Consider the following 57,671-nt stretch of genomic DNA (forward strand, 5'->3'; position numbering starts at 1 on the left):
CAAACTCTTCAATTTAAGATTTTGTCGGCTCAATGAATACTGAACATTACATAAAGTAATGTTTGAATTGACTGTGCTCTTATTGGTTTTCACTTTTGAAAAAGTAAAACAAAACAGCTCAAGGCTGCTTCCCAATTCGAATGGTCACTTCGTTTCATTGAAACCTAATTTGAAGCCGAAGCTTCCAATTGGATTATCATCAACGAGTGCCCACACAGATTGATAGGTTTATATTGTTAAAGAGCGTTCTTCTTTTGTGATTAACATCACTTCGGAAGAGGCGGTCATTTTAGCGAGATAAAGTTTAGTGTCAACCACTTTTTTCAAACTTATTTTCAAGCGTTTCCACTTGGCTAATTGACCTTGCTAACTGGGCTTTATGGTTCGAAACATAAGCTTCGAAGCGTTCCCGTGTCAGCGAGGGGGCATTATAGAGATCGGCGTCACGTTGGCAACCCCTTTTTGCAGTTTTTTTTGATTTTTTTGCCGTTTGAGTATTTTCTATTCAAAGATAGCTATTTTCCTTACTCTTCTACCTCTGTTTATCCAGAATTCCTCTATATAAGGAGAAAAAATGAGCGCCTTGCGTAGTTATAAAGATACACGTCCCGTCATTGGTGAACGTGTCTATATTGATCAAAGCTCTGTATTGGTGGGCGATATTAGAATTGGCGATGATTCGAGCATCTGGCCTCTAGTTGCAGCTCGCGGTGACGTCAACCATATTCACATTGGCAAGAGAACCAATGTCCAAGATGGCAGCGTATTGCATGTTACGCACAAAAATCAGGAAAACCCTGATGGTTACCCGCTTATCATTGGCGACGACGTCACTGTCGGCCATAAAGTGATGCTACATGGGTGCATTATCAAAGACAGGGTGCTGGTAGGTATGGGCGCGATTGTATTGGATGGGGCAGTAATAGAAGAAGACGTCATGATTGGTGCCGGCAGTTTGGTCCCACCGGGAAAAACTCTCGAAAGCGGCTACTTATATGTAGGTAGCCCAGTCAAACAGGCACGTCCTCTTAACGATAAAGAACGCGCCTTTCTACAAAAGTCAGCAGACAATTACGTGCAGAACAAAGAAGATTACCTGCATCATGTCGATGTGATTAGCAAATAACTTCGACCTGCCCTGACTGATTGAAGGTTTCGTCCTCAATCAGTTCTTCGGCTAACTCTTCCAGATCAAATCGGTGCTGACTAAAGCAAACGAGAGCTTGCTCAGCACCTTGAAGTTTTTGTCCAGCCAATACTTCCAACTGATTCAAGGTAACCACACACTCTATCAGCGCGCCTGACTGCTGCGCGGGAAAAACGACTGCTTGCAGTTGGTCATCCCAATGCTGCATGTCGGGAAACAGAATCGACTGATTCATTACATACCCTCTAGATTCTTTCTTAATTCGCGTAGAATTTGTTTTGTCCCTGGTCGGATACCTCGCCATAACATGAAGCTTTCCGCAGCCTGCCCCACCAGCATGCCCAAGCCGTCGTATACCACCGCCGCATTATGCTCAATTGCCCACTGGTTGAATGTCGTGTGACCTGAGCCATACATCATGTCATAAACTGTAGAGTTAGATGAGAAGATGGCCGATGAAATCGCAGGCAGCTCGCCACTGAGACTGGAGGACGTCGAATTGATGATAATGTCGTAGCTCTGTTCGATGTGTGCCATCTCAACCGCTTTGATCGAACCAAAGCTCGTGAACATCTCTTGTAACGTCTGCGCTTTGGATAAGGTCCGGTTGGTAATCACAATTTCAGCAGGGCTTTGGTCAAGTAAAGGCTTGATTACACCACGAGCCGCACCTCCTGCACCGATCAAGAGAATTCTTGCACCTTCAATCCCGACCTGATTCTGCAGTAGGTCCTGTACCAGCCCTTCACCATCGGTGTTATCACCCAAGATCTCACCATCATCGAGCTTTTTCAGCGTATTGACGGCACCCGCCAACTGAGCCCGCTCTGTTAAACGTGTAGCCAGTCGGTAAGCATCTTCCTTAAATGGCACAGTGACATTGCATCCTTTTCCGTTTTGAGCAAAAAAAGCTTCAGCCGCCGCAACAAATCCATCCACTGGAGCCAGTTCAGCGGTATACGTCATTGACTGATTGGTTTGACGAGCAAACAGCGTATGAATAAAGGGAGACTTACTTTGGCTTATCGGGTTTCCAAAAACGGCATAACGATCTATCTGCTGGGTCATATCCTTACCTACTCAAAACAAAAAGGGCCATTGCAAACCAATGACCCTATCATTAACCCTATAAGGAAGAAAGTGTTACCAATCGCGAGGCTTCAAGTAGTCCTGATATAGCTCTGCTTCATGGGTTCCCGGCTCAATTTGGTAACTGTATTCCCATCGCGCCAGTGGTGGCATCGACATCAGAATCGACTCTGTACGCCCACCACTTTGCAGGCCAAACAGCGTTCCGCGGTCATAAACCAAGTTAAACTCAACATAGCGGCCACGACGATAGAGCTGGAATTGACGCTCTCGCTCACCGTATTCGGTTGCTTTACGGCGCTCGACAATTGGCAGGTAGGCTTGGCAATACCCTTCACCAACGGCTTTGATGTAATCAAAACACTTATCGAACTCCCAATGATTCAAATCGTCAAAGAACAAACCGCCAACACCACGTGTTTCATCACGATGAGGTAGGTAGAAATATTTGTCACACCACGCTTTATGCTCTGGATACACTTCACTGCCGAACGGTGCACACACCTCTTTAGCAGTGTTATGCCAATATTGGGCGTCTTCTTCAAACGGATAGAAAGGTGTCAGGTCAAAGCCACCACCAAACCACCAGATAGGCGCTTCACCGTCTTTCTCGGCAATAAAGAAACGCACATTGGCGTGGGATGTGGGAATATAAGGGTTTTTCGGGTGCATGACCAAAGACACGCCCATTGCTTCAAATCGACGGCCTGCAAGTTCAGGGCGATGTGCCGTAGCCGACGCTGGCATTTCTTTTCCCTGTACGTGCGAAAAGTTCACACCACCTTGCTCAAATACAGCCCCCTCTTTCATCACTCGAGTGCGACCACCACCACCTAAACGTTCACCAGGCTCACGACTCCACGCATCTTCTATAAACTCAGCATGGCCGTCGGCCTGTTCAAGTTGCTGACAAATGGAATCCTGTAGCTCCATCAGGAACTGTTTCACTGCTTGCTTGTCGATGGCTGACATGTTTCTACTTCCTTTGCAGGGTTAACCCTGTCTTAATACCTTGGATGTTTTTGCGTCGCGAATTTCACTTGGCTTGTCTCGCCCACCTGTCTCTCCCGCCAGTATTGCAACTAAGCGATCACCGAGTTGCTGCTCAACTTCTGCGGTCGTCATACAAGGGGGTTCACCGGTCAAATTTGCGCTGGTAGAGGTTAACGGCTTTCCAAGCGCATTACACATCTTTTGTACCAAAGGATGATCGGTCACACGCACTGCAATCGAGTCAAACTGGCCTGAAACCCAATCCGACACTTTATCGCTGCACGGCATGATCCAAGTAACGGGGCCAGGCCAAGTCTGATGGACTTTCTGTAGCTGCTCATCTGTCAGCTGAGACTCGTCAATGTATGGCAGCAATTGTTCATAGCTAGCAGCGATCAGGATCAAACCTTTTTCCACCGGCCTTTGTTTCAGTTCTAATAGTTTCTGAATCGCTTCAGGGTTATCAGGATCGCAACCAACACCGAACACACCCTCCGTCGGGTACGCAATCACTTCACCGTTTTTCAGAGCCAACAGAGCCTGCTCAAAATTATCCACTGATTCTTTCCTGTCTGATGTACTGTCTAACCACTAAGTTTACAAACAATCATTGGTAGTGACTAAAGCTATTTATTTATAAATTGTGTCAATCTGGATTCAAACTTCACGCAAACGTTTGCTTGATATTAAAATCCCCGTATAATGCGCTCAAATTTATCTGCTCATCAATAGAGTTGCATTAAAGGAGTTTAAGATGAAAGTCGGTATCATCATGGGTTCTAAATCTGACTGGCCAACCATGAAACTAGCAGCTGAAATGCTGGATCAGTTTGGCGTCGAATATGAAACAAAAGTGGTGTCAGCTCACCGTACTCCGCAGCTTCTTGCTGATTATGCCAACAGCGCTAAAGAGCGCGGCCTGAAAGTCATCATTGCCGGTGCTGGTGGCGCTGCTCATTTACCAGGCATGGCGGCCGCTTTCACTAGCTTACCTGTTCTCGGTGTCCCTGTTCAATCGCGTGCACTAAAAGGGATGGACTCTCTACTATCAATTGTTCAAATGCCAAAAGGCATCGCGGTAGGCACATTGGCCATTGGCGAAGCAGGTGCGGCGAATGCGGGCATTCTCGCGGCTCAGATCATCGGCACACATGATGACACCGTGATGGAGAAAGTCGAAGCATTTCGCAACCAGCAAACTGAAACCGTGTTAGCGAATCCAAACCCGGCAGAGGACTAATCCCATGCAAGTGTTAGTGCTTGGAGCGGGACAGCTGGCACGCATGATGTCACTGGCTGGCGCTCCTCTGAACATCGATATGATTGCGTATGATGTCGCGAGCGAGAACATCGTCCACCCACTGACTCAGTCGCTACTGGGCAAAGGGTTGAACAATGCCGTTGAGAAAGCAGATGTGATTACCGCCGAGTTCGAGCATATCCCACATGATATTCTTGATGTTTGCCAAGCAAGCGGAAAGCTCTTCCCCTCTGCCGACGCCATCAAAGCTGGCGGTGACCGACGAATCGAAAAAGCATTGCTGGACATGGCTAAGGTCCACAACGCCAAATACCATGTAATCCAAACACGCGAAGACTTTGCTCACGCTATAGAGTATGTCGGTATCCCAATGGTACTAAAGAGTGCGTTAGGTGGTTATGACGGCAAAGGCCAGTGGCGACTCAAAGACCCAACGCAAATAGACGCAGTATGGGCTGAGATGGAAGCCTGTATTAACGCCACCGAAACACAAGCGATTGTTGCGGAGGAGTTTGTTCCTTTTCAACGTGAAGTGTCACTTGTCGGTGCACGCGGTAAAAATGGCGAAGTCGCGGTCTACCCGCTTGCAGAAAACGTCCACACCGACGGCGTACTGAGCGTCTCAACAGCCATTGCCGATACTGAGTTGCAACAACAGGCACAGGAGATGTTCACTGCGGTTGCTAACGAGCTCAACTATGTGGGCGTTCTGGCCCTCGAGTTCTTTGATTTGAATGGCACCTTACTGGTCAACGAAATTGCACCTCGTGTCCACAACTCTGGCCACTGGACACAACAAGGTGCAGAAACCTGTCAGTTTGAGAATCACTTACGAGCAGTGTGTGGCATGCCACTGGGTAGCACCAAGCTGATCCGCGAAACGTCGATGATCAATATCCTCGGTGAAGATACCCTGCCAGAAAGCGTGCTCACTATGCCTGGATGTCACGTTCATTGGTATGGGAAAGAAAAGCGCGCAGGACGCAAGATGGGCCACATTAACGTGTGTGGTGATTACAGTGGTGAACTGCAACGTCAATTATCTGCTCTGGCAGAAGTCTTAGACGCGAATGCTTTCGCGGCGGTTCATGAGATCGCGCGTCACATTAAGCACTAGTCATCGCAAACTTGATAAAACAAAAACGGCGCGGAAACAGCGCCGTTTTTATTGTTCACTCTGGGTGTGATGGCATTTTCGGTCAGCGCACTGATGTTTAATCCCATTAGCGAGCTTCTTCTCGATCAATAAAGGAAAACCACACTTTTCGCACTTACCCTTAACTGGCGGCTGATTGACGGCAAACTTGCATTTTGGGTAGTTATCGCAGGCAAAGAAGGCTTTGCCAAAACGGTTCTTCCTCTCGACCAAATGACCTTTGCCACACTCCGGGCACGCATGTTCTGCTTGAACCTCTTGTTCAGTCGGTTGCTCAAGCGACTCGATATGGTCACAATGCGGATAATGACTGCAACCAATAAACATTCCGTAACGCCCTTGACGTAGCACCAATTCATTCGAGCACTCCGGACAGGGTACACCCAGCTCTTTAATGATATGGCCGTCATTCTGGTGTAAAGGTTGGATAAAGTCGCAGGTTGGATACTGATTACAGCCCAAAAACGGGCCGTGCTTACCATGGCGAAGTTGTAGCTCGCCTTCACGCTGTTCAGACTGGCACTTAGGGCACGCTTTATGCTCTAAAGCGTGCTCATGGGCCGAAAACAACTGATGATCTATTTTACCGCTCATAGCTACTCATGGAGTTTAGTGAAGAATACCTTGCTCTTTGGTATACAACAGCTCTTCCATAAGCGTGTAGGCGTTTTCATTACCTGGAACATTGAACAGCACCATCAGCACAATCCATTTCAGATCATCCAGTTCGAACTCGTCTGTTTCAAGCCCCATGATACGGTCAATCACCATCTCACGCGTCTCAGTCGTCAGCACATTGACCTGCTCAAGGAAAGTCAAAAAACCTCGAGATTCAAGGTTTAGGCGCTCACACTCTTTCGCGGTATAGATACGCGTTGAGGTGGATGTGCTGCAAATGGAAATCGCGGAATGCGTTTCGCTTTGCTGCAATGCAGCCAACTCTTCCAGCCAGACAAGGGCTTTATAGATGTCTTTTTGATGAAAGCCAGCACGAAGTAATTCTTCTTCTAGCTCATCTTGATTGACCTGTAACTCCGCATCGCTATGGATGTAAGTTTCAAACAGATACATTAGGATATCCATCATCATAGCTAGCCCCTCCCCTTTCGAATATAGCCACCGGAAACCGCAACAACATGCCCTGAGAGCTCAAGCTCCAAGAGCTGCATCATGACTTCATGCACAGGTATATTGGTCCTGCTTGCAAGAATATCAACTGGTGTAGCCTTACTTCCTACGTTAGCTAACAGCTGAGGAAATGGCAATTCTTCTTTGCAATCAATTTGTTCAAATAGATCGTTTTGCATTGGCGGCTTATTAATATCAGACCAGCGGATCAGGCTATCTATTTCATCAACAATATCGGAGACGTGTTGAACCAAGCACGCACCTTGCTTTATCAACAGGTTACAGCCTCTCGCATGGGGATGATGAATCGAGCCCGGTATGGCAAACACTTCTCGACCTTGATCCATCGCGTAGCGAGCAGTGATTAAAGAACCACTTTTCTCTGCCGCTTCTATGACTAAAACGCCCAGTGAAAGTCCACTAATAATCCGATTTCGGCGTGGAAAATTATCGGCTTTTGGCTTCACATTGGGATGAAATTCGGAGACCAACGCCCCTTGTTGAACGATGCGTTGAGCTAACTTCTTATGCCGTGCCGGATACACAGAATTTAAGCCACAACCGAGAACAGCTATGGTTTGGCCATTGCCATTCAGAGCCCCATCATGGGCATAACCATCAATGCCTAACGCTAAACCGCTGGTCACGACCATGTCTTGATTCACCAGTTGGGTTGCAAAGCTGCGTGCGGTATTAAGCCCGTCAATACTGGCATTGCGACTGCCCACGATCGCCATTTGCGGCCGAGACAAACTCTCTAACTGACCTTCAACAAACAGCGTGGCTGGCGCAGCATCAGCCTGTTTCAGTAGTGCCGGATAACCATGGTCACTCAAAGGTAGAATAGTTCTGACACTGGACTCTGCTTGCCACTCAAAACACGCTTCAATATCCTCGGCAGCTCGGTGTTGGAGATAGTTCAGTTGCGAGTCGGAAAAGCCTAAGCGGCGTAATGTCTCGGGTGAAGAGTCAATGATGTTAATTGGAGAATCTACCGCCACCAAACGCTGAAACGTTTTGGGCCCAATCCGCGGCGTAAAGTACAAGCTCAGCCAAGCCGTCAGTTCTTCTTTCGTCATAGGAAAATTTAATCCGGCCTAGCACCTTGTTACACGACACTGACGAGCTAGAGCAAGTCAGCCTAAACCTCTTATTTCAAGAGAAGTTTGACCACTTAGTGTTCGCCAAATTTGACATGATTCACAGTGCAATTTAACTCGGGGAAAATACGCAAAAGTGTAATGAGGCTGTCATTTGGGCAGCAAAATGTCTAGAATTGAGCCAACAAGGTTTATCCTGATTCGGCTCAGTTCAACATTTCGAGTGTATATGTCTGTATTACAAGTATTAACATTCCCAGATGAGCGCCTTCGCACTGTTGCAAAACCAGTGGAGAAGGTGACCCCTGAGATTCAAAAGTTCGTCGACGACATGATTGAAACCATGTATGACGAAGAAGGTATTGGTCTTGCGGCAACGCAGGTCGATTTCCACCAACGCATCGTCGTTATCGATATTTCAGAAACTCGCGATCAGCCAATGGTTTTGATCAACCCTGAAATTCTTGATAAGCGTGGCGAAGATGGCATTGAGGAAGGCTGTTTGTCTGTTCCTGGTGCACGAGCACTGGTTTCACGTGCTGCAGAAGTCACGGTTAAAGCACTTGACCGTGATGGCAAAGAATACACATTTGAAGCAGATGACCTGCTTGCTATCTGTGTTCAGCATGAGCTTGACCATTTAGAAGGCAAACTTTTTGTCGATTATCTTTCGCCTCTAAAACGCAAGCGCATTCAGGACAAACTGGCAAAAATCAAACGCTTTAACGAAAAGCAAGCAAGCCAAGCCTAATGGCTAACTAAAGGAACGTACTTTGAGCAAACCTTTGAAAATTGTTTTTGCCGGTACTCCGGACTTCGCCGCCCGTCACTTGGCGGCGTTGTTGTCTTCGGAGCACGAGGTTATTGCGGTCTACACCCAGCCAGACCGTCCTGCGGGTCGAGGCAAAAAGCTGACGGCCAGCCCAGTAAAGAACATCGCGCTTGAGCATGATATCCCGGTTTACCAGCCAGAAAACTTTAAGTCAAATGAAGCCAAGCAAGAACTGGCTGATTTGAATGCGGATCTGATAGTCGTGGTTGCTTATGGTTTATTGCTGCCACAAGCAGTACTCGATACACCGAAGCTGGGTTGTATCAACGTCCATGGTTCGATTCTGCCACGTTGGCGCGGTGCCGCTCCTATACAGCGCTCTATTTGGGCTGGCGATCAGGAAACAGGTGTCACCATTATGCAGATGGATATCGGCTTAGATACTGGCGATATGCTGAAAATTGCCACTTTGCCGATCGAAGCGACAGATACCAGCGCTTCTATGTATGAAAAGCTGGCTGGGCTTGGCCCGCAAGCTCTGGTTGAGTGTCTGGCTGACATTGCTGACGGCAAAGCATCACCTGAAAAGCAAGATGACGAGCTAGCGAATTACGCCAAAAAGCTCAGCAAAGAAGAAGCACGCATTAACTGGGGTGATGACGCCGAGCATATTGAGCGTTGTGTGCGCGCCTTCAATCCTTGGCCGATGAGCCATTTTGAAGCCGCCGACAACAGCATCAAAGTCTGGCAAAGCCGCGTTGACGTTCAAACGACAACTGAGGCACCCGGCACCATACTGCAAGCAGATAAAACGGGGATCTATATTGCCACTGGCAAGCATGTTCTGGTTCTCGAACAGCTTCAGGTACCCGGTAAAAAAGCCATGCCGGTTCAGGATATCCTCAACTCGCGTGCCAGCTGGTTTGAAGTCGGCACTCAGCTGACCTAATTTATACGTACTTTTTGAGGGTGGAGACACCCTCCCTTACTGTTAAGGTATTCAACATGAATGTTCGCGCTGCTGCGGCTAATGTCCTTTTCCAAGTGATCGATAAAGGCCAGTCTCTGTCTAACGCACTTCCCGCGGCTCAACAACAAGTCAAACCTCGCGATCAAGCGTTGTTACAGGAAATCTGTTACGGCTCGTTACGCTATTTACCTCGCCTTGAATCGATCGCGAATGAGCTGATGGATAAGCCGCTTAAAGGCAAACAACGCGTTTTCCATCACCTGATTCTGGTCGGTATTTACCAACTGAGCTTTATGCGTATTCCAGCGCACGCAGCCGTCGGTGAAACCGTAGAAGGCACCAAAACACTCAAAGGCCCACGCCTACGCGGATTAATCAATGCAGTGTTACGTAACTATCAACGTAGCCAAGAAGAACTAGACGCTCATGCCATGAGCCACGATGCTGGTAAATATGGTCACCCGAGCTGGTTACTTAAACTGCTTCAGGACGCCTACCCACAGCAATGGCAAGACATTGTGGAATCCAACAACAGCAAAGCGCCAATGTGGCTGCGCGTGAATCACCAACATCACAGCCGTGACGAATACCAGCAACTGCTCAAAAATGAAAACATAGATAGCAGTATTCACAGTGAAGCGAGCGACGCCCTAAAATTGGCCGCTCCGTGCGATGTGACAAAACTGCCAGGCTTTGAGAAAGGTTGGGTTTCCGTTCAGGATGCCGCTGCTCAGTTGTCGATTAACTACCTAACGCCAAAAGATGGCGAGTTAATTCTAGATTGTTGTGCCGCACCGGGAGGCAAAACTGCCCATATTCTTGAACATACTCAAGATGCACAAGTTGTGGCCATTGACTGTGATGACAGTCGCCTCAAACGCGTACACGACAACCTGCAACGCCTTCAGCTGAAAGCGCAAGTTATTTGCGGTGACGCACGTAAGCCAAAAGATTGGTGGCAAGGCGAGCAATTTGATCGCATCCTGCTCGATGCACCTTGTTCGGCCACTGGCGTCATTCGTCGCCACCCAGACATCAAATGGCTGCGTCGTGGTGATGACATCGCAGCATTGGCAGATCTACAAAGCGAGATTCTGGATGCGATGTGGCAGCAGTTGAAACCGGGAGGTACGCTGGTTTATGCAACCTGCTCTGTGACACCACAAGAAAACAGTGAACAGGTGAAAGCGTTTCTGGCGCGCACCGCGGATGCTCAGTTAGAAGGTTCGCAGGCAGACAATCCAGGACGCCAAGTGCTTCCAGGCGAAGAGGACATGGATGGCTTTTATTACGCTATCCTGACAAAAATCGCGTAGTAATTCGGGGATCATCGATCCCCTAAATTTTGGTTAGACGAGAAACGGTATGAAAATCATCATTCTTGGCGCTGGTCAGGTAGGCGGTACACTGGCAGAGAATCTGGTCGGTGAAAACAATGACATCACCATAGTCGACAGAAACAGCGATCGACTGCGTGAGCTGCAAGATAAATATGATTTACGGGTAGTGAACGGTTACGCCAGTCACCCAGATGTGCTGCGTGAAGCAGGCGCACAAGATGCCGACATGTTGGTCGCCGTGACCAATATGGATGAAACCAATATGGCCGCCTGTCAGGTTGCTTTTTCTCTGTTTAACACCCCCAACCGTATCGCTCGTATCCGCTCGCCACAATACTTGGCCGAGAAAGAAGCGCTATTTCAATCCGGTGCCGTTCCGGTTGACCACCTCATCGCACCTGAAGAACTCGTGACCAGCTACATTGAGCGGCTGATCCAATATCCGGGGGCACTGCAAGTAGTGAGCTTTGCCGAGCAGAAAGTCAGCTTAGTCGCGGTGAAAGCGTATTACGGGGGTCCACTGGTGGGTAACGCCCTATCAGCGCTGCGAGAGCACATGCCGCACATTGATACACGCGTTGCTGCTATCTTCCGCCAAGGTCGTCCAATACGCCCTCAAGGCACCACCATTATCGAAGCCGATGATGAAGTATTCTTCGTTGCTGCCAGTAATCACATCCGCTCGATAATGAGCGAGCTACAGCGTTTGGAAAAACCCTATCGCCGCATCATGATTGTCGGAGGCGGTAACATCGGTGCCAGCTTGGCTAAGCGCCTTGAGCAATCATACAGCGTCAAGCTGATCGAGCGTAGTTATAAGCGTGCGGAAAAATTATCTGAAGAGCTGGAAAACACCATTGTCTTCTGTGGTGACGCTGCGGATCAGGAGCTACTCACCGAAGAAAACATCGATCAGGTCGACGTGTTCATCGCCCTAACCAATGAAGATGAAACCAATATCATGTCCGCTATGCTGGCGAAACGCATGGGTGCAAAAAAAGTGATGGTGCTTATCCAGCGTGGTGCCTATGTCGATCTGGTTCAGGGTGGGGTGATTGATGTCGCTATCTCGCCTCAACAAGCAACCATTTCCGCCTTGCTAACGCACGTCCGTCGTGCCGATATTGTTAATGTCTCTTCACTGCGTCGCGGCGCAGCGGAAGCCATTGAAGCCATCGCTCACGGTGATGAAACCACCTCTAAAGTCGTGGGCCGCGCGATTGGCGACATCAAACTACCACCAGGCACAACGATCGGTGCGATTGTACGGGGTGAAGAAGTGTTGATCGCCCATGACAGAACCGTGATTGAGCAAGATGACCACGTAGTGATGTTCCTGGTGGATAAAAAGTACGTCCCAGACGTCGAAGCGTTATTCCAACCGAGTCCTTTCTTCCTCTAGGATTGACACTATGGTCAATTTCCGTCCTGTATTGTTTGTTATTGGGCTGGTTTTGTCGAAACTGGCCCTGTTCATGTACGTTCCAACATTGGTGGCTTTCTTTACCGGTACGGCAGGGTTTCTTGAGTTTGGTCAGTCAGTCATTATTACTCACCTAGCTGCTTTCACCTGTCTGACGATTGGCCGTACCAAGCGCTTCAAACTCAGCGCACGCGATATGTTCCTAATCACCAGTCTGGTGTGGATGGTGGCCAGTGCTTTTGCTGCTCTGCCGTTTGTGTTTATCAACCACATCAGCTTTACCGATGCGTACTTTGAAACCATGTCTGGCATTACGACAACCGGCTCAACCGTACTCAGTGGGCTGGATGACATGGCTCCGAGCATCTTGTTGTGGCGTTCTATCTTGCAGTGGCTTGGCGGAATCGGCTTCATTGTCATGGCGGTCGCGGTATTGCCGATGCTCAACGTCGGTGGTATGAAGCTTTTCCATACCGAATCTTCTGATTGGTCAGATAAAAGCAGCCCTCGCGCCAAGACCGTGGCCAAAAACATCATGCTGGTCTATCTGATCCTAACTGGATTGTGCATGGTGGGTTACCTTCTGACTGGTATGAATGTATTCGAAGCCATCAATCATGCCTTCACCACGCTTTCTACCGGAGGCTACTCAACTTCTGACGGTTCAATGAACCACTTCTCCAATGGCTCACACTGGGTAGCGACCTTGTTTATGTTCCTTGGTGGTTTGCCATTTTTGCTGTTTGTAGCCGCAATGCGCAAACGCCGACTGGATGAGTTGATCAATGATGCTCAGGTGCGAGGCTTCACCTACCTGTTTCTTATCACCAGCCTGATCATTTCAGCTTGGTTAGTAATACGAGATGGCTACAGCGTTATGGATGCGCTACGGGTGTCGATGTTCAATATCGTCTCTGTCGTAACAACCACAGGGTTTGGTCTAGAGGACTTCACCGCATGGGGCGCACTGCCAACCACCTTATTTGCCTTCTTGATGATGGCGGGGGCCTGTTCCGGCTCTACCTCAGGTGGTATCAAAGTCTTCCGTTTTCAAATTGCGAAGACGCTGCTCAACAAACAGATGATGAAGCTAATCCACCCTTCTGGGGTGTTTGTTCAGCGCTATAACCACAGACCAGTCAATGATGACATTGTGCGCTCTGTAGTCGCCTTTGCCTTGATGTTCTTTATCACAATTATTTTTATTGCTGGGTGCCTAAGTGCATTAGGGTTAGACCCTATTACCAGTATTTCCGGATCTATCACCGCCGTGGCCAATGTTGGCCCCGGCATGGGTGCGGTGATCGGGCCGACAGGTAATTTTGCCCCATTACCCGATGCCGCTAAGTGGCTCCTCAGCTTTGGAATGCTGATGGGACGACTGGAAATTCTCACGTTATTGGTGCTGTTTTTCCCGGCATTCTGGCGACGTTAAGGACAAAACAATGAAAAAACTTCTCGGACTTTTTACCTTGCTAAGCAGCCCACTGGTGTTTGCCAGCCAAACTGTCACTCTTGAAGATGGTCGCCAAGTCCAGCTTAATGACGACTTCACTTGGCAATATGTAGTGCCAGTGGAAGCAACCAAAACTAATGAGATGGTCATGACTCCAGAGACCACTCAACCAACTGCTACCATTCCGGCCAAAAAGCCCAAAGTGGCGGCAATTCCGCTGATCGAAAAAGCGGTGGGAACCATTGTCACTGTCGGTAGCGATCGTGCCACCATGCAGTTGTCTGACTCAGGTGTTGAAGTGTTACTAGGTGCGGTGAGCTATGAAGATGGTCAGTTGATGATTCCAACCTCAGTCACAAACCAAAGCAGCCAGTCAGTGATTTTAGTTGAAATCGAAATTCAGGTCTCGACAACCTCAGGAAACGTGCTGAGCAAAGAGTCAGTCAAGGTATGGCAATCCATCAAACGCATGGCCGATACCTATCTACGTCCTCAACAAGTAGAACAGGGGAAAACGATTGAACTGGCGATTGATCAAGCTGAGCAGTACTTAGTGACCGCCAAAGTCATTAATCTCGAAACACGTTAGATCGGCTCAACGTAGAGATAAATCGCCAGAAAGTGACAAGCGCATCCAGCTAAAACAAACCCATGCCAAATGGCATGATTATACGGGATGCGCTTGGCAACATAGAAAATCACGCCCAATGAGTAGATCACCCCTCCCGCGGCCAGCAAAGTTAAGCCACCGACATCCAGATTCAACGCCAGTTGATAAATGACCACCAGCGATAGCCAACCCATCAATAAGTAGGTCACAAGCGAAAGCTTTTTAAAGCGATAGACAAACGCTAATTTCATAATGATACCTACCAGAGCGATGGTCCAGATGACGATCATCAGACCAATCGCTAAAGGAGTTCTGAGGCTAACAAGCAAAAATGGGGTATAGCTGCCTGCAATCAACAAATAAATCGCACAGTGATCAAACGTCTTCAGCGCCCGCTTGGCTTTTTGATAAGGGATCGCGTGATACAGAGTGGAAGCAAGAAACAACACGATCATGCTGCCGCCGTAGATGCTCATACTGGTAATAGTCAGAGCATCCGCATTATGATCGACTGCTTTGATCAGCAGCAATACCAAACCCACGATACCAAGGACCATCCCGATACCATGAGTTAGCGTGTTAGCGATTTCTTCTTTGATGCAGTAAGGCTCAGTGTGATTAGTCGACATAACAAACCATACTCTGGTGGAATATTTACTCCAAAGTATGGCACACTCAGCTTACACTTGTAAGCCCAAATTGTTAGCTTTGCGTTAAGAGTGGCTATCGAGATATTTGAGAACTTGCTGACCAGCCTTATCAGCAGGTGTATGAACGGAGATCGTCAGTTGGCGTTTTAGCTGGCCACCACCTAATAAGCTGGCGAGCATTCCCTTGGCACCTTCTCGATGACGATCGATTTCAAACCACATCTGAAGCTCATCATTATTGCGATACGCTACCATTTCCAATTCGCGCCAACGACCATGAAAGGGCCCAGTGGTCGGAACAAACTCAAACTCCTGAACAAAAGGCAGCTCAAATCCCTCTACCGCTTCACACTCTACCTGTCGAATACGCAACCCCTGCTCTTCCAAAGCCGTAAAAATACCGTCTAATAAGGGATCAGGGCGCACCGTAAGAATATCAGTGTCACTGGGATCCTTTGCTAGGGCAATATTGAGCCCTGTTTCCAGCCATACTTTAGAGTCGCCAATGGTGACCGGTGCATTCCATGGCACATCCAACTCGACTTCGAAATCACGCTTCTCTCCGGGCTCAATGGTAAACGCATAGGGTAATGTCCAGTGAGCCAGAGTGTAACTGGTTGGCATGCGGCGCATATGACCACGATGATGGTCATCCCTACCCTGATTCGCTGGTACTTCTTTGATGTAACGACAATAGAGTTTCATCTCTATATTGTCGATTTCCTGTGCTGTCGAGCCACCATAGACATGGACAGTCACGTTGACCTTTTCACCTGGATATAACACTTCTTGCTGTAGTACAGAATCGACCTTTGCAGAGCCGATACCAAAACTTGCGAGGGTTTTCTTAAAGAACGACATACACACCTCCGTGGCAAAACGCAGCCATCAATATAATCACACGGTATCATATTAATCTGCACGTCTGTCTCACTGCTACTACGCTTCTCACATAATTGTAGTGATAGAAGCCAGACAGGATCGAATAGATATCGATCAATGGATAGGATGGTGCTAATCTAATCACTGATATGCATAATTCATATCATTATTCCTGATTAGCTACTTGGATTGGCGTGAGCCAGAAGAGCCACCCTTCAGCAATGAAGCATAACTCATAGCTAATCAGGCCATAAGTTCGGCAATGGATGTGCCTGGCAGTTAGGTTAATTAATGCGCCCAACAGCAGTCAGGTGTACGTCGCACACAAATCGTGCGATGCGTCGTCGTAGTGGCTTTGTCACTACTCCAGCGACAAAAAAACTCGCGCCCGGAATGACTTTAGTGGAAAAGACGACGTTAATGTCATCGACCCCAGCCAAAGTCACTAAGGCGGCATAGGTACAAAGCGCAGTTTCCACTGCGCTTTTTCTTTTCTCCTTTCCCTCTCTTCAGCCCTACCCCGTGGTATTGGTCTGCCTGATTTGATACCTTTAATGCTATACCAATATAAAAAATGTGGAGAAAGCCGATGAAGTGTCATCGCATTGAAGAGCTACTAGAGTTACTTGAACCCGAGTGGCAAAAAGATCAGCAAATGAATTTGCTGCAATTTATCGTCAAGTTAACTCAAGAAGCTGGCTACCAAGGCAAACTGGAAGACCTTACTGATGATGTTTTGATCTACCACCTTAAGATGCGTAATAGCGCTAAAGATGAAATGATCCCAGGGCTGAAAAAAGACCAAGAAGATGACTTCAAAACCGCAATCTTAAGAGCACGCGGGATCATAGAATAACCCCATTAAAAACAGCGGCCGCAAGGTCGCTTTTTTATATCCAAATCATTAAGAGGGATAAAACTGTTAGGCAATTTATTTATAAAACTGTACTGCTCTTTGTGCTTAAAGGTTGATAGCCTTAAAGAAATAAAAAAGAGATTGCGTATATAATCGCCGTCCATAAGAAAAGACTAAAATATTAAAGAGCACAGTCGACAGAGCGAGATCACTCAGAAATCTCGCCTTTAGCCCAAGAAGGAAGCGTAATGAGTCAGGACAAAATTGAAATAAAAGACGTGACTCCTAAAACCTTTAACCCTAAGACACACAAAAACACAGGGGATAGGTTTAACCCAAGCAACCGCATCTACGTACGCGAGAGTAAGGGAACATTTCAGCAATTACGTCGTTATGGGGGTTGGTTCCTACTAGTCCTCTTTGCGATGGTGCCATGGATTCCTTACGGGGAACGCCAAGCGATCCTGCTCGACCTAGCGAATCAGCAGTTTAATTTCTTTGGTACCACCCTTTACCCGCAAGATCTGACCTTGCTGGCACTGCTATTTATGATCTCCGCGTTCGGACTGTTCTTTCTCACCACATTTTTAGGCCGCGTTTGGTGTGGTTATCTCTGTCCGCAAACCGTCTGGACCTTCATGTATATCTGGTTTGAAGAGAAGCTGGAAGGTAGTGCCAATAAACGCCGCAAACAGGACTCAGGTAAACTCACCTCAAACCTGGCTATGCGCAAAGGGTTAAAGCACCTAGCATGGTGGGCTATTGCGCTAGCTACGGGCTTTACTTTTACTGGCTACTTTGTACCGATCAAAGATCTCGTCCTCGGGTTCTTCACCTGGAACGCAGATTTCTGGCCCGTGTTCTGGGTACTCTTCTTCGCTGGTTGTACCTATGCCAATGCCGGTTGGATGCGCTCGATTATGTGTGTGCACATGTGCCCGTATGCGCGCTTCCAGTCTGCGATGTTTGACAAAGATACCTTTATCGTCGGCTACGACACAAAACGAGGAGAATCACGTGGACCTCGCCCACGCAAAGCCGATCCAAAAGCCCTTGGTTTAGGCGACTGTATCGACTGCAACTTGTGTGTTCAGGTGTGTCCGACCGGTATCGATATTCGTGATGGTCTGCAATATGAGTGCATCAACTGTGGTGCCTGTATTGATGCCTGTGACAATACTATGGAGCGCATGGGTTATGAAAAAGGCCTGATCAGTTACACTACTGAACATCGTTTATCCGGAAAACACACCAAAGTCATGCGACCAAAGCTCCTTGGTTATGGCGCCGTGCTGCTAGTCATGATAGGTCTTTTCTTTGCACAAATTGCTGCCGTCGACCCAGCAGGCCTAAGCGTACTGCGTGATCGCAACCAGCTGTTTCGTGTAAATGGTTCAGGTGAAATCGAAAACACCTACACACTGAAAATTATCAATAAAACTCAGCAGACCCAAGAATATAACTTAGGTGTCAAAGGGCTTACCGATGTCTCTTGGTACGGTAAACAAACCGTTCATGTATCACCAGGTGAAGTATACAACCTACCAATGAGCTTAGGCGTCAATCCAGACAATCTCAGCTCTCCTGTTGCGACAATTCAGTTTATACTGTCCGATAGCGAAGACTTTACAATTGAAGTAGAAAGCCGCTTTATTAAAAAGCTCTAACGGCACTCTACCTAAAATATGGAAAAGGGCTCAGCAATGAGCCCTTTTTATTTATGATCCAGCAAGCCTTTAACTTTGATGCTCTCACCCCTGACTTTATGTGGTATGCCTTGGAAAGCATCGGCATTCGCGCTGAATCCGGTTTTCTGCCACTCAACAGTTACGAAAACCGTGTTTATCAGTTTACCGATGAAAAGCGCCAACGCTATGTGGTGAAGTTCTACCGTCCAGAGCGCTGGAGCTCAGAACAAATCCAAGAAGAGCACGACTTTACACTGGAACTGATTGAAGCCGATATTCCTGTTGCCCCGCCAATTAAGATTAATAACCACACACTGCATCGCTATCAGGGCTACCTATTTGCTTTATTCGCCAGTGTCGGCGGGCGCCAGTTTGAAGTAGACAACCTAGAACAGCTCGAAGGTGTAGGGCGCTTTCTTGGTCGAATTCATAAGGTCGGCGCTCGAACTCCCTTTCAGCACCGACCTACTATCAGCCTCGAAGAATACCTGCATCAACCACGTAAGATTCTGCAGCAGTCATCGTTCATTCCATTTCATCTTGAGAACGCCTTTTTCAATGATCTGGACTTATTGATTGACTCACTACAACAGCACTGGGATGACTCAGCCAGTATTATTCGTCTTCATGGTGATTGTCATCCCGGTAACATTCTCTGGCGTGACGGCCCGATGTTTGTCGACCTTGATGACTCACGCAATGGCCCAGCAATACAAGATCTGTGGATGCTACTCAGCGGGGAACGCGCAGACAAACTGATGCAGTTGGACATCATCTTAGAGGCCTATCAGGAATTTAATGACTTTAACACTAACGAATTGAAACTAATTGAACCTTTACGCGGTCTACGTATGGTGCATTATATGGCATGGTTGGCAAAAAGATGGCAGGATCCTGCTTTTCCTATCGCCTTCCCGTGGTTCGATGACCCAAAATACTGGGAAAGCCAAGTATTAGCTTTCAAAGAACAAATTTCGGCATTGAGTGAGCCACCACTCTCACTGATGCCACAGTGGTAAGAAGCCAAAATGACAAACATGGAGTCAATAATGAAAAAGCTGTTTGCACTTGTCGCAACTGTTATGCTGAGCCTTTCTGCTCATGCCGCTCAATTCAAAGAAGGTGAACATTATCAAGTTCTTGATCTTGAGGCTTCAAAAAAGCCAACGGTAACCGAGTTCTTCTCTTTCTTTTGTCCACACTGTAATACCTTTGAACCAATCATCCAGCAACTGAAAGCTCAGCTACCAGAAGGCGCTAAGTTCCAGAAAAACCACGTATCTTTCATGGGTGGCAGCATGGGTGAGTCGATGAGCAAAGCCTACGCGACCATGGTGGCACTGAAAGTGGAAGACAAAATGGTACCTGTGATGTTTAACCGCATCCACAACATGCGTAAAGCACCTAAAAATGACGAAGAGCTACGCCAGATTTTCTTAGATGAAGGCATTGAAGCGAAGAAATTTGACGGCGCATTCAAAGGCTTTGCGGTCGACTCTATGGTGCGTCGCTTCGATAAGCAGTTTAAGGACAGTGGTCTTTCCGGCGTTCCAGCGGTAGTCGTCAATAACAAGTACCTAGTGCAAGCACAGAGTATCGAAACGATTGATGAATACTTTGAACTGGTCAACTACTTACTGACTCAGAAGTAATACTTTGATTATCACAGGGGGCCAAGGCTCCCTGCTTTTATATAGTTAGGCGCTACTTATCCTGATAAATCTCTTTTAGCAGTTCATCTTTTTCCTGCCATACCTTTCCCAACCACTGCTGAAACTGGCGCTTATACGGCTTATCATTAAAGTAATCTCCACGTACACTGTCATCAACAGATAACACCTTAGTGCGCACAACAATCTTGGTCATTCGCCCCATCAACATATCGCGAAAAGGCTTATCGGTGTTTTCTGGGTACGCTAGCGTGACATCAATAATGTTTTCGAACTGATCGCCCATGGCCGCCAACGTATAAGCAATCCCCCCCGTTTTAGGCTGCAACAAGTACTGATAGCCCGCTTTGCTCTTTTTCTGCTTCTGCTCAGTAAAACGTGTGCCTTCCACATAATTCACCACGGTCGTCGGTGTATGTTGGAACTTGGCACAAGAGCGACGCGTGGTGGCTAAATCTTGCCCCCTTTTTTCTGGATGGCGAATCAAGTAATCACGGGAATAGCGGCGCATAAATGGCATATCCAGCGCCCAACACGCCATTCCTATAAATGGGACGTACAGTAATTGTTGCTTAAGGAAGAACTTCGGCATAGGAATGCGGTCTTTAAACACGCAACACAATACAACGATATCAGTCCAGCTTAAGTGATTACTGATCAGTAAATACCAACCATCTTTTCTCAGGCTTTCACCACCTTCCACATCCCACTCAACATGATTGGATAAAGAAAGAATGCCTGAGTTGATGGTCGCCCATAACCACATTACTCGATTCGCCATTACGGTGCCTTTTGCTTGCCATTTACCGGTTGGTAATACGACTTTAATCAAAGCAATGGTACAAATAACGAGTGAACAGAAAGCTGAGTTAAGGATGACCAAAGCCACATTCAAAACAAGGAGTAGGTATGCAAACATAACGCTTTTAATGAGATCCCAGATAGAATTTATAACGTTTCATTTATGAATAATAAAACAGCGTGTAATTATACAAGGCCATAACCACATTGGAATCACTCTAATGATGGTCAGATTAGTTCGACAGCCACTTATTAAATGTCAAAAGGTTCATAACAAGGAGACCCTCAATGAAATCCAAACTCTCTCTAATAGCTCTGTCCCTCGTTGCTCTTCCAACGATGGCCCAGCTATCAGAACACGCAGGATTGAGTGGTGGAGTGTCACTCAGCGCTGGATTTGCCTCTACTACTTCAAACTTTAATACTGATGGCGACAAAACCATCAATGATGTGAATCAAACCGCATCTTCGGACAGTGGCTCTTTGGTGTTGCCATTGGGTAATCTCGCCTATACCTTTGGGACAAATTTAGACAAACAATTTTACGTTGGTATGGCCCGTGAAGATATTGCAGTCGGTACCCTAGCGTTAGAACTGGGTTATAAGCAGCAGCTCGCCTCTGGCATGGTGATTGATGCCTCTTTCCTGCCAACCATTATGTCGGGTGAAACTTGGTCTGATCCATTTTTAACTGGTCAGGAACGTCAAACAACAGACGAGACAGGGAACGCATTTCGTCTTAAGTTCAAAAACATTATGGGCTCTAACTTCAGTCTCGATACTGCGTACGCAACTCGCGATATTGAAGATGAGCAGTCTGGCGTTAGTGATACTTCATTAACCACCACTGAGCGAAATGCACTTCAGCGCGATGCGACATCGATTTACTTAAAAGGTGACTACCGTCTGCCACTGACCCGTACTTCTTTCTTACAACCATCGATTACTTACATCACAACGGATGCCGATGGTGATGCTAACTCTCTAGATTCAATAGGAGGTGAGCTAAGTTACTTCCATATTCTGAATCGCCATCAGTTAGCCTTAACGGCTGGATACACCAATCGCTCTTACGATGCGGAAAACCCAATTTATAGTCAAACACGTGATGAAGATGAACTTAGCCTCTTCGCGGCCTATGAGTATCAAGACTTTATGGGCTGGAAAAACTGGTCTTTGATATCACTAGCTGGCTATTCCAAAACGGACGCCAACATCGACTTCTACGATGAAGATCAGTATCTAGTCTCTGTGGGGATGAGCTACCAGTTCTAAATACAGAGATAGCCCGCTTATGCGGGCTTTTTTACACCGCTTGCGCAGCCAGTTGTTTAAGCAGGCGATCCATCGCCCGATAACCTAAGGCTTCAGCAATATGATGCCGAGCAATCTGTGACTGACCATCTAAGTCCGCAATAGTGCGCGCGACTTTTATAATTCTATGGTAGGCCCGTATCGATAGCCCAAGCCGATGCAAAGCAGTTTCTAGAAACTGTGCGTCTTCCTTTTGAAGTGGGCAATAGTTTTCAATTTCACGGCTACCTAGCAACGCATTAACCTTATTCGAACGTTTCAGCATACAAGCCCGAGCTTTAAGCACTCTCTGCTTGACGACAGCCGTTGGCTCTCCCCGATCACCGCCTTCGGCTAACGTTCCTTTAGGTAGAGCGGGAATTTCTAAAGACATGTCAAAGCGGTCCAATAAAGGACCAGATAGTCGACTCAGATAACGTAAAATGGTTTGTGGATTGACTCTCGACTGACTACCTTCGTAGTAGCCCGTTGGGCTAGGGTTGAGAGCCCCTACCAGCTGGAAACGAGCAGGAAAACGAGTTTTACCCTGAGCGCGAGAAATGATGATCTCTCCAGACTCCAATGGCTCACGCAGCGAATCGAGTACTTTACGTTCGAACTCTGGCATTTCATCAAGAAAAAGTAAGCCATTGTGTGCCAAAGAAATTTCACCCGGTCTTGGAATCGATCCTCCGCCCACTAAAGCAGCCATAGAGCTTGAATGATGTGGGGCACGAAAGGGGCGCTGCTTCCAATTGAGTGCATTAATCTCTTGTTGAGTCAATGACGCCACGGACGCCGTTTCCATTGCTTCATCGTCACTCATTTCTGGTAATAAATCGCACAAGCGCGAGGCAAGCATGGTTTTCCCCGTCCCGGGCGGCCCCAAAAACAACAAGTTATGGTTCCCTGCCGCAGCAATTTCCAACGCTCGCTTGCCTTGCTGCTGACCAATGATGTCCTGTAAATCACGGCCATTCTCCACCGCTCGATGCAGGTTTTGCGTTTGGTGCAGGCTGAGTTTTTGTTGGCCACAAAGATCAGCACACACTTCCAGCAAGCTATGAGCAGATTTATGCTGTTCTTCGCCCACTAAGGCAGCTTGATCTCCATTGTAATGCGGCACGACCAAGCTTCGCTGTGCTTTGTTGGCTGCGAGCGCCGCAGGCAATACCCCCTTAACTCCGCGCAGCTCACCCGACAGCGCTAGCTCACCAACAAATTCTTTTTCCGCCAATTTATCTATTGGGATCTGCTCTGAAGCGGCAAGAATGCCAAGTGCTATCGGCAGATCAAATCGGCCTCCTTCCTTGGGCAGATCAGCAGGAGCAAGATTGACCGTGATGCGCTTAGCCGGAAATTCAAACCGAGAGTTAATGATCGCGCTGCGCACTCGGTCGCGTGATTCTTTGACGGTGGTTTCCGGTAATCCCACCAGAGTGAAACCCGGCATGCCATTACTGATATGCACCTCCACCGTCACCGGGGGCGCTTCAACCCCAACTGATGCCCGACTGTAAATAATGGCTAAGCCCATAAATTCTCCCACATGGCCACTTAATATTTATCTGTTTGATAACACGTCAACTTTTTAACAATCTTGTTATATAGCTTGGGGAGATGATGAGAGAATGTGAAAAAAGAATGACTTTTTGCTTGTCATGTAACGGAATTCTATGTTACCACTAGTGACGCAAACAATTTCGTACCATATTACGTAAGCACAACATAAAAAGAATATGAATTTTAACGCCCGCATTAACGCACTGATTGTCCTGATTATCGTGGTCATTATTGATTCCGCGCGGGGGCTGGTGGGCGAAAAATAAACACCAAATTCAAAAAAACCCCCGCACTGAGAAGTCCGGGGGTTTTTTTCAACTTAAACGCTGAGAATCAGCGAAAAAATAAACACTGACAAAGTCAGGTAGACACAAAATAAAAAGCTCAGCCGCGAGCGGGCAGGAAGAATGGGAGCGCACATGACGTGCACAACACAACATTACTACTTAGGTAGTCAAGGAGGCTTACGATGACAGGTGCTGAATTAGTCGTAGCCGCATTAAAACAACAGGGCATCAAAACCGTATTCGGCTATCCAGGCGGTGCCATCATGCCAATTTATGACGCGCTGTATGACGGTGGCGTCGAGCACATCCTCTGCCGTCACGAACAAGGTGCAGCGATGGCCGCTATCGGTATGGCACGCGCGACTCAAGATGTCGCAGTCTGTATGGCGACATCCGGTCCCGGTGCCACTAACCTAGTAACCGGTTTGGCCGATGCGTTTATGGATTCGATCCCAATGGTGGCAATCACAGGCCAGGTCGCCAGTTCCCACATCGGAACAGACGCTTTTCAGGAAATGGACGTGATAGGAATGTCACTATCCTGTACCAAGCACAGCTACCTAGTAACAGAAATTGAAGACCTTGCCCCAACATTAGCCGAAGCGTTTGAAGTCGCTAAAACAGGCCGACCAGGACCTGTGATTGTCGACATCGCTAAAGATGTTCAGCTGGCTCAGGCACCGGTTGACGTTTTGCCTCCATTCACGCCGCCAGCGCTTCCCGTTCCTCAAGCAGAAGCCGTTTCTGCCGCTCAGGAGCTTCTTTCACAAAGTACCCGCCCAGTATTTTATGTTGGTGGCGGTGTACAACTGGGTAAAGCCACAAAAGCCGTTCGCGAATTCTTACGTTTAAACCCAATGCCTTCGGTCAGCACCCTGAAAGGCTTAGGTACTATCGAACGTCACGACCCACATTACCTTGGCATGCTGGGTATGCACGGCACCAAAGCCGCGAACCTAGTCGTTCAAGAATGTGACCTGTTGATTGCGGTTGGCGCGCGATTCGATGACCGAGTCACAGGTAAATTGGAAACGTTCGCCCCTCACGCTCGCGTTATCCATATCGATATCGATGCCGCTGAGATCAACAAGCTGCGTCACGCCCATGCGCCACTGCGCGGTGATATCAATACCCTTCTTCCTCAGTTAGAACTAACACAAGACATCACACCTTGGGTCAAACACAGTGAAAGCCTACGCAGCGGTTTTAAGTGGCGTTATGATCACCCGGGTGATCTGATTTTCGCCCCAGGCTTACTGAAGCAACTGTCTGATATGATGCCTGACAGCTCAATGGTTTCAACCGATGTCGGACAGCACCAGATGTGGGCCGCACAGCATATCCAACCACGTGATCCACAAAACTTCATAACCTCGGCTGGCCTCGGCACTATGGGCTTTGGTCTTCCTGCCGCGATGGGGGCTGCAGTCGCACGCCCAGATGATCAGTCTATCCTTATTACAGGTGACGGTTCTTTCATGATGAACATTCAGGAACTGGGCACACTAAAGCGTCGCCAAATTCCGGTCAAAATCGTTCTATTAAATAACCAGCGCTTAGGTATGGTACGTCAATGGCAGTCACTGTTCTTCGATGGCCGCCACAGTGAAACTATTTTGGATGACAACCCGGATTTCATCACCCTAGCGAAGGCGTTTGATATCCCTGGAAAAACGATCACAAGAAAAGAAGAAGTCGAGCCGGCGATTCAAGAAATGCTGGAGAGTAAGACTTCTTACTTACTTCACGTACTGATCGACGAAGAAGAAAACGTGTGGCCACTGGTACCGCCTGGTGCTTCTAACAATGACATGCTGGAGAACACTTAAGATGGAAAGATATCTAATCGATATTAAAGCAGACGACAAACCTGTACTGCTAGAGCGTGTTCTTCGTGTGGTTCGCCACCGTGGTTTCATTGTTAAGCAAGTTGCAGGCACGCAAAACCATGAGAGTAAAATTGCCAGTGTAGAGATCATTGTCGACAGCGATCGTCCAATCTCCTTCCTGACCAATCAGATTGAAAAGCTCTGGGATGTGCGCACGGTTGAGGTAACACAAATCGCCCGCGACGAACTACCGAATAACAACCTACAACAAAAAATTTGTGCATAAAGGAAGGCAACAATGGCTACTAAAACAGCAGATTATATTTGGTTTAATGGCAAGCTAGTACCTTGGGAAGAAGCGAATGTTCATGTACTGACTCATGCGATGCACTACGGTACTTCAGTGTTTGAAGGTGTGCGCTGCTACAACACGCCTAAAGGACCAATTATCTTCCGCCACCGTGAGCATGCAAAAAGACTCAAAGATTCCGCCAAAATCTACCGTTTCCCTATCCCTTACTCTGTGGATGAAATCATGGAAGCGACGCGCGAAACACTGCGCGAGAACAAACTCGATAGCGCTTATATTCGTCCGCTAGGTTTTGTCGGCAATGTTGGCCTCGGTGTATGTCCACCGCAGGGCACCGAAATGGACCTAATCATCGCCGCTTTCCCATGGGGCTCTTACCTAGGTGAAGAAGCCTTGGAGAAAGGGGTCGATGCGATGATTTCCAGCTGGAACCGCGCAGCGCCAAACACCATTCCAACCGCAGCGAAAGCTGGCGGTAACTACCTATCTTCATTGCTGGTTGGCGGTGAAGCACGTCGTCATGGCTACGATGAAGGTATTGCATTAAGTGTTGATGGTTATTTGTCTGAAGGCGCAGGTGAGAACATCTTTGTGATTAAAGATGGAGTGATCACCACACCACCAGCAACCAGCGCCATCCTTCCGGGCATCACTCGTGATTCGATCATGACGATCGCTCGTGACAAAGGTTACCAAGTACGCGAAGCAAATATTGCTCGTGAAGCACTTTACCTGGCAGACGAAGTGTTTATGACAGGTACTGCAGCAGAGGTCGTTCCTGTTGCAACCATAGATAAAATTGACGTAGGCAGCGGTAAACGCGGCCCTATCACCAAAGAGCTGCAAGAAGCTTACTTTGGACTATTCAACGGCACCACTGAAGATAAGTGGGGCTGGTTAGATTACGTTTACCCAGCAGACGCGGCAAAATAAAGGAAGTAGTAAGATGCCTAAATACAGATCAGCAACCACCACTCACGGTCGTAACATGGCGGGTGCTCGTGCACTGTGGCGTGCAACTGGCGTAAAAGATGAAGATTTTGGTAAGCCAATCATCGCAGTCGTGAACTCATTCACTCAGTTTGTACCGGGCCACGTTCACCTTAAAGATATGGGCCAACTGGTCGCCGGTGAAATCGAAAAAGCAGGCGGTATCGCCAAAGAATTCAACACCATCGCGGTCGACGATGGTATCGCAATGGGCCACGGCGGTATGCTTTATTCACTGCCATCTCGTGAGCTTATCGCTGACTCAGTAGAGTACATGGTGAATGCTCACTGTGCTGATGCCATGGTATGTATCTCCAACTGTGACAAAATCACTCCGGGAATGCTGATGGCGTCAATGCGCCTTAACATCCCAGTAATCTTTGTATCTGGTGGTCCAATGGAAGCGGGTAAAACTAAGCTTTCTGACCAAATAATCAAGCTAGACTTGGTTGATGCGATGATCCAAGGTGCAGACCCGAAAGTTTCAGATGAGCAAAGTGAACAGATCGAACGCAGCGCGTGTCCGACATGTGGTTCATGTTCAGGTATGTTCACAGCCAACTCTATGAACTGCCTGACTGAAGCGCTTGGTCTTTCTCAGCCAGGTAACGGTTCAATGCTAGCGACACACGCAGACCGCGAAGAACTATTTATCAACGCTGGTAAACGTATCGTTGAACTGACACGCCGTTACTACGAGCAAGATGATGAATCTGCACTGCCGCGCAATATCGCCACTTTTGATGCATTCGAAAACGCAATGGCGCTTGATATTGCGATGGGCGGCTCAACTAATACCATTCTTCACCTGCTCGCTGCTGCGCAAGAAGGTGAGATTGACTTCGATATGGAAGATATCGATCGCTTATCTCGCAAAGTACCTCACCTATGTAAAGTGGCGCCATCTACTCAGAAATATCACATGGAAGACGTACACCGCGCGGGTGGTGTTATGGCTATCCTCGGTGAGCTAGACCGCGCAGGTTTGCTTCACAACGATGCGCGCACCGTACTCGGCCTTTCAATGAAAGAGCAGCTAGCGCAATACGACATCATCCAAACGGAAGATGCCGATGTATTGAAGTTCTTCCGCGCAGGCCCTGCAGGCATTCGTACTACCAAAGCGTTCTCACAAGATTGTCGTTGGGAGCGCCTTGATGATGACCGCGCTGATGGTTGTATCCGTTCAATCGATCACGCGTTCTCTCAAGAAGGTGGCCTAGCCGTTCTATCGGGCAACATCGCTCTTGATGGCTGTATTGTGAAAACTGCTGGCGTTGATGAGAGCATCCATAAATTCACTGGCCCTGCTGTAGTGTTTGAAAGCCAGGAAGACGCCGTTGAAGGCATCTTAGGCGGCAAAGTAAAAGCAGGTGATGTGGTTGTCATCCGCTATGAAGGTCCTAAAGGGGGCCCAGGCATGCAGGAAATGCTTTATCCAACCACTTACCTGAAATCAATGGGGCTTGGTAAAGAGTGTGCACTGCTGACAGATGGTCGCTTCTCTGGCGGTACGTCTGGCCTGTCCATTGGTCATGCTTCACCTGAAGCGGCGAATGGTGGCGCGATTGGTCTGGTGAAACAAGGCGATATGATCGCAATTGATATTCCAAACCGTTCTATTTCTCTAGAAGTCTCAGAGCAGGAACTTGCTGAGCGCCGTGCAAAGCAAGATGAACTGGGCTGGAAACCAGTCGATCGTCAACGTGAAGTTTCTTTTGCACTCAAAGCGTACGCAAGTATGGCAACCAGTGCTGACAAAGGGGCAGTGCGAGACAAATCTAAGCTAGAGGGCTAGCTTATGTCTGATTCTCTCTTTTCAGGGAAAGCTCATCAGACTGGCGCAGACTATCTGCGCCATATCTTAAGAGCTCCGGTTTATGAAGCAGCAACAGTAACGCCTCTGCAGGAAATGCCACGCCTGAGTGAACGGATTGGCAACAAGGTGCAAATCAAGCGCGAAGACCGCCAGCCAGTTCATTCGTTCAAACTACGTGGCGCCTACAATATGGTTGCCAGTTTGTCTGAAGCGCAGAAGGCTGCTGGCGTGATTGCCGCCTCAGCGGGTAACCATGCACAAGGTATGGCGCTTTCCGGCACTAAGCTTGGTATCAAAACCACGATTGTGATGCCAAAAACCACACCTGACATTAAGGTCGAAGCGGTTCGTGGTTTTGGCGGTCACGTGGTACTGCACGGCAATAACTTTGATGAAGCCAAAGCCGAAGCCGAGCGTTTATCTGAACAACATGGCTATACGTTTGTGCCTCCTTTTGATCACCCATTAGTGATCGCGGGCCAAGGCACCATTGGTATGGAGATGCTGCAACAAAATGGTCATCTCGATCATATCTTCGTCCCAGTTGGTGGCGGTGGTTTAGCAGCGGGTGTGGCGGTGTTGGTCAAACAGCTGATGCCAGAAATCAAAGTTATTGCAGTTGAGCCTGAAGATTCTGCATGTCTTAAAGCAGCATTGGACGCTGGTGAGCCCGTCGTACTCGACCAGGTCAGCATGTTTGCTGACGGCGTCGCGGTAAAGCGCATCGGTGAAGAAACCTTCCGCTTGTGTCAAAAATACCTCGATGGGCACATTACCGTTTCCAGCGATGAGATTTGCGCCGCAGTCAAAGACATCTTTGAAGATACGCGCGCTATCGCAGAGCCTTCTGGCGCATTAGCGTTAGCAGGGTTGAAGAAGTACGCTGAGCAAAACGAGCTTAAGAACAGCAACCTAGGTACTGTTCTGTCGGGTGCGAACACAAACTTCCACGGTCTGCGCTACGTCTCTGAGCGTTGTGAACTGGGTGAAAAACGTGAAGGCCTGCTGGCAGTCACGATTCCAGAACGCCAAGGCGCTTTCTTTGAGTTCTGTAACCTGATTGGCGGCCGAGCGGTCACTGAGTTCAACTACCGCTACAACGATGACGATCTGGCCAACATTTTTGTTGGTGTCCGTCTACAAGGTGGGCAGGAAGAGCTGGAACACATCATTCACGATCTGCGTGAAGGTGGCTACCCTGTGATCGACCTGTCAGACGACGAAATGGCAAAACTGCACATTCGTTACATGATTGGTGGTAAACCATCGAAGCAGCTGAAAGAGCGCCTATATAGCTTTGAATTCCCAGAGTATCCAGGTGCATTGCTGAAATTCCTCAGCACATTAGGTACACATTGGAACATCAGTCTGTTCAACTATCGCAATCATGGTGCCGACTATGGTCGAGTATTGTGTGGTTTTGAACTGGATGAAGCCGATTTATCGCGCTTTTCCGCTCATTTACGAGAGCTGGGCTATCAATGCAAAGACGAAACCGACAACCCGTCGTATAAGTTTTTCCTTTCTTAATCATCAAAAAGCCAGTCACATGACTGGCTTTTTCTTTACTGCCCAATACGGCTTTCCGCAATGCACTGTATGCATGTATATAATGCTAAAGTTTCATTTTAGTCATAGTGACTTTCAGTCTACACTCAATATCAGTTTTTAAATGTTTGCTACCGCGTAGTGGAGACCATCTATGTTTAACGCACTGATTCTAAACCAAGAAGAAAAACGCACCATCGCCTCTGTAGAACAAATCGACGAAGCACAATTGCCACAAGGCGACGTACTAATCGATGTCGATTACTCATCACTCAACTACAAAGATGGTCTGGCGATCACTGGCAAAGGTAAGATCATCCGCAACTTCCCTATGGTACCGGGCATCGATATGGCAGGCACCGTTGCTCACTCAGATGATGAACGTTACCAAGTCGGCGATAAAGTCGTATTAACTGGCTGGGGTGTCGGCGAGAATCACTGGGGTGGTATGGCTCAACGCGCGCGCCTAAAAGCAGACTGGTTGGTACCACTGCCAAAAGGGATCGACAGCAAAAAGGCCATGATGGTTGGCACCGCTGGCTTTACTGCCATGCTGTGTGTTCAAGCGCTGATCGACGCTGGTGTCAAACCTGAGTCAGGTGAAATTCTGGTCACAGGTGCCAGTGGTGGTGTGGGTTCAGTAGCAGTAACGTTATTGGCAACGCTCGGCTACAAAGTGGCGGCGGTAACAGGTCGTGTTGAGCAAAATGGCCCACTACTTGAGAAACTAGGTGCAAGTCGCATTATCGACCGCGTTGAGTTTGAAGAGCCAGCACGCCCACTTGAAAAGCAAGTGTGGGCAGGCGCCGTTGATACCGTGGGCAGTAAAGTACTGGCTAAAGTACTGGCTCAAATGGATTACAACAGCGCGGTAGCAGCATGTGGTCTAGCTGGTGGCTTTGACCTACCAACAACCGTGATGCCTTTTATTCTGCGTAATGTTCGCCTGCAAGGCGTAGACTCAGTGATGTGCCCAACAGAGAAGCGTATCGCCGCTTGGGAAAAGCTGGTTGAGCTACTACCTGACAGCTACTTTGAGCAAGCCTGTACTGAAGTAGCTCTTGCCGATGCACCAAAGTACGCAGAAGATATTACTAACGGCCAAGTAACAGGTCGCGTTGTGATTAAGCTGTAATTCTAAGATTCAAAATAAAAGAGCCAGCATTGCTGGCTCTTTTTGTATCAATGGAAATAGTGTTAATCCAATCCCATGTCTGCGATACGTTTGGCGATCAAGCGGCTGCACTCTTCTCTCACCACAGATCGTAGCCATTCCTGTGCTGGTGAGTGCTCACAACGTGCATGCCAGATCATCGAATAATCAAATGGCGTGAACTGAAACGGCAAAGGTTTAACCGCCAAGTCGTAACGCTCTGCGACCAGATAAGCTAAGTCCGCTGGCACCGTAATGATCAGCGGCATGGTATCCACTATGGCCAATGCAGCTTCCAGATGATAAGCCCGCAGCACCATTTTTCGTTTTGGCTGATCGACCAGAGCCTGCTCAATTAACGCTTTGACGCCATCACTGATAGCAATCATCGCATGTGGATAGGTAAGGTAATCCTTCAAACTGAGTGAAGTGTTGGCCAACGGGTGCTGTTTAGATAAGAGACATAAAACCCCTACACGCCCAAGAATTTCACTGCGCAGTGGCTCTACTGGGCCAATAGGTCGGCATATGGCTAAATCCGCCCCCTCATACGTCAACTGATCAGCTAATCGGTCATGTTGCAGAGGTAGAAAATTAATCGACACATTGGGCGCTTCCTGATAAATACGCGGCAAAGCAAAGGGCAGAATAGTCTGCATCGCATAATCAGTGGTCGCGATATTGAAGGTGTTCTCAAAGCTTTGCGGTTCAGTTTGCATCGGTGACAACACCTGGCGCAGCGACTCCAGTGGCTCTCCCAGTGCTTTGTCGACCTCGAGCGCTTTTTCGGTTGGAATCAGATGCTGACCCTGACGCGTAAACAAAGGGTCACCCAGCATATCACGCAGCCGACCTAACACTCGGCTCATCGCAGACTGGCTAAGATTAAGCCGATGTGCTGCCTTACTGACACTGCATTCTTCGATTAAAACCCGCAACGCCACCAGCAAATTCAGATCACGGCGATAGATGTCTTCTAATTCCACAAATAGCCACTTAAAATGAAGGGTATATTTATTGAATTGTACTCTTTAGATAAAAAAAATCCCGCCTTTCAGCGGGGAAGCCCAAGAAAAATGGGGATAGTGTCGGAATGTAATTGAGCGTAGTTACAATTGAGAATGGTTGTTGGAAGTTCAACCATCAATTTTCTTGCTCTTCAGATGCGCTCGGCCAGCGATGCATCTCGAGCCAAATCCCTACAACCGTCGCAACCATGCCGAGCAAAGGCATAAACGACGATTCTGCTGGTGTACGTAAAACAAGTGCGCAAAAAGAAATAAAGCACAGCACGGAATAGATTGTTAGACGATCTAAAGCTGTCAACATAAGCGCTCCTTGTTTTAAATGTTACCAACTTGTTAACTAAGTTAAAACAATTTGATCGCTTTGCCAAGGGGTTATTGAATATTTTTTCTTCACCAGTATTATCTACCCCCTATTGAGGTAACCAAAGATATGACCATGACAATCAATTCAGAACAGGCGACCCAAACTTTAGAGGCAGAAGGACTGCGCTGCCCAGAGCCCGTGATGATGGTCAGGAAGACAATCCGTAACATGCAAGAGGGTGAGATTCTGCTAGTAAAAGCCGATGACCCATCCACCACACGTGACATTCCGAGCTTCTGCCGCTTTATGGATCACCAGCTGATTGCGGCTCAAACTGAAGAGCTGCCTTATCAGTATCTGATCAAGAAAGGAATGGATTAGCGTTAACGCTAAACTAATTGAAATGAAAAACGGCTGCCTGGGGCAGCCGTTTGTTTATTCGTCATATTCAATGGTGTGGACTTCAGATTGCAATTTTCTCAGCTGTTTTTGCATTGCCCGCATTTCTTCGTGCATTGGGATAATGTGCGCGACTCGAATCCAGGCTTCAACCGTCAACGCGGTCAACACAAATGAACCTGCAACAATCGGTAGCCACATGTCGGTCAGTACCATTGCTAGTAAACACAGTACCAAGCCGAAAGTGAATAGATAACTCTGACTTTTTGGGGTCATCCCCATATAACGTGTAAGCATAATGTTGCCCTCTCGCTATACTCTAGGTGTTTGAAGAATAAACAGAATTCTTCTCACCTTGAGTAACATCATTCACACCGTTAAGTTAGCATGACAAGTATGACACTAATATGTCAGCGATCACGCCCTTACACGAATTTAGCACAGAGTTTGATCTATCGCATTTCTCCACCAGATATCCGATTTTTACCACACTTTAGCGACATTTTTTACAAAAACGCGGCGCCAACAGCCAGAGCGATAAACAGCAGGGCAGTCACCTTTCGAATCAGGTTGAGCGGCATCTTATCGGCCGAAAATTTACCAATCAAAACCACAGGAACATTGGCTGCCAGCATACCCAGCGTAGTACCTATAATCACCAACGTCAGCGCATCGGCAAACTGAGCTCCTAAGATAGAGGTGGCAATCTGAGTTTTATCACCAATTTCAGCGATAAAGAACGCGACAAAGCTGGCGACAAACGGCCCTCGGTTGGAAATTTCATCGTCATCATCCAACTTATCTGGAATCAGCACCCAACCCGCCATAGCGAGAAAACTTGCCACCACGACCCACTTAAGCACCTCTGGTGATAAATAGTCGGCCACAACCACACCTAACCAAGCCGCAAGGGCATGATTGGCAATAGTAGCGAAGAAAATAGCGGCGATAATCGGTATCGGTTTTCGATAACGACTGGCCAACAGTAAAGACAATAGCTGGGTTTTGTCACCAATTTCGGCTAAAGCGACAGTGGTAATTGAAATAGCTAAAACGCTCACGACATGCTCATTGAGGCAGGGATAATTATTTTAAACCTAAGACAAACCTCGTGCCCCACCCCGGTTCACGATGTTTATCTAAGGTCTTGCTAAACCCATCAGGCGATGAGTTTCGAGCGCCATGGTGATTGTGCACCAATTATGTTGACGAACGAACCAAACAATCAGGTTGATTGTGTTGGTAAGCTACTCCCCAAAGATGGACGCAATTCTATCCAGCTCTATGTCATTTCTCAAGTAACAAAGTGGTCAAAAACTTCCTTTTAGGAAAATTTGGATGAATAAGCCATTAAAAATCCATTAAAGGAGAATTCTGACTAGGAATTAATCAAGATTAGCCCTACTCCCCTACGCAATATCTGGGTATACTTGATTGTTATTTTCATTATATTAATGTGCTGAAAGTGATAGAAATCGCCATGACTACGGCGAACATTTGATCAATAACAGCAACAGAAGAATCGCGCGAACCTGACTTATGCAAAAATACGATATCAAAACCTTCCAGGGAATGATCCTCGCGCTGCAGGATTATTGGGCTCAAAATGGTTGTACCATTGTTCAACCGCTAGATATGGAAGTGGGTGCGGGTACCTCTCACCCAATGACTTGTCTACGAGCGCTTGGCCCAGAGCCAATGTCTACAGCTTACGTACAACCTTCACGTCGTCCGACTGATGGCCGTTACGGTGAAAACCCTAACCGTCTTCAGCACTACTACCAATTCCAAGTAGCGCTAAAACCATCGCCAGACAATATTCAGGAGCTGTACCTAGGTTCTCTAGAAGTACTTGGTGTCGATCCTCTGGTTCACGACATTCGTTTCGTCGAAGATAACTGGGAAAACCCAACGTTAGGCGCATGGGGCCTAGGCTGGGAAGTGTGGCTAAACGGCATGGAAGTGACTCAGTTTACTTACTTCCAGCAGGTTGGTGGCCTTGAGTGTAAACCAGTAACTGGTGAAATCACTTACGGTATCGAACGTCTCGCTATGTACATCCAAGAAGTAGACTCAGTTTACGATCTCGTATGGAACATCGCCCCAGACGGCAGCAAAGTCACTTACGGTGACATTTTCCACCAGAACGAAGTGGAACAGTCAACGTACAACTTCGAGCACGCAGACGTCGATTTCCTATTCACCTTCTTCGACCAATGTGAAAAAGAAACCAAAGAGCTACTTGAGCTTGAGAAGCCACTGCCGCTTCCAGCTTACGAGCGCATTCTTAAAGCGGGTCATGCATTCAACATTCTTGATGCACGCAAAGCTATCTCGGTAACAGAACGCCAGCGTTACATCCTTCGTATCCGCAATCTGACTAAATCAGTTGCAGAAGCGTACTACGCATCACGTGAAGCTCTTGGCTTCCCAATGTGTAAGAAAGAAGGCGAGGAGAAGTAATCATGGCTAAAGAATTTCTAATTGAACTGGGTACGGAAGAGCTACCACCAACGCAACTTCGCACTCTGGCGGAAGCGTTCGCAGCAAACTTCGAAGCGGAGCTTAAAGGTGCAGACCTAGCACACGAAGGCGTGAAATGGTACGCCGCTCCTCGTCGTCTGGCACTTAAGGTTTCAGCGCTAGCTGAAGGCCAAGCGGACAAAGTGGTTGAAAAGCGCGGCCCTGCAGTTTCTGTCGCATTCGATGCTGATGGTAACGCGACGAAAGCGGCTCAAGGTTGGGCGCGTGGTAACGGCATCACAGTTGAGCAAGCTGACCGTCTAGTAACAGACAAAGGCGAATGGCTTCTTTTCAAACAAGAAGTGAAAGGCCAAGCAACGTCTGAAATCGTTGTCGACCTAGCAGCTAAAGCACTGGGCAACCTGCCTATCGCTAAGCCAATGCGTTGGGGTAACAAGACTACTCAGTTTATCCGCCCAGTTAAAACACTGACTATGCTGATGGGCTCTGACCTTATCGAAGGTGAAATCCTAGGCGTAGCATCAGATCGCACTATCCGTGGTCACCGCTTCATGGGTGAGCAAGAATTCACGATTGAATCTGCAGAGCAATACCCAGCGATCCTAGAAGAGCGCGGTAAAGTGATGGCAGATTACGAAGCGCGTAAAGCCATCATCCTTGCAGATTCACAAAAAGCAGCGGCTGCCGTTGGCGGTGTTGCTGATCTCGAAGATGATCTAGTTGAAGAAGTGACTTCTTTGGTTGAATGGCCAGTGGTACTGACGGCGAAGTTCGAAGAAGAGTTCCTAAAGGTGCCTTCTGAAGCGCTGGTTTACACAATGAAAGGTGACCAGAAGTACTTCCCCGTCTATTCACACGAGAACGGTGACGCAAACAAGAAGCTACTACCAAACTTCATCTTTGTTTCTAACATCGAATCGAAAGAACCTCGTTATGTTATCGAAGGTAACGAGAAGGTAGTACGTCCACGTCTAGCGGATGCAGAGTTCTTCTTTAACACTGACCGTAAGCGTCCTCTTATCGACCGCCTGCCTGAACTAGAGCAAGCGATCTTCCAGAAGCAGCTTGGTACTATCAAAGACAAGACAGACCGCATCACAGAGCTTGCTGGCTACATCGCTGAGCAAATCGACGCTGACGTTGAGAAATCTAAGCGCGCAGGCCTACTGGCTAAGTGTGACCTAATGACATCTATGGTATTCGAATTTACCGATACTCAAGGTGTAATGGGCATGCACTATGCGACTCACGATGGTGAAGACGAGCAAGTTGCACTGGCACTTTACGAGCAGTACATGCCTCGTTTCGCCGGTGACGAACTGCCAAGCACTGGTATCTCATCTGCGGTAGCAATGGCTGACAAGCTAGATACGATCGTTGGTATCTTCGGTATTGGCCAAGCGCCTAAGGGTTCTGACCCATTCGCACTTCGCCGTGCATCACTAGGTGTGCTTCGTATCATCGTAGAAAACGGCTACAACCTAGACCTAACAGATTTGATTGCTAAGGCAAAATCTCTGTTTGGTGACCGTTTGACCAACGACAACGTAGAAGCTGACGTTATCGACTTTATGCTAGGTCGTTTCCGCGCATGGTACCAAGATGCAGGTTTCAGCGTGGATATCATCCAAGCGGTACTGGCGAATCGTCCAACTAAGCCAGCAGACTTCGACCAGCGCGTTAAAGCGGTATCTCACTTCCGCGAGCTAGAAGCAGCAGAAGCACTAGCGGCAGCGAACAAGCGTGTAGGTAACATCCTAGCCAAGTTCGACGGCGAACTAGCCGCTGAAATCGACCTTGCACTTCTCCAAGAAGATGCAGAGAAGACGCTAGCAGAAAACGTTGAGGTGATGACTGAAGCCCTTGAGCCAGCATTCGCGACCGGTAACTATCAAGAAGCGCTAAGCAAGCTTGCTGATCTACGTGAGCCTGTTGATGCGTTTTTCGATAACGTCATGGTAATGGCAGATGACGAAGCATTGAAGAAGAACCGTCTAACGCTACTAAACAACTTGCGTAACCTGTTCCTACAGATCGCGGATATTTCACTTCTACAGAAGTAATATCTCGAACAATATAGGTTCTACGAAGCCCAACTCCTCGGAGTTGGGCTTTGTTTTTATCAGTGACGGAATTTTGTGCTTTGCCTCGTAATCACATTAAGGTATGTTCAGGGATTACCCTATTATCCATAGACCACAACGCTCAAGGTGAGTCTTGGAATTACTAGCTTCGACTAGTAACTATTACACTTAAAGCAATCACAATGAATTAGGTATAACTACAAATGCAATTCTCTAAGTTTGGTGAAAAATTCAATCAGTATTCCGGTATCACGCGTTTAATGGATGACTTAAACGACGGCCTGCGCACGCCAGGTGCGATCATGCTCGGAGGTGGTAACCCAGCCGCTATTCCAGCCATGCTCGAATACTTTCGCCAAGCCAGTGAGGAGATGCTCGCCAACGGGGAGCTCGTGGCCGCCATGGCCAACTATGATGGCCCGCAAGGCAAAGACGCGTTTGTAAAAGCTCTGGCTAAGTTATTAAAAGACACTTATGGCTGGAACATATCAGAAAAAAACATCAGCCTGACCAACGGCAGTCAGAGCGGCTTCTTTTATCTGTTCAACCTGCTGGCGGGTAAGCAGCCAGATGGCTCACATAAGAAAATCTTGCTGCCTTTAGCGCCTGAATACATTGGCTACGGCGATGCAGGCGTTGATGAAGATATCTTTGTCTCCTACCATCCAGAAATTGAAATGCTCGACAATGGCCTGTTTAAATACCATGTCGATTTCGAACAGCTCAAAGTCGATGACTCGGTTGCCGCCATTTGTGCATCACGCCCAACCAACCCCACCGGTAACGTGCTCACTGATGAAGAAATCCATAAACTGGATAAACTGGCGCGCGAAAACAACATTCCGCTCATCATCGACAATGCCTATGGTCTGCCATTCCCGAATATCATCTTTGAAGATGTTCAGCCGTTCTGGAATGAAAACACCATCCTGTGTATGAGCCTGTCTAAACTCGGCCTTCCAGGTGTACGCTGCGGGATTGTGATTGCCAGTGAAGAAGTGACTCAGGCCATGACCAACATGAATGGCATCATCAGTTTGGCTCCTGTGAGTCTTGGCCCAGCATTAGGTCATCATATGATTAAGAATGATGACCTGCTAAACCTCAGCACCAATGTTATCAAGCCGTTTTATAGGCAAAAATCTCAGCGAGCGGTCGAACTGCTGCAAACCGCCATCACTGACTCACGTTTTCGCATTCACAAACCAGAAGGAGCTATCTTCCTATGGCTTTGGTTTGATGAGCTGCCAATCACCACTATGGAGTTGTACCAAAGGCTGAAAGCACGCGGCGTGTTAATCGTGCCAGGCGAGTACTTCTTTATTGGTCAGGAAGATGACTGGGAGCACGCACACCAGTGCCTGCGCATGAACTACGTTCAAGAAGACGACATGATGCAGAAAGGCATCAAGATTATTGCTGAAGAAGTCGAAAAAGCTTATCAAGAAGTCTAAGTAAACGGCTTCAGTTAGATCAAAAAAGAGCACCTAGATGGTGCTCTTTCACTCTAACTTTCAACACATACGCCCATCGGAGCGATAGATATTTTAGCCTTCTAACAGTTTACTCCCATTAATGGAAATTTTGCGTGGTTGCATCGCTTCTGGGATTTCGCGTTCTAGGTCAATGTGTAGCAGACCATTTTCCATGCTTGCACCGACAACTTTTACATAGTCTGCTAGCTGGAATTTACGCTCGAAATCGCGCTCTGCGATACCTTGATACACGTATTGCTTCTCTTCTTCTGTTTTACGTTCACCCTTAACTATCAGCATGTTCTCTTTTTGAGTAAGATCGAGCTGTTCTTCAGCGAAACCTGCCACCGCCATGGTAATACGGTAGTGATTCTCATCTTTTTGCTCGATGTTGTAAGGAGGGTAACCGCCAGAAGAATTTTTCGATGTATTCGCTTCCATCATGTTGAATAGACGATCGAAGCCGATTGCGTTGCGGTAAAGTGGAGTGAAATCTACAGTTCTCATAATGCTATCCTTTTAGTAAGCAATAGTCTTAGCCGTGAGTTCGCTCGGTTCGATTTTGTATTCGAGCCTTGCCGACTAAGGGATTCATCCACTACTCCTCGGGTTTTATTAACTCTGGGAGCTAGTGTCGAATCAAGTTCAATGGTGTGCCTCTAAGATCATCCTCTCCTGAGCGATACCTTATCAGCGGTTAGTGAAGTTCTGTTTCTTCTCTCGGGAGCAAGACAGCTTTCCTCTTCACAACTAGATATGTGGATTGAGCAAAGTAGTTTCAAGGAATTATTTTCAATTATTTCGCCAAACCAATATTTTTCAATACCTTACAGGCATAAAAAAGCACCACCAATAGGCAGTGCTTTAAATACAATGAAGCTATCAATTTAATTGCTTCGAGGCTAAGTTAGTTCGCATTAGTTCAAGTGAGGCGCACGCAGCATACAAGTGTATGTGAGTACACCGAACGCAGAAATCATGCGAAATAACGACGCATCGTAGTGATTAAACGTCTAGGTTAGCTACTTTCAATGCATTCTCTTCGATAAAGTTACGACGAGGTTCCACTTGGTCACCCATTAATGTCGTAAACAGTTGGTCTGCACCTACTGCATCTTCAATCGTTACCTGCATCATACGGCGCGTTTCTGGGTCCATTGTGGTTTCCCAAAGCTGCTCAGGGTTCATCTCTCCCAGACCTTTGTAGCGCTGTAGGCTTAGACCACGACGAGACTCTTTGATAAGCCACTCAAGCGCATCAACAAAGCTTGTTACTGGTTGAGTACGTTCACCACGCTTGATATAAGCACCTTCCTCGAGAAGACCATTAAGCGCTTCAGATAGATCGGCAAGTTTGCCATATTCTTTCGAATTAATCAGATCAATACTTAGTGCATACTCATGCGTCACACCATGAGTGCGTACGACAATCTTTGGTAGGTTTAAACCAAGCTCTGCATGTTGTTCAACTTCAAAGCTGTACTGACTTGCGCCCACTTCTTTTGCGTTTAACTGCTCAACAAGCTGCTTAGTCCACGCTTCTACTGCTGCCGCATCGTGGCACTGCTCTGCTGTTAGGCGAGGCGTATAGATGAGTTCATGCACTAGCGCACGCGGATAACGACGGCTCATGCGATCCACCAGCTTAATGCCCGCATTATACTGCTGAACCAACTTTTCTAATGCTTCACCTGCTAGCGCTGGCGCTTCTGCATTTACGTGCAAAGATGCGTTATCTAGTGCTAGGGACACTTGGTATTGGTTCATTGCATCTTCATCTTTGATGTACTGCTCTTGTTTGCCTTTCTTCACTTTGTAAAGTGGCGGCTGAGCGATGTATACGTAGCCACGCTCGATCAGCTCAGGCATTTGACGGTAGAAGAAGGTCAACAGTAACGTACGAATATGTGAACCATCGACATCGGCATCGGTCATGATGATGATGTTGTGGTAGCGTAATTTATCTGGATTGTACTCGTCACGGCCGATACCACAGCCAAGTGCGGTGATAAGCGTCGCGACTTCTTGCGAAGACAACATCTTATCGAAGCGTGCTTTCTCTACGTTGAGGATTTTACCTTTCAGTGGAAGAATCGCTTGGTTCTTACGGTTACGGCCTTGTTTTGCGGAGCCGCCTGCCGAGTCACCCTCCACTATGTACAGTTCAGAGAGCGCAGGATCTTTTTCCTGACAGTCTGCCAGTTTGCCTGGCAGGCCTGCTAGATCTAGCGCGCCTTTACGACGAGTCATCTCACGCGCTTTACGTGCGGCATCACGAGCGCGCGCAGCATCAATGATTTTAGTACAAACCGTTTTCGCTTCTGCTGGGTGTTCGATTAAAAACTCAGACAGTTTTTCACCCATTGCAGATTCAACCGCAGATTTCACTTCAGAAGAAACCAGTTTGTCTTTGGTTTGGCTTGAGAATTTAGGATCTGGCACCTTGACAGAAATAACTGCGGTTAGACCTTCACGCGCATCATCACCTGAAGTGGCGGTTTTTGCTTTTTTCGAGAAGCCTTCTTTGTCCATGAACGAGTTCAGTGTACGTGTTAACGCCGCACGGAAACCGGCTAGGTGCGTACCACCATCACGCTGAGGGATGTTGTTAGTGAAACAGTAGATGTTTTCTTGGTAGCCATCGTTCCACTGCATAGCCACTTCGACGGCAATACCATCTTCACGTTCAGCGTTGAAGTGGAATACTTTCTCAATAATCGGCGTCTTGTTAGTGTTTAAGTGATCAACAAACGCCTGAATACCACCTTCGTACATGAAGTGATCTTGTTTGTCTTCTTCACGCTCATCGCGCAACTTGATAGACACACCCGAGTTTAGGAAAGAAAGCTCACGTAGACGCTTAGCCAGAATGTCGTAATGGAATTCTGTGTTTGAGAAGGTTTCTTCACTAGGCCAGAAACGAATCTCTGTTCCTGTTTTGTCCGTTTCACCAATAACAGCAAGTGGCGCTTGCGGTTCACCATGATGATAGGTTTGCGTATGGATTTGGCCACCGCGGTGAATGGTCAGAGTCACTTGTTTGGATAATGCGTTGACTACCGATACACCAACACCATGTAGACCGCCTGATACCTTGTAAGAGTTATCATCAAACTTACCACCAGCGTGAAGTACCGTCATGATCACTTCGGCTGCTGATACATTCTCTTCTGGGTGCATTTCGGTCGGGATACCACGACCGTCATCGCGAACGGATACTGAACTGTCCTCATGAATAGTCACAACGATGTCTTTACAGTGACCCGCTAACGCTTCATCAATTGAGTTATCCACCACCTCGAAAACCATGTGGTGCAGACCGGTACCATCATCCGTGTCGCCGATGTACATACCAGGACGCTTACGTACCGCGTCCAGACCTTTTAGTACTTTAATACTCGATGAATCGTAATTTTCAGACATGAGTTATCTTCCACTATATATTTTGCTCTATTGTGCCATGTTCCACATGGAACATCTTACCATTTTCATCTGCCATATCAGCAATTTGGCTTTGCGTAATAGAACTTACAAAAACTTGTGCCCTCGTCTCTTTTAAGCAATCTGCAAGACGCTCACGACGTTGGCTATCTAATTCCGATGCAAAGTCATCAATTAAGTAAATACACTGCTTACCTGTTACTTTGGTCAAGTGCTGTCCCTGTGCAACTCGCAAGGCACAGACCATCAATTTAAGTTGGCCACGAGACAACACATCCTCAACAGGTGTACCATTTACTTTGATTTTTAAATCTGCCTTATTTGGGCCACTAAAGGTGTACCCCAGAGCCTGATCCCGTTCAAAATTCTTCTCAAGAATGTCTTGATAAGGGGTCTCTTTGTCCCAGCCTCGGTAGTACTTCAGCTGGATATCAAATTCGGGGAGAAATGTCTGACAGATTTCCTTGGCTTTCTCGGTCACCTGCTCGACATATGTGGCTCGCCACTGGCTGATGTTTTCAGCCAACCTTGCCATCTCCTGATCCCAATACGACAGCTCACGATAGCTGGTGGCTGTTTTTAACAACGCGTTGCGCTGCTTGTTCAGACGCTTAAACCGCCCCCAAGCATCATAGAAAGCAGACTCGGTGTGAAACACGCCCCAGTCGATAAATGCCCGACGATGCTTTGGGCCGTCCGTCAGTAAATCAAACCCTTCCGGATGAATCAATTGCAGTGGCAGAACCTGCGCCAATTGAGCCAGTTTTTGTCCGGACTGACCGCCTATTTTAACCTCTGTTGAGCCATCACGCTGCTTATTAATGCCAATTGGTAGCTCAAATTGATCCGAGTTCAAAAAACGACCGTGGACAAACAGCTCATCACAGCCATTTTGGATAACACGACCAGTCAAAGAGCTTTTAAACGAGCGACCATGCCCCAGCAAATAGATGGCTTCCAGAACACTGGTTTTACCACTACCATTGGGCCCAATAAGAAAGTTAAAGCCTGCAGACAGGTTAATGTCACAGGCTTCAATGTTTCTAAATTGCTTAATGATAAGACGAGAAAGCGGCATGCTAGAGTCGAATTGGCATCACCACGTACATCGCGCTGTCGTCATCGACATTTTCGATCATAGCGCTGGCATTGGCATCCGACATAGAGATACGAACTTTGTTACAGCGAAGCGTGTTGAGCACATCCAGTACATAGCTGACGTTAAAACCAATCTCAATCGGTTCACCCTCAAAGCTCACATCCAGCATCTCTTCTGCTTCTTCCTGCTCCGGATTATTGGCGGTAATACGCATTTCAGTATCCGCTAAGTTAACGCGTACCCCACGGAATTTTTCATTCGACAAGATAGCAGCACGCGAGAACGCCTGACGTAGCTCATCACATTCTGCTTCCAGGGTTTTGGTCGTTGATTGCGGCATCACACGGCGATAATCAGGGAAACGGCCATCCACCAGTTTAGAGGTGAAGACAAAGTTGTTTACTTCTGCACGCACGTTTGAGCTGCCTATTTGTAATGTCACCGGTTGCTCAGGCGCATCCAACAACTTAACCAACTCCAACACCCCTTTACGTGGCACAATGATTTGCTGCTGAGCAAACTCCGACCCAAGTTGAGCCTGAGAGACAGCCATACGGTGTCCATCAGTGGCAACACTGCGTAGTGTCGTACCATCAATTTCAAACAACATACCGTTGAGGTAGTAACGTACATCCTGATTGGCCATCGAGAATTGAGTTTTCTCAATCAATCCGCGCAACTCACCTTGCGTTAGTGAAACTTCAACTTCACTCTGCCAATCTTCAATGTTCGGGAAATCATTGGCAGGTAAGGTCGAGAGTGAGAACCGACTACGTCCAGAACGAACTTGAACACGATCGCCTTCAAGAACAAAGGTAATGACCGAATCGTCAGGTAATCCACGGCAGATATCTAAAAATTTACGTGAGGGAACTGTCACACTGCCCGCTTCAAAATCGCCTTCTAAAGCGACACGGCTGATAAGCTCGACTTCCAGATCTGTTGCCGTCATTGACAGCATATTGTCTTCAACTTTCAGTAACAGGTTGCCCAGAATAGGAAGAGTTGGACGACCACCTAATGCGCCAGATACTTGCTGCAGCGGTTTAAGTAAGTGGTTACGTTCAATGGAAAATTTCATAGTACGCTCTTATCAGAATTCGTTTAGCTTAATACGGTATTATTCTATTTAATGCTTAGAATACTGTGATTTATGAAGAAAGGGTACGAATCAGGTTAGAATAATCTTCCTTGATGTCATGGCTCTCTTCGCGCAATTGTTCAATCTTACGACAAGCATGAAGAACAGTAGTATGGTCTCGACCACCAAAAGCATCACCAATTTCAGGCAAGCTGTGGTTGGTCAGCTCTTTAGCTAACGCCATCGCTAGCTGACGCGGACGCGCAACCGAGCGCGAGCGGCGCTTAGACAGCAAATCGGCAACTTTAATCTTGTAGTATTCCGCCACCGTCTTTTGAATATTATCGATCGTCACCAACTTTTCTTGCAGAGCCAGCAAGTCACGCAGAGCTTCACGGACAAAGTCGATAGTAATTGGGCGACCAGTAAAGTTGGCATTGGCAATCACGCGGTTCAACGCGCCTTCCAGCTCACGAACATTCGAGCGCAGTCGCTTGGCGATAAAAAACGCCACTTCATCGGCAAGGTGGATTTGGTGATCTTCGGCTTTTTTCATCAAGATCGCGACACGGGTTTCCAACTCAGGCGGTTCGATCGCCACCGTTAATCCCCAACCAAAGCGAGATTTTAAGCGATCCTCTACACCACTGATCTCTTTTGGATAGCGGTCTGAGGTTAAAATGATCTGTTGATTACCTTCTAAAAGCGCATTGAAGGTATGGAAGAACTCTTCCTGAGAGCGCTCTTTATTGGCAAAGAATTGGATATCATCGATCAGCAAAGCGTCAACACTGCGGTAGTAACGTTTAAACTCTTCAATCGCGTTGTTTTGCAGCGCTTTGACCATATCCTGAACGAATCGCTCAGAGTGCATGTAGACCACTTTAGCATTCGGCTTGTTATCCACAATCGCATTGCCCACCGCGTGCAACAAATGCGTTTTACCTAGACCCGTACCGCCATATAAGAATAAGGGGTTGTATGCTGCGCCTGGATTGTCAGCAACCTGACGAGCTGCCGCTAAACCGAGTTGGTTGGATTTACCTTCAACGAAGTTGTTGAACTTGTGCTTGATGTTGACATTTGAGCGGTGGTTGATTTCCGCCACCTGCTGCTCATCATCATCCCAAGTTTTATGCACAGGCTTACGCGCTTGAAGCTGAGCAGGTGCCGAAGACTCTGCCGCAACATCAGCGGGCGTGCGCTTCGGCGCAGGCTTAGGGGCAGAAACAGGACGGCTCCCCACTTCAAAACGTAAACTCGGAATATCGTTACCACAGTATTCCTGCAACAAACGATTAATGCTGTTGAGGTAGCGGTCGCGAACCCAATCCATAACAAAACGGTTAGGTGCGAACAAAGTGAGAGTATTGTCATTGAGCTCCGCTTGTAACGGACGTACCCACATACTGAATTCTGTAGCTGGTAGCTCTTCTTGAAGCTGCTGCATACATTGCAACCAAAGCGAAGATGACACGGTGCCCCCACTCAAAGTTAATGATCGAAAAAGATTGGCAATTTTACCTGTTGATAACCAAGATCGCCAGCAAATGATCGACGATCCAGTGAATAAGATCTAAGTTATTCACAATATTTTCGTCATTATTCTCGGGATCAACACAAGCTGCCCTATTCTTACTCACATAATGATCCACATTTGAGCCATTTCTCACAGATCCATCATCTGGTGATAAGTCTGTGAATCAAGCTTTCGCAAGATGTGGTTTTATTCCGATCTCTGCTTTGGATTGTTTGCAGTGCTTGACATGAAACTGCCCACTTTTGCTACGAGAGCTTATTCCACAGACGTCTAGGATATTGCTCTTGGTTATTTATCTAATTAACTAAAGTGACAGTAGTATTTGTGCCTATAAAATTATGGAGTTGTACTATGAAAAACTGGATTAAAGCTGCAGTTGCAGCAATTGCGCTTTCTGCTGCGACGGTTCAAGCCGCGACTGAAGTTAAAGTCGGTATGTCTGGCCGCTACTTCCCATTCACTTTCGTTCAGCAAGACAAGCTGCAAGGCTTCGAAGTGGACCTATGGGATGAAATTGGTAAGCGTAACGATTACAAAGTGGAATACGTTACGGCAAACTTTTCTGGTTTGTTTGGTCTGCTAGAGACAGGTCGTATTGATACGATTTCAAACCAGATCACCATGACGGATGCACGTAAAGCCAAATACCTTTTTGCTGACCCATACGTTGTTGATGGTGCGCAGATCACAGTTCGTAAAGGCAATGACAGCATCCAAGGCATTAAGGATCTTGAAGGCAAAACGGTGGCGGTTAACCTAGGTTCAAACTTTGAGCAGTTGCTACGCAACTACGACAAAGACGGCAAGATCAACATCAAGACTTACGATACTGGTATCGAACACGATGTGGCACTTGGTCGTGCAGACGCGTTTGTTATGGACCGTTTATCGGCACTTGAGCTGATCAAAAAAACCGGTCTACCACTGCAACTTGCTGGCGAACCGTTTGAGACGATTCAAAACGCTTGGCCTTTCGTTGACAATGACAACGGCAAAAAGCTTCAGGCTGAAGTAAATAAAGCGCTGGCTGAAATGCGTGCTGACGGTACACTGGAGAAAATTTCTCAGAAATGGTTTGGTGCTGATATCACTAAATAACCACTGTTGAGTATTGCTCGTCCGGTTGAGGCACTCAACCGGATTTGCTCTTAACCCACTGCTTTCCTTCCTTTGCAGTGGGTTTTGCTTTTTGTATAGAAGCTTATTTTTAACTGGGATACGTTATGGGATTCGATTTTAACTACATGCTGAACCTGATGCCGATACTGCTCAAGTATCTGGGCACCACCATGGAAATGGCGACATGGGGTTTAGTATTTTCACTAATTTTGGCCGTCATTTTAGCGAATATCCGTGTATTTCGCGTTCCCGTTCTTGATCAGTTAAGCCAGCTGTACATCAGCTTCTTTCGTGGGACACCACTGCTGGTTCAGCTGTTCCTGCTTTACTACGGCTTACCGCAGATTTTTCCGTTCCTAGTCGGTCTGGATGCATTCAGCGCCGCGGTGATTGGTTTGACCCTGCACTTTGCCGCTTACATGGCGGAGAGTATCCGCGCCGCGATCATTGGTATCGATCGTAGCCAGATGGAAGCTAGTCTGTCGGTGGGTATGACAACGACACAAGCGATGCGCCGAGTGATCTTGCCGCAGGCAACGCGTGTGGCTCTGCCGTCATTAATGAACTACTTCATTGATATGATCAAATCGACCTCATTGGCATTTACGCTAGGTGTGGCAGAGATCATGGCAAAAGCGCAAATGGAAGCATCATCCAGTTTCCGCTTTTTCGAAGCCTTCCTTGCCGTCGCTCTGATTTACTGGGGCGTTGTAGTGATACTGACTCGCGTGCAAATCTGGGCAGAAGCTAAGTTGAATAAGGCATACGTAAGATGATCAAGTTAGATAACATTCACAAACGCTTTGGTGACACAGAAGTCCTTAAAGGCATCGATCTCGATATCAAACAGGGCGAGATTATTGTCATTATCGGCTCTAGCGGTACGGGTAAGTCCACCCTGCTACGCACGGTGAATTTTCTCGAAAATGCCGACAAAGGCGTCATCACCATTGATGATGTCAGCGTGGATAGTGAAAAGCACACCAAAGCGGAAGTACTGGCTCTGCGCCGTAAGACTGGGTTTGTGTTTCAGAACTATGCCTTGTTTGCCCATATGACCGCCCGTCAAAATATTGCTGAAGGTCTCATCACCGTTCGCGGCTGGAAGAAAGATCAAGCATTGACACGCGCTCAGCAAATCCTTGACGACATCGGCCTCGGAGATAAAGGAGACAGTTATCCAGCGGCGCTGTCTGGTGGTCAGCAGCAACGTGTCGGTATCGGACGTGCGATGGCACTGCAGCCCGAGTTATTGCTGTTTGACGAACCAACTTCAGCACTGGATCCTGAGTGGGTTGGCGAAGTTCTTCAATTAATGAAGGAGTTAGCAACCAAACACCAAACCATGCTGGTGGTCACACACGAAATGCAGTTCGCCCGAGAAGTAGCGGATCGGGTGATCTTTATGGCAGAAGGCAATATCGTTGAGCAAGGCTCTCCACAGGATATCTTTAATAATCCACAGGATCCTCGCTTACAAAAGTTCCTTCGCCAAGTAGGCGCGGAGTAAAGATCACCAAAGAAGATCGCTTGATCCTTGAGATTTTGCTCACACTACGTATAATCGCCCGGCCGGAATTTAGCAGTTGCTCAATGATTGACACTTTGTGTGACTGTGATTACAATTCCGCCTCTTTGTTGAGAGGCGTCGGTTTGTCCTCTTTCTATATAAAGAAGACCAAATGGCCCACGCCGGGTTAACTAAGAACCTAAAACTACTGATCAGTAAAGGTAATTATCATGAAACGCACTTTTCAACCTTCAGTTCTAAAGCGCAAGCGTACTCACGGTTTCCGTGCACGTATGGCTACTAAGAACGGTCGTGCAACAATCAATGCACGTCGTGCAAAAGGCCGTAAGCGTCTTTCTAAGTAATCTTCGATTATTTTGAAAACGTACGCGTTCGATCGGGAGTTACGTTTGTTAACTCCCGAGCATTATCAAAATGTCTTTCAGCAAGCTCATCGAGCTGGCTCACCACATTTCACCATCATTGCTCGCAATAACAACCTATCTCACCCTCGATTAGGTTTAGCCGTTCCCAAAAAACAGATTAAAACCGCCGTTGGTCGTAATCGTTTTAAACGCCTTGCTCGTGAAAGCTTTCGTAACAATCAGCATCAACTTGCTCACAAAGATTTTGTTGTGATTGCCAAAAAAAGCGCCCAAGATCTGAGCAATGAAGAAATGTTCAAACTGTTTGATAAGTTATGGCAGCGCCTGTCTCGCCCTTCGCGTGGGTAGCAATCGGATTCGTCCGTCTTTATCAAGGCCTCATTAGTCCGCTTATCGGACCACGCTGTCGTTTTACTCCAACCTGCTCTACTTACGCCATAGAAGCACTAAAAGCTCACGGTTTTGTAAAAGGGTGTTGGTTATCAAGCAAACGTCTATTAAAATGCCACCCTTTGAATGAGGGCGGTTTTGATCCCGTTCCACCAGTCCAGAAACAAGACAGAGATAAATAACGATGGATTCTCAACGTAATATCCTGTTAATCGCGCTAGCACTGGTTTCTTTCTTGTTGTTTCAACAATGGCAAGTCGCAAAGAACCCAGCACCACAGCCGGTTGAACAGGCACAATCAAGCAGTACCCTACCTGCCCCTACTCTTGCGGATGATTTAGATCCCGCACCTGCGCAGCAAGCGTCTGCTAAAACGATTACCGTGACAACTGACGTCTTGACTCTGTCGATTGATACGGTTGGTGGTGATGTTATCGCTGCAGACCTGAACCAATACTCTGCAGAACTGGATTCATCAGACTCATTCGTCCTATTGAAGAACGAACCAGGTCACCAATTCATTGCGCAAAGTGGTCTAGTGGGCCCTCAAGGTATCGATCTGAGCAGCTCAAATCGTCCAGCTTACTCAGTGAATGCGGATAGCTTCACTCTGGAAGACGGTCAGGATGAACTTCGCATCCCAATGACATACCAAGCGAATGGCCTTGAGTACACCAAAACATTTATTGTTAAGCGAGGCAGCTACGCAGTTGACGTTGAATACGATGTGGTCAATAACTCAGGTAACAACGCAACGTTTGGTATGTACGCTCACCTGCGCCAAAACCTGATGGACGCGGGCGGCAGCATCACTATGCCAACTTACCGTGGCGGTGCGTACTCAACAGAAGAAACACGTTACAAGAAATATAGTTTTGACGACATGCAGGATCGTAACCTGTCTATCACTCTACCAGACGGTCAAGGTTGGGCAGCAATGATCCAACACTACTTTGCGTCTGCATGGATCCCTCGCAACGAGCCAGGCACAAACCTGTACACTCGCGTGATTGGCAACCTAGGTGATATTGGTGTTCGTATCCCAAATAAAACCATCGCAACAGGTGATTCCGCACAATTCAATGCGACACTTTGGGTCGGTCCAAAACTGCAAGATGCAATGGCTGAAACTGCACCAAATCTAGACTTGGTTGTGGATTACGGCTGGCTATGGTTCATTGCTAAACCACTGCATACCTTACTGTCATTCATTCAAAGTTTTGTCTCTAACTGGGGTCTGGCTATTATTGCGCTGACGTTCATTGTTCGTGGCGCTATGTACCCACTAACAAAAGCACAATACACCTCAATGGCAAAAATGCGCATGCTACAGCCTAAGCTGCAAGCAATGCGTGAGCGTATTGGCGACGACCGCCAGCGCATGAGCCAAGAAATGATGGAACTGTACAAGAAAGAGAAAGTAAACCCATTGGGTGGTTGCCTACCTCTGCTTCTACAGATGCCTATTTTCATTGCACTTTACTGGGCACTAATGGAATCGGTGGAACTGCGTCACTCACCATTCTTTGGTTGGATTACAGACCTGTCAGCGCAAGACCCTTATTACATCTTGCCGCTACTGATGGGGGCATCCATGTTCCTGATCCAGAAGATGAGCCCAACCACAGTAACAGACCCAATGCAGCAGAAGATCATGACGTTCATGCCTGTTCTGTTCACTGGTTTCTTCCTGTTCTTCCCATCAGGTCTGGTTCTTTACTGGTTAGTATCGAACATCGTGACTCTGATCCAACAGACGCTGATTTATAAGGCGCTGGAGAAGAAAGGCCTGCACTCAAAATAACGAGTCGGCGTAAATAATCGAGAAAGGCGACCAAAAGGTCGCCTTTTTGTTTTTGGCTGATTACAATTCATCTCATTCACTATTTACCCTCACAGGGTATGCATCGCACAGGCTACCACTATGACTACAGAGACCATTGTCGCTCAAGCGACTGCGCCCGGACGAGGCGGTGTCGGCATTATTCGCGTATCCGGTCCCCTTGCGGCCAAAGTCGCTTCTGAGGTAACAGGCAAAACCTTACGTCCTCGATATGCGGAATATCTCCCCTTTACTGCAGAGGATGGCACAGAGCTCGATCAGGGTATCGCGCTCTACTTCCCTAATCCAAACTCCTTTACCGGCGAAGATGTCCTAGAACTGCAAGGCCATGGCGGCCCAGTCGTAATGGATATGCTGATCAAGCGCATCCTGCAAATTCCCGGGATCCGCACCGCTCGCCCGGGTGAGTTTTCAGAGCGAGCCTTCCTCAATGACAAGCTCGATTTAGCCCAAGCCGAAGCGATTGCGGACTTAATTGATGCAAGCTCAGAACAAGCGGCAAAATCGGCCCTAAAATCGCTTCAAGGCGCGTTTTCAAACCGAATCCAAACCTTAGTCGAATCCCTGATTCACCTGCGTATCTACGTCGAAGCCGCGATTGATTTCCCCGAAGAAGAAATTGATTTTCTTGCCGATGGTAAAGTCTCTGCCGACCTACAGACGATTATTGATAACCTCACTGCCGTGCGCCAAGAAGCGACACAAGGCGCTATCATGCGCGAAGGGATGAAAGTCGTCATCGCCGGCCGTCCAAACGCGGGAAAATCGAGCTTGCTAAACGCCTTATCTGGTAAAGAATCAGCCATTGTGACTGATATTGCAGGCACCACTCGTGACGTTCTGCGTGAACACATTCATATTGACGGTATGCCACTGCATATCATTGATACCGCAGGTCTGCGCGATGCGTCGGATGAGGTCGAAAAGATAGGCATCGAACGTGCTTGGGAAGAAATTGAGCAAGCCGATCGCGTCTTATTTATGGTCGATGGCACCACTACAGATGCCACTGATCCAAAAGAGATTTGGCCTGACTTCGTTGATCGATTGCCGAGCAATATCGGCATGACAGTGATCCGCAATAAAGTCGATCAAACCAATGAAGAATTAGGCATTTGTCATGTCAACGATCCCACATTGATTCGCCTATCAGCACGAACGGGGCATGGTGTGGAATCGCTACGAACGCACCTTAAAGAGTGCATGGGCTTCTCTGGAGGGAGCGAAGGTGGCTTTATGGCTCGCCGTCGTCACTTGGAAGCACTGGAACGAGCCGCAGAGCATCTTGATATTGGCCAACAGCAGCTTGAAGGCTATATGGCAGGAGAAATACTCGCTGAAGAACTGAGAATTGCGCAGCAACATCTGAGCGAAATTACCGGAGAATTTAGCTCGGATGATTTACTCGGGCGCATTTTCTCCTCATTCTGTATCGGCAAATAATCATACATGCGCGACGTTTCCCGTCGCGCTGTTTTTAGGTAAAAGGAAATTCTATGATCCAAATAATCACAGGCAGTACATTAGGTGGCGCTGAATACGTGGGTGATCATCTGAGTGATCTGCTGATTGAAAAAGGCTTTAAGACTTGTATCCACAACCAACCGGTATTAGAAGAAGTACCAGCACAGGGTACTTGGCTACTCATCACATCCACTCACGGTGCGGGTGAGTATCCAGATAACATTCAACCGTTTATTCAAGCCTTGCAAGATACACCGCCGCGTATGTCTGACGTCAAATATGCGGTCATTGCCATTGGCGACTCTAGCTACGACACATTCTGTGCCGCAGGCCAGCACGCCCATGCCCTACTAGCCGACATTGGAGCGACACCAGTGGCGGATTGTCTAACCATCGATGTTCTCAGCCACGATGTTCCTGAAGATGCCGCAGAGGCGTGGCTAAACGAGCATATCAACAAGCTGTAGTCTTACTCTTTAAGGAAGTGTGCCATCAGCCACTTCCTCTCTCCACAACTCATAAAATCCTTTTTCTCCCTCCTGTGGATAAAATAAGATATATCCGGTGATTAACCTATAGTTATCCCAATAATAACTTTGAATTTTATTTTCACCTGTGCATAACTAACCCTTTTGATCTCAGGAAATCCTCACACTGATCAAGGTAAGATCACATCATATGATCCGTTCAAGATCGATGATCTTGTTGATCATTTTTTACTTATCCACAGAGATCGTCGATCCTAATAATAGATCCAATAAAAGATCATATATAGAGATCCTATAGAAATAAGCTTTGTCAGAGGCTTAAATTAAAAACGCGAAAAGCGATTTTCTATCCATGGGAAAGCAGGTAGAATAGCGCTCTTTTTATCTGTCCATCTCTCTATTTGAATACCAGAGGTCAGTTCATGCTTTATCACGAAAACTTTGACGTCATTGTTGTTGGTGGCGGACATGCAGGAACGGAAGCCGCACTCGCATCAGCTCGTACAGGACAAAAAACACTGTTACTGACACATAACATCGACACTTTAGGTCAGATGTCATGTAATCCTGCAATTGGGGGAATCGGTAAAGGTCATTTAGTCAAAGAAGTGGATGCCATGGGTGGTTTAATGGCCCAAGCCATCGATCACGCTGGTATTCAGTTTAGGACACTTAATGCATCTAAAGGGCCTGCTGTTCGTGCTACACGAGCTCAAGCTGATCGAGCACTCTACAAAGCCTATGTACGTGAGGCGTTAGAAAATACCCCGAACCTAACACTATTCCAACAATCGGTAGATGACTTGATTGTTGAGCAGAACAAAGCGGTTGGTGTGATCACTCAAATGGGGCTGCGCTTTCATGCTAAAGCTGTTGTGTTGACCGTAGGAACCTTCCTTGGAGGTAAAATCCATATAGGCATGGAAAGTTCCTCTGGAGGTCGTGCAGGTGATCCACCTTCGATCGCTTTAGCGGATCGTTTACGTGAATTACCGTTTCGTGTTGATCGCCTAAAAACAGGCACGCCACCACGTATTGACGCACGTACGGTTGATTTTTCAGTGCTTGAAGCTCAACACGGTGATGACCCAACACCTGTTTTCTCTTTTATGGGCAACAGGGATCAACATCCACAACAGATCCCATGTTTTATCACTCATACCAATGATCAAACACATGAAGTGATCCGAAAAAACTTAGATCGTAGCCCTATGTATGCAGGTGTGATCGAGGGAATTGGCCCACGTTACTGCCCATCGATTGAAGACAAAGTGATGCGTTTTGCCGACAAGAACAGCCATCAGATCTTTATCGAGCCTGAAGGACTGAACACGCATGAGCTCTATCCAAATGGCATCTCAACCAGCCTGCCGTTTGATGTTCAAGTGCAAATCGTTCGTTCAATGAAAGGCTTTGAGAACGCACATATCGTTCGTCCAGGATACGCGATTGAATATGATTTCTTTGATCCACGTGATTTAAAACAGACCTACGAGACGAAGTTTATTAGTGGTTTGTTCTTTGCTGGCCAGATCAACGGCACCACTGGCTACGAAGAAGCCGCAGCGCAAGGTCTGATGGCAGGTTTGAATGCTAGCCTGTACAGTCAGGACAAAGACGGATGGAGTCCACGTCGAGATCAAGCTTACATGGGAGTATTGATTGATGACCTATCAACAATGGGGACAAAAGAGCCATACCGCATGTTTACGTCTCGTGCAGAGTATCGCTTACTGCTGCGTGAGGATAATGCGGATCTTCGTCTGACAGAAAAAGCGCGCGAGTTAGGATTAGTTGATGATCTACGCTGGGCTCGCTTTAATCAAAAGATCGAAAACATGGCGAAAGAACGTCAAAGATTGCAAGACACGTGGATGAACCCTAAATCTGCGGGTATTGATGAGCTGAATAAGCATCTCAAAACGCCAATGGCCCGTGAGGCAAATGGTGAAGATCTGCTGCGCCGTCCGGAAATGACATACTCCCAACTAACTGAACTGGACGCATTTGCACCTGCTCTGGACGATCAACAGGCGGCTGAGCAAGTAGAAATTCAAGTCAAATACGAAGGCTACATTAAACGTCAGCAAGACGAGATTGAAAAGTCGCTTCGTCATGAACATACCCAGTTGCCCGTGGATCTGGATTACACCAATGTGAAAGGGCTGTCCAATGAAGTGGTGGCCAAATTGAATGAGTCGAAACCTGAGTCAATTGGTATTGCGTCACGTATTTCTGGTATCACGCCTGCCGCGATTTCGATTCTGCTGGTTCACCTCAAAAAACATGGCATGTTGAAAAAAGGCGAGGAAGCATAAATGAGTGGGTTACGAACACAATTAGACGTTTTGATCGCTCAAACTTCGCTGGACGTCTCCGAACATCAACGAGAACAGCTGGTTGGCTATGTAGAAATGCTTAACAAGTGGAACAAGGCCTATAACTTGACCTCCGTTCGCGATCCCGGTGACATGCTGGTGAAACACATTCTCGATAGCATAGTGGTCAGCCCACATCTGCAAGGGCAACGCTTTATTGATGTCGGAACTGGTCCGGGTTTACCTGGCATTCCTCTGGCGATTATGAACCCTGATATGGCATTTACTTTGCTTGATAGCCTTGGCAAGCGCATTCGTTTTATCAAACAGGTGTTGCACGAGCTTAAGATTGACAATGTCACGCCGATTCAAAGCCGTGTTGAAGCGTTTCAGCCACAAGACAAATTTGATGGCGTGTTAAGCCGAGCGTTTGCCTCTATGGTGGACATGGTCGAGTGGTGTCATCACTTACCTAAAGCGCATACAGGCTGTTTTATGGCCCTGAAGGGCCAATTACCACAGGATGAGATTGAGCAGCTTCCAGAGTGGTGTTCTGTGACCGACATCAAAGCTTTGCAAGTTCCTGAATTGGAAGGTGAGCGTCATCTAGTAATCTTATCCCGCAAGGAATAAAAGCGAGGTTCATCGTGGGAAAAATCGTAGCAATCGCCAACCAGAAAGGTGGAGTTGGTAAAACAACAACGTGCATCAACTTAGCCGCGTCTATGGCTGCGACTAAGCGTAAGGTATTGGTGATTGACCTCGATCCGCAAGGCAATGCCACTATGGCCAGTGGGGTCGACAAGTATCAGGTAGATGCAACAGCGTACGAACTGCTGGTTGAGGATGTCGCTTTTGATGATGTTGTGTGCCGTAAAACATCAGGAAATTATGACCTGATCGCAGCTAACGGTGATGTCACGGCGGCAGAAATTAAACTAATGGAAGTGTTTGCGCGTGAGGTTCGCCTCAAACATGCCTTAGCTGCAGTTCGCGATAACTATGATTTCATCTTTATTGATTGCCCTCCATCTCTAAACCTTCTTACAATCAATGCCATGGCCGCAGCAGATTCGGTCTTGGTACCTATGCAGTGTGAGTATTTTGCGCTGGAAGGTTTAACAGCATTGATGGATACCATCAGTAAGTTGGCAGCGGTGGTGAATGAAAACCTTAAAATCGAAGGTTTACTACGAACCATGTACGATCCTCGCAACCGCTTATCCAATGAAGTTTCCGATCAGTTGAAAAAGCACTTTGGTAACAAGGTGTACCGCACTGTTATTCCTCGTAATGTTCGTCTGGCCGAAGCGCCAAGTCATGGTAAACCTGCCATGTACTATGACAAATACTCCGCAGGCGCAAAAGCCTATCTGGCTTTAGCTGGAGAAATGCTTCGCCGCGATGAAGTCCCTGCATAACCCAACCAAAGGA

At 47.4% G+C, this 57,671-nt stretch carries 57 protein-coding genes; 36 read left to right on the forward strand and 21 right to left on the reverse strand.

Annotated elements, in window-relative coordinates; translation table 11 throughout:
• Positions 1-574: 574 nt before the first annotated feature.
• Positions 575-1,126, forward strand: coding sequence for a gamma carbonic anhydrase family protein (locus L1D15_RS18330; RefSeq protein WP_043009562.1), 552 nt, complete (start codon positions 575-577; stop codon positions 1,124-1,126).
• Here the strand turns inward: L1D15_RS18330 and L1D15_RS18335 are convergent.
• From L1D15_RS18335 to L1D15_RS18350, 4 genes are all read right to left on the reverse strand, one after another.
• Positions 1,116-1,382, reverse strand: coding sequence for a DUF1488 domain-containing protein (locus L1D15_RS18335; protein WP_239876642.1), 267 nt, complete (start codon positions 1,380-1,382; stop codon positions 1,116-1,118). The two genes, L1D15_RS18330 and L1D15_RS18335, sit on opposite strands and share 11 nt — an antisense overlap.
• Complete coding sequence (gene aroE, locus L1D15_RS18340) at positions 1,382-2,215, reverse strand: shikimate dehydrogenase (RefSeq protein WP_239876643.1); 834 nt, start codon at positions 2,213-2,215, stop codon at positions 1,382-1,384. Before aroE ends, L1D15_RS18335 begins: the two co-directional genes overlap by 1 nt.
• Before the next feature lie 75 nt (positions 2,216-2,290).
• Positions 2,291-3,208, reverse strand: coding sequence for an oxygen-dependent coproporphyrinogen oxidase (hemF, locus tag L1D15_RS18345; RefSeq protein ID WP_006957521.1), 918 nt, complete (start codon positions 3,206-3,208; stop codon positions 2,291-2,293).
• A 21-nt stretch (positions 3,209-3,229) separates the two neighbouring features.
• Positions 3,230-3,787 (reverse strand): L-threonylcarbamoyladenylate synthase, encoded by a 558-nt coding sequence (locus L1D15_RS18350; RefSeq protein WP_019274031.1) that lies wholly within the window; start codon positions 3,785-3,787, stop codon positions 3,230-3,232.
• Positions 3,788-3,983: 196 nt separating this feature from the next.
• Between L1D15_RS18350 and purE the strand changes: the two genes are divergently transcribed.
• Positions 3,984-4,469 (forward strand): 5-(carboxyamino)imidazole ribonucleotide mutase, encoded by a 486-nt coding sequence (purE, locus tag L1D15_RS18355; protein WP_239876644.1) that lies wholly within the window; start codon positions 3,984-3,986, stop codon positions 4,467-4,469.
• A gap of 4 nt (positions 4,470-4,473) precedes the next feature.
• On the forward strand, positions 4,474-5,607 hold the full coding sequence (locus L1D15_RS18360; RefSeq protein WP_239876645.1) for a 5-(carboxyamino)imidazole ribonucleotide synthase: 1,134 nt from the start codon (positions 4,474-4,476) through the stop codon (positions 5,605-5,607).
• Between the two features lie 48 nt (positions 5,608-5,655).
• Here the strand turns inward: L1D15_RS18360 and L1D15_RS18365 are convergent, their stop codons facing one another.
• The 3 genes from L1D15_RS18365 to dprA are packed head-to-tail and all read right to left on the reverse strand — an operon-like array spanning position 5,656 to position 7,853.
• Positions 5,656-6,240: a type I DNA topoisomerase gene (locus L1D15_RS18365; RefSeq protein WP_239876646.1), complete on the reverse strand. Its 585-nt coding sequence runs from the start codon at positions 6,238-6,240 to the stop codon at positions 5,656-5,658.
• A gap of 15 nt (positions 6,241-6,255) precedes the next feature.
• Positions 6,256-6,735 (reverse strand): DUF494 family protein, encoded by a 480-nt coding sequence (locus tag L1D15_RS18370; RefSeq protein WP_006957516.1) that lies wholly within the window; start codon positions 6,733-6,735, stop codon positions 6,256-6,258.
• Positions 6,736-6,737: 2 nt separating this feature from the next.
• A complete protein-coding gene (gene dprA / locus L1D15_RS18375; protein WP_239876647.1) occupies positions 6,738-7,853 on the reverse strand; it encodes a DNA-processing protein DprA in 1,116 nt (371 codons plus the stop codon).
• A 250-nt stretch (positions 7,854-8,103) separates the two neighbouring features.
• Between dprA and def the strand changes: the two genes are divergently transcribed.
• The 6 genes from def to L1D15_RS18405 are packed head-to-tail and all read left to right on the forward strand — an operon-like array spanning position 8,104 to position 14,424.
• Positions 8,104-8,625 carry a peptide deformylase gene (def, locus tag L1D15_RS18380; RefSeq protein ID WP_006957514.1) on the forward strand — a complete coding sequence of 174 codons (522 nt, stop codon included), beginning with the start codon at positions 8,104-8,106 and terminating at the stop codon, positions 8,623-8,625.
• Positions 8,626-8,647: 22 nt separating this feature from the next.
• A complete protein-coding gene (gene fmt, locus L1D15_RS18385) occupies positions 8,648-9,595 on the forward strand; it encodes a methionyl-tRNA formyltransferase (RefSeq protein ID WP_239876648.1) in 948 nt (315 codons plus the stop codon).
• A gap of 56 nt (positions 9,596-9,651) precedes the next feature.
• Positions 9,652-10,932 carry a 16S rRNA (cytosine(967)-C(5))-methyltransferase RsmB gene (gene rsmB, locus L1D15_RS18390; RefSeq protein ID WP_239876649.1) on the forward strand — a complete coding sequence of 427 codons (1,281 nt, stop codon included), beginning with the start codon at positions 9,652-9,654 and terminating at the stop codon, positions 10,930-10,932.
• 49 nt (positions 10,933-10,981) lie between these two features.
• Complete coding sequence (gene trkA, locus L1D15_RS18395; protein ID WP_239838838.1) at positions 10,982-12,358, forward strand: Trk system potassium transporter TrkA; 1,377 nt, start codon at positions 10,982-10,984, stop codon at positions 12,356-12,358.
• 10 nt (positions 12,359-12,368) lie between these two features.
• A complete protein-coding gene (locus L1D15_RS18400; protein WP_239876650.1) occupies positions 12,369-13,814 on the forward strand; it encodes a TrkH family potassium uptake protein in 1,446 nt (481 codons plus the stop codon).
• Between the two features lie 10 nt (positions 13,815-13,824).
• On the forward strand, positions 13,825-14,424 hold the full coding sequence (locus tag L1D15_RS18405; RefSeq protein ID WP_239876651.1) for a DUF3157 family protein: 600 nt from the start codon (positions 13,825-13,827) through the stop codon (positions 14,422-14,424).
• On the opposite strand, the gene L1D15_RS18410 is transcribed toward L1D15_RS18405, so the two are convergent.
• The 3 genes from L1D15_RS18410 to L1D15_RS18420 form a co-directional block, all read right to left on the reverse strand.
• On the reverse strand, positions 14,421-15,074 hold the full coding sequence (locus tag L1D15_RS18410; RefSeq protein ID WP_239876652.1) for a hemolysin III family protein: 654 nt from the start codon (positions 15,072-15,074) through the stop codon (positions 14,421-14,423). The two genes, L1D15_RS18405 and L1D15_RS18410, sit on opposite strands and share 4 nt — an antisense overlap.
• An 84-nt stretch (positions 15,075-15,158) precedes the next feature.
• On the reverse strand, positions 15,159-15,956 hold the full coding sequence (locus L1D15_RS18415; protein WP_239876653.1) for a sporulation protein: 798 nt from the start codon (positions 15,954-15,956) through the stop codon (positions 15,159-15,161).
• 305 nt (positions 15,957-16,261) lie between these two features.
• The gene (locus tag L1D15_RS18420) at positions 16,262-16,456 is read right to left on the reverse strand and encodes a hypothetical protein (protein ID WP_239838847.1); all 195 of its coding nucleotides are present in this window, start codon (positions 16,454-16,456) and stop codon (positions 16,262-16,264) included.
• Positions 16,457-16,566: 110 nt separating this feature from the next.
• Here L1D15_RS18420 and L1D15_RS18425 point away from each other — a divergent pair, with 110 nt between their 5' ends.
• The 4 genes from L1D15_RS18425 to L1D15_RS18440 all read left to right on the forward strand — a co-directional run bounded on the left by L1D15_RS18425 (position 16,567) and on the right by L1D15_RS18440 (position 20,173).
• A complete protein-coding gene (locus L1D15_RS18425; protein ID WP_239870760.1) occupies positions 16,567-16,833 on the forward strand; it encodes a YihD family protein in 267 nt (88 codons plus the stop codon).
• Positions 16,834-17,081: 248 nt separating this feature from the next.
• Entirely contained in the window at positions 17,082-18,500 is a 1,419-nt protein-coding gene (gene ccoG, locus L1D15_RS18430; protein ID WP_239870763.1) for a cytochrome c oxidase accessory protein CcoG, read from the forward strand.
• Positions 18,501-18,553: 53 nt separating this feature from the next.
• Positions 18,554-19,540 (forward strand): serine/threonine protein kinase, encoded by a 987-nt coding sequence (locus L1D15_RS18435; RefSeq protein WP_239876654.1) that lies wholly within the window; start codon positions 18,554-18,556, stop codon positions 19,538-19,540.
• A 30-nt stretch (positions 19,541-19,570) separates the two neighbouring features.
• Complete coding sequence (locus L1D15_RS18440; protein WP_239838830.1) at positions 19,571-20,173, forward strand: thiol:disulfide interchange protein DsbA/DsbL; 603 nt, start codon at positions 19,571-19,573, stop codon at positions 20,171-20,173.
• Between the two features lie 52 nt (positions 20,174-20,225).
• Here L1D15_RS18440 and L1D15_RS18445 read toward each other — a convergent pair whose 3' ends face one another.
• Positions 20,226-21,110, reverse strand: coding sequence for an acyltransferase (locus tag L1D15_RS18445; protein ID WP_239876655.1), 885 nt, complete (start codon positions 21,108-21,110; stop codon positions 20,226-20,228).
• Positions 21,111-21,280: 170 nt separating this feature from the next.
• Between L1D15_RS18445 and L1D15_RS18450 the strand changes: the two genes are divergently transcribed.
• The gene (locus L1D15_RS18450; protein WP_239876656.1) at positions 21,281-22,267 is read left to right on the forward strand and encodes a DUF2860 domain-containing protein; all 987 of its coding nucleotides are present in this window, start codon (positions 21,281-21,283) and stop codon (positions 22,265-22,267) included.
• Positions 22,268-22,298: 31 nt separating this feature from the next.
• On the opposite strand, the gene L1D15_RS18455 is transcribed toward L1D15_RS18450, so the two are convergent.
• Positions 22,299-23,822: a YifB family Mg chelatase-like AAA ATPase gene (locus tag L1D15_RS18455; protein ID WP_239876657.1), complete on the reverse strand. Its 1,524-nt coding sequence runs from the start codon at positions 23,820-23,822 to the stop codon at positions 22,299-22,301.
• A 495-nt stretch (positions 23,823-24,317) separates the two neighbouring features.
• Between L1D15_RS18455 and ilvG the strand changes: the two genes are divergently transcribed.
• From ilvG to L1D15_RS18485, 6 genes are all read left to right on the forward strand, one after another.
• Complete coding sequence (gene ilvG, locus L1D15_RS18460; RefSeq protein WP_239870876.1) at positions 24,318-25,964, forward strand: acetolactate synthase 2 catalytic subunit; 1,647 nt, start codon at positions 24,318-24,320, stop codon at positions 25,962-25,964.
• A 1-nt stretch (position 25,965) separates the two neighbouring features.
• A complete protein-coding gene (ilvM, locus tag L1D15_RS18465; protein ID WP_008075516.1) occupies positions 25,966-26,250 on the forward strand; it encodes an acetolactate synthase 2 small subunit in 285 nt (94 codons plus the stop codon).
• Between the two features lie 12 nt (positions 26,251-26,262).
• Entirely contained in the window at positions 26,263-27,207 is a 945-nt protein-coding gene (gene ilvE / locus L1D15_RS18470) for a branched-chain-amino-acid transaminase (protein ID WP_239838825.1), read from the forward strand.
• Between the two features lie 13 nt (positions 27,208-27,220).
• Entirely contained in the window at positions 27,221-29,062 is a 1,842-nt protein-coding gene (gene ilvD, locus L1D15_RS18475; RefSeq protein ID WP_095562061.1) for a dihydroxy-acid dehydratase, read from the forward strand.
• A 3-nt stretch (positions 29,063-29,065) separates the two neighbouring features.
• Positions 29,066-30,613: a threonine ammonia-lyase, biosynthetic gene (ilvA, locus tag L1D15_RS18480; protein WP_239876658.1), complete on the forward strand. Its 1,548-nt coding sequence runs from the start codon at positions 29,066-29,068 to the stop codon at positions 30,611-30,613.
• A gap of 172 nt (positions 30,614-30,785) precedes the next feature.
• On the forward strand, positions 30,786-31,766 hold the full coding sequence (locus L1D15_RS18485) for an MDR family oxidoreductase (RefSeq protein WP_239876659.1): 981 nt from the start codon (positions 30,786-30,788) through the stop codon (positions 31,764-31,766).
• Positions 31,767-31,828: 62 nt separating this feature from the next.
• Here the strand turns inward: L1D15_RS18485 and L1D15_RS18490 are convergent, their stop codons facing one another.
• Together L1D15_RS18490 and L1D15_RS18495 are read right to left on the reverse strand one after the other, a co-directional pair.
• Positions 31,829-32,770: a LysR family transcriptional regulator gene (locus tag L1D15_RS18490; RefSeq protein WP_064488914.1), complete on the reverse strand. Its 942-nt coding sequence runs from the start codon at positions 32,768-32,770 to the stop codon at positions 31,829-31,831.
• A 157-nt stretch (positions 32,771-32,927) separates the two neighbouring features.
• Entirely contained in the window at positions 32,928-33,113 is a 186-nt protein-coding gene (locus L1D15_RS18495) for a hypothetical protein (RefSeq protein WP_006957487.1), read from the reverse strand.
• A 135-nt stretch (positions 33,114-33,248) separates the two neighbouring features.
• Here L1D15_RS18495 and tusA point away from each other — a divergent pair, with 135 nt between their 5' ends.
• Positions 33,249-33,497, forward strand: a complete 249-nt coding sequence (gene tusA, locus L1D15_RS18500) for a sulfurtransferase TusA (protein ID WP_038514221.1) — start codon at positions 33,249-33,251, stop codon at positions 33,495-33,497.
• A 54-nt stretch (positions 33,498-33,551) separates the two neighbouring features.
• On the opposite strand, the gene L1D15_RS18505 is transcribed toward tusA, so the two are convergent.
• The gene (locus tag L1D15_RS18505; RefSeq protein WP_006957484.1) at positions 33,552-33,812 is read right to left on the reverse strand and encodes a hypothetical protein; all 261 of its coding nucleotides are present in this window, start codon (positions 33,810-33,812) and stop codon (positions 33,552-33,554) included.
• A gap of 209 nt (positions 33,813-34,021) precedes the next feature.
• Positions 34,022-34,576, reverse strand: a complete 555-nt coding sequence (locus tag L1D15_RS18510; protein ID WP_172855240.1) for a TMEM165/GDT1 family protein — start codon at positions 34,574-34,576, stop codon at positions 34,022-34,024.
• A gap of 478 nt (positions 34,577-35,054) precedes the next feature.
• Here L1D15_RS18510 and glyQ point away from each other — a divergent pair, with 478 nt between their 5' ends.
• From glyQ to L1D15_RS18525, 3 genes are all read left to right on the forward strand, one after another.
• Positions 35,055-35,978, forward strand: a complete 924-nt coding sequence (gene glyQ, locus L1D15_RS18515) for a glycine--tRNA ligase subunit alpha (RefSeq protein WP_006957480.1) — start codon at positions 35,055-35,057, stop codon at positions 35,976-35,978.
• A 2-nt stretch (positions 35,979-35,980) separates the two neighbouring features.
• Positions 35,981-38,062, forward strand: coding sequence for a glycine--tRNA ligase subunit beta (gene glyS / locus L1D15_RS18520; RefSeq protein ID WP_239876660.1), 2,082 nt, complete (start codon positions 35,981-35,983; stop codon positions 38,060-38,062).
• Positions 38,063-38,286: 224 nt separating this feature from the next.
• Entirely contained in the window at positions 38,287-39,537 is a 1,251-nt protein-coding gene (locus tag L1D15_RS18525; protein WP_239876661.1) for a valine--pyruvate transaminase, read from the forward strand.
• A 93-nt stretch (positions 39,538-39,630) separates the two neighbouring features.
• Here the strand turns inward: L1D15_RS18525 and L1D15_RS18530 are convergent, their stop codons facing one another.
• The 5 genes from L1D15_RS18530 to dnaA all read right to left on the reverse strand — a co-directional run bounded on the left by L1D15_RS18530 (position 39,631) and on the right by dnaA (position 46,656).
• Positions 39,631-40,065, reverse strand: coding sequence for an Hsp20 family protein (locus L1D15_RS18530; protein WP_239838819.1), 435 nt, complete (start codon positions 40,063-40,065; stop codon positions 39,631-39,633).
• 498 nt (positions 40,066-40,563) lie between these two features.
• Positions 40,564-42,981 carry a DNA topoisomerase (ATP-hydrolyzing) subunit B gene (gyrB, locus tag L1D15_RS18535; protein WP_239876662.1) on the reverse strand — a complete coding sequence of 806 codons (2,418 nt, stop codon included), beginning with the start codon at positions 42,979-42,981 and terminating at the stop codon, positions 40,564-40,566.
• Between the two features lie 13 nt (positions 42,982-42,994).
• Positions 42,995-44,077, reverse strand: coding sequence for a DNA replication/repair protein RecF (gene recF / locus L1D15_RS18540; protein ID WP_239876663.1), 1,083 nt, complete (start codon positions 44,075-44,077; stop codon positions 42,995-42,997).
• A 1-nt stretch (position 44,078) separates the two neighbouring features.
• Positions 44,079-45,179 (reverse strand): DNA polymerase III subunit beta, encoded by a 1,101-nt coding sequence (gene dnaN / locus L1D15_RS18545; RefSeq protein WP_239838816.1) that lies wholly within the window; start codon positions 45,177-45,179, stop codon positions 44,079-44,081.
• A gap of 70 nt (positions 45,180-45,249) precedes the next feature.
• The gene (dnaA, locus tag L1D15_RS18550; RefSeq protein WP_029235934.1) at positions 45,250-46,656 is read right to left on the reverse strand and encodes a chromosomal replication initiator protein DnaA; all 1,407 of its coding nucleotides are present in this window, start codon (positions 46,654-46,656) and stop codon (positions 45,250-45,252) included.
• Between the two features lie 414 nt (positions 46,657-47,070).
• Here dnaA and L1D15_RS18555 point away from each other — a divergent pair, with 414 nt between their 5' ends.
• The 12 genes from L1D15_RS18555 (at position 47,071) to L1D15_RS18610 (ending at position 57,658) form a co-directional block, all read left to right on the forward strand.
• Complete coding sequence (locus L1D15_RS18555; protein WP_006957464.1) at positions 47,071-47,817, forward strand: amino acid ABC transporter substrate-binding protein; 747 nt, start codon at positions 47,071-47,073, stop codon at positions 47,815-47,817.
• Positions 47,818-47,942: 125 nt separating this feature from the next.
• The gene (locus tag L1D15_RS18560; RefSeq protein ID WP_006957462.1) at positions 47,943-48,614 is read left to right on the forward strand and encodes an amino acid ABC transporter permease; all 672 of its coding nucleotides are present in this window, start codon (positions 47,943-47,945) and stop codon (positions 48,612-48,614) included.
• Positions 48,611-49,348, forward strand: coding sequence for an amino acid ABC transporter ATP-binding protein (locus L1D15_RS18565; protein ID WP_239876664.1), 738 nt, complete (start codon positions 48,611-48,613; stop codon positions 49,346-49,348). Before L1D15_RS18560 ends, L1D15_RS18565 begins: the two co-directional genes overlap by 4 nt.
• A 230-nt stretch (positions 49,349-49,578) precedes the next feature.
• Positions 49,579-49,713, forward strand: a complete 135-nt coding sequence (gene rpmH, locus L1D15_RS18570) for a 50S ribosomal protein L34 (protein ID WP_004411068.1) — start codon at positions 49,579-49,581, stop codon at positions 49,711-49,713.
• Between the two features lie 45 nt (positions 49,714-49,758).
• Positions 49,759-50,082 carry a ribonuclease P protein component gene (gene rnpA, locus L1D15_RS18575; protein ID WP_006957457.1) on the forward strand — a complete coding sequence of 108 codons (324 nt, stop codon included), beginning with the start codon at positions 49,759-49,761 and terminating at the stop codon, positions 50,080-50,082.
• Complete coding sequence (gene yidD, locus L1D15_RS18580; RefSeq protein WP_080555897.1) at positions 50,049-50,306, forward strand: membrane protein insertion efficiency factor YidD; 258 nt, start codon at positions 50,049-50,051, stop codon at positions 50,304-50,306. The genes rnpA and yidD overlap by 34 nt, the downstream gene beginning before the upstream one ends.
• 2 nt (positions 50,307-50,308) lie before the next feature.
• Positions 50,309-51,928: a membrane protein insertase YidC gene (gene yidC, locus L1D15_RS18585; RefSeq protein ID WP_239876665.1), complete on the forward strand. Its 1,620-nt coding sequence runs from the start codon at positions 50,309-50,311 to the stop codon at positions 51,926-51,928.
• A 120-nt stretch (positions 51,929-52,048) separates the two neighbouring features.
• The gene (gene mnmE, locus L1D15_RS18590) at positions 52,049-53,410 is read left to right on the forward strand and encodes a tRNA uridine-5-carboxymethylaminomethyl(34) synthesis GTPase MnmE (RefSeq protein WP_239838812.1); all 1,362 of its coding nucleotides are present in this window, start codon (positions 52,049-52,051) and stop codon (positions 53,408-53,410) included.
• Positions 53,411-53,463: 53 nt separating this feature from the next.
• Positions 53,464-53,898, forward strand: a complete 435-nt coding sequence (gene mioC, locus L1D15_RS18595) for an FMN-binding protein MioC (RefSeq protein ID WP_239876666.1) — start codon at positions 53,464-53,466, stop codon at positions 53,896-53,898.
• A 443-nt stretch (positions 53,899-54,341) separates the two neighbouring features.
• On the forward strand, positions 54,342-56,237 hold the full coding sequence (gene mnmG, locus L1D15_RS18600) for a tRNA uridine-5-carboxymethylaminomethyl(34) synthesis enzyme MnmG (protein ID WP_239876667.1): 1,896 nt from the start codon (positions 54,342-54,344) through the stop codon (positions 56,235-56,237).
• The gene (rsmG, locus tag L1D15_RS18605) at positions 56,238-56,870 is read left to right on the forward strand and encodes a 16S rRNA (guanine(527)-N(7))-methyltransferase RsmG (RefSeq protein WP_239838793.1); all 633 of its coding nucleotides are present in this window, start codon (positions 56,238-56,240) and stop codon (positions 56,868-56,870) included.
• Positions 56,871-56,884: 14 nt separating this feature from the next.
• A complete protein-coding gene (locus L1D15_RS18610) occupies positions 56,885-57,658 on the forward strand; it encodes a ParA family protein (protein WP_239838792.1) in 774 nt (257 codons plus the stop codon).
• Positions 57,659-57,671: the final 13 nt, after the last annotated feature.

This window comes from Vibrio sp. Isolate25 (assembly GCF_022398025.1).
GTDB classification, from domain to species: domain Bacteria; phylum Pseudomonadota; class Gammaproteobacteria; order Enterobacterales; family Vibrionaceae; genus Vibrio; species Vibrio coralliilyticus_A.

Excerpts from the sequence above, each read along its gene's own strand:
- L1D15_RS18330 (WP_043009562.1), top strand. The coding sequence starts at position 575 with ATGAGCGCCTTGCGTAGTTATAAAGATACACGTCCCGTCATTGGTGAA.
- L1D15_RS18335 (WP_239876642.1), bottom strand. The coding sequence starts at position 1,382 with ATGAATCAGTCGATTCTGTTTCCCGACATGCAGCATTGGGATGACCAA.
- aroE (WP_239876643.1), bottom strand. The coding sequence starts at position 2,215 with ATGACCCAGCAGATAGATCGTTATGCCGTTTTTGGAAACCCGATAAGC.
- hemF (WP_006957521.1), bottom strand. The coding sequence starts at position 3,208 with ATGTCAGCCATCGACAAGCAAGCAGTGAAACAGTTCCTGATGGAGCTA.
- purE (WP_239876644.1), top strand. The coding sequence starts at position 3,984 with ATGAAAGTCGGTATCATCATGGGTTCTAAATCTGACTGGCCAACCATG.
- L1D15_RS18360 (WP_239876645.1), top strand. The coding sequence starts at position 4,474 with ATGCAAGTGTTAGTGCTTGGAGCGGGACAGCTGGCACGCATGATGTCA.
- L1D15_RS18365 (WP_239876646.1), bottom strand. The coding sequence starts at position 6,240 with ATGAGCGGTAAAATAGATCATCAGTTGTTTTCGGCCCATGAGCACGCT.
- L1D15_RS18370 (WP_006957516.1), bottom strand. The coding sequence starts at position 6,735 with ATGATGATGGATATCCTAATGTATCTGTTTGAAACTTACATCCATAGC.
- dprA (WP_239876647.1), bottom strand. The coding sequence starts at position 7,853 with ATGACGAAAGAAGAACTGACGGCTTGGCTGAGCTTGTACTTTACGCCG.
- def (WP_006957514.1), top strand. The coding sequence starts at position 8,104 with ATGTCTGTATTACAAGTATTAACATTCCCAGATGAGCGCCTTCGCACT.
- rsmB (WP_239876649.1), top strand. The coding sequence starts at position 9,652 with ATGAATGTTCGCGCTGCTGCGGCTAATGTCCTTTTCCAAGTGATCGAT.
- trkA (WP_239838838.1), top strand. The coding sequence starts at position 10,982 with ATGAAAATCATCATTCTTGGCGCTGGTCAGGTAGGCGGTACACTGGCA.
- L1D15_RS18400 (WP_239876650.1), top strand. The coding sequence starts at position 12,369 with ATGGTCAATTTCCGTCCTGTATTGTTTGTTATTGGGCTGGTTTTGTCG.
- L1D15_RS18405 (WP_239876651.1), top strand. The coding sequence starts at position 13,825 with ATGAAAAAACTTCTCGGACTTTTTACCTTGCTAAGCAGCCCACTGGTG.
- L1D15_RS18410 (WP_239876652.1), bottom strand. The coding sequence starts at position 15,074 with ATGTCGACTAATCACACTGAGCCTTACTGCATCAAAGAAGAAATCGCT.
- L1D15_RS18415 (WP_239876653.1), bottom strand. The coding sequence starts at position 15,956 with ATGTCGTTCTTTAAGAAAACCCTCGCAAGTTTTGGTATCGGCTCTGCA.
- L1D15_RS18425 (WP_239870760.1), top strand. The coding sequence starts at position 16,567 with ATGAAGTGTCATCGCATTGAAGAGCTACTAGAGTTACTTGAACCCGAG.
- ccoG (WP_239870763.1), top strand. The coding sequence starts at position 17,082 with ATGAGTCAGGACAAAATTGAAATAAAAGACGTGACTCCTAAAACCTTT.
- L1D15_RS18435 (WP_239876654.1), top strand. The coding sequence starts at position 18,554 with ATGATCCAGCAAGCCTTTAACTTTGATGCTCTCACCCCTGACTTTATG.
- L1D15_RS18440 (WP_239838830.1), top strand. The coding sequence starts at position 19,571 with ATGAAAAAGCTGTTTGCACTTGTCGCAACTGTTATGCTGAGCCTTTCT.
- L1D15_RS18445 (WP_239876655.1), bottom strand. The coding sequence starts at position 21,110 with ATGTTTGCATACCTACTCCTTGTTTTGAATGTGGCTTTGGTCATCCTT.
- L1D15_RS18450 (WP_239876656.1), top strand. The coding sequence starts at position 21,281 with ATGAAATCCAAACTCTCTCTAATAGCTCTGTCCCTCGTTGCTCTTCCA.
- L1D15_RS18455 (WP_239876657.1), bottom strand. The coding sequence starts at position 23,822 with ATGGGCTTAGCCATTATTTACAGTCGGGCATCAGTTGGGGTTGAAGCG.
- ilvG (WP_239870876.1), top strand. The coding sequence starts at position 24,318 with ATGACAGGTGCTGAATTAGTCGTAGCCGCATTAAAACAACAGGGCATC.
- ilvM (WP_008075516.1), top strand. The coding sequence starts at position 25,966 with ATGGAAAGATATCTAATCGATATTAAAGCAGACGACAAACCTGTACTG.
- ilvE (WP_239838825.1), top strand. The coding sequence starts at position 26,263 with ATGGCTACTAAAACAGCAGATTATATTTGGTTTAATGGCAAGCTAGTA.
- ilvD (WP_095562061.1), top strand. The coding sequence starts at position 27,221 with ATGCCTAAATACAGATCAGCAACCACCACTCACGGTCGTAACATGGCG.
- ilvA (WP_239876658.1), top strand. The coding sequence starts at position 29,066 with ATGTCTGATTCTCTCTTTTCAGGGAAAGCTCATCAGACTGGCGCAGAC.
- L1D15_RS18485 (WP_239876659.1), top strand. The coding sequence starts at position 30,786 with ATGTTTAACGCACTGATTCTAAACCAAGAAGAAAAACGCACCATCGCC.
- L1D15_RS18495 (WP_006957487.1), bottom strand. The coding sequence starts at position 33,113 with ATGTTGACAGCTTTAGATCGTCTAACAATCTATTCCGTGCTGTGCTTT.
- tusA (WP_038514221.1), top strand. The coding sequence starts at position 33,249 with ATGACAATCAATTCAGAACAGGCGACCCAAACTTTAGAGGCAGAAGGA.
- L1D15_RS18505 (WP_006957484.1), bottom strand. The coding sequence starts at position 33,812 with ATGCTTACACGTTATATGGGGATGACCCCAAAAAGTCAGAGTTATCTA.
- glyQ (WP_006957480.1), top strand. The coding sequence starts at position 35,055 with ATGCAAAAATACGATATCAAAACCTTCCAGGGAATGATCCTCGCGCTG.
- glyS (WP_239876660.1), top strand. The coding sequence starts at position 35,981 with ATGGCTAAAGAATTTCTAATTGAACTGGGTACGGAAGAGCTACCACCA.
- L1D15_RS18525 (WP_239876661.1), top strand. The coding sequence starts at position 38,287 with ATGCAATTCTCTAAGTTTGGTGAAAAATTCAATCAGTATTCCGGTATC.
- L1D15_RS18530 (WP_239838819.1), bottom strand. The coding sequence starts at position 40,065 with ATGAGAACTGTAGATTTCACTCCACTTTACCGCAACGCAATCGGCTTC.
- gyrB (WP_239876662.1), bottom strand. The coding sequence starts at position 42,981 with ATGTCTGAAAATTACGATTCATCGAGTATTAAAGTACTAAAAGGTCTG.
- recF (WP_239876663.1), bottom strand. The coding sequence starts at position 44,077 with ATGCCGCTTTCTCGTCTTATCATTAAGCAATTTAGAAACATTGAAGCC.
- dnaN (WP_239838816.1), bottom strand. The coding sequence starts at position 45,179 with ATGAAATTTTCCATTGAACGTAACCACTTACTTAAACCGCTGCAGCAA.
- L1D15_RS18555 (WP_006957464.1), top strand. The coding sequence starts at position 47,071 with ATGAAAAACTGGATTAAAGCTGCAGTTGCAGCAATTGCGCTTTCTGCT.
- L1D15_RS18560 (WP_006957462.1), top strand. The coding sequence starts at position 47,943 with ATGGGATTCGATTTTAACTACATGCTGAACCTGATGCCGATACTGCTC.
- L1D15_RS18565 (WP_239876664.1), top strand. The coding sequence starts at position 48,611 with ATGATCAAGTTAGATAACATTCACAAACGCTTTGGTGACACAGAAGTC.
- rpmH (WP_004411068.1), top strand. The coding sequence starts at position 49,579 with ATGAAACGCACTTTTCAACCTTCAGTTCTAAAGCGCAAGCGTACTCAC.
- yidD (WP_080555897.1), top strand. The coding sequence starts at position 50,049 with ATGGCAGCGCCTGTCTCGCCCTTCGCGTGGGTAGCAATCGGATTCGTC.
- yidC (WP_239876665.1), top strand. The coding sequence starts at position 50,309 with ATGGATTCTCAACGTAATATCCTGTTAATCGCGCTAGCACTGGTTTCT.
- mnmE (WP_239838812.1), top strand. The coding sequence starts at position 52,049 with ATGACTACAGAGACCATTGTCGCTCAAGCGACTGCGCCCGGACGAGGC.
- mioC (WP_239876666.1), top strand. The coding sequence starts at position 53,464 with ATGATCCAAATAATCACAGGCAGTACATTAGGTGGCGCTGAATACGTG.
- mnmG (WP_239876667.1), top strand. The coding sequence starts at position 54,342 with ATGCTTTATCACGAAAACTTTGACGTCATTGTTGTTGGTGGCGGACAT.
- rsmG (WP_239838793.1), top strand. The coding sequence starts at position 56,238 with ATGAGTGGGTTACGAACACAATTAGACGTTTTGATCGCTCAAACTTCG.